We start from the raw sequence: 55,134 nt of genomic DNA, 5'->3' as shown, positions 1-55,134 counted from the left end.
ACGGACTTCGCCGCGGAGGCCGGAGTCGGGCTGACTCCCGAGGAGGCGAGCTCCTGGTTCCGCGGGTACCTCGAGCACTACGTCGCCGCCTGGACCCTCCACGACGACGCGCTGCCCGTCCTCGACCGGCTCGACGCCGCCGGAGTCCGCCTCGGCGTCATCACCAACGGCGTGCTCGACTTCCAGCGGGGGAAGATCGAGGGTACGGGCCTCTCCGGTCGCTTCGAGCACGTGATCGCCTCCGGCGACGTCGGCGTCGCCAAGCCGGACGCGCGGATCTTCGCGATCGCCTGCGAGCGGTTCGGGGTCTCTCCGGAGGAGGCCCTCTACGTCGGCGACCGGCTCGGCACCGACGCCGTCGGAGCGGCCGCTGCGGGCCTGCGCGGCGTCTGGCTCGACCGCGTCGGCGGTCCCGAGCACGGCCGCGAGCTGCCGCCCGAGGCGGTCGAGCTGGGCGTGCGCCGGATCGCTTCCCTGGACGAGCTGGACGCGCAGCTGGGGCTGTCGGCGGACTGAGGCCCCGCCCGGTCCGGGTCTCGATAAGCCACCTGCAGCGACTACGCGACCAGCATGCAGGTCCGAATTGCCGGGTCTCGATGAGCCGTCTGCGGCGACCACTCGACCAGCACGGGTGTCCCCGAACCACCCCGTTGCGATAGCCGTTGCGCCGTCGTCGGAACGACGAAGCGCCCCACCCGACCCGAGGGTCGGACAGGGCGCATCACCGTGAACGGACGCACATCATCCGCTCGCCGCACGAGGCGAACGGGGAGAACGCGTGTCAGCGTTGTCCCCTAGCCGGACGGAACCCGCTCCCCGAGACGCGACCACCTCGATGAGCCGACCGCGCCGCGGCAGGCAGGGACTGCCGCGGAAGGAACTACTGCACGTCCTCGTCGATCCAGTCGAAGGTCTTGGTGACGGCCTTCTTCCAGAGGCGGTACTGGCGGGCGGCCTCGTCCTGGTCCATCTGCGGGGTCCAGCGCGAGTCCTCCTGCCAGTTCTGGCGCAGGTCGTCGAGGTTCTCCCAGAAGCCGACCGCGAGACCGGCCGCGTAGGCCGCTCCGAGCGCGGTGGTCTCCGCGACGACCGGTCGGATGACCGGGACGCCGAGGATGTCGGCCTGGAACTGCATGAGCAGGTTGTTGGCGATCATTCCGCCGTCGACCTTGAGCTCCTGCAGGGGGACGCCGGAGTCGGCGTTGACCGCGTCCAGGACCTCGCGGGTCTGGAAGGCGGTCGCCTCGAGCGCGGCGCGGGCGATGTGGCCCTTGTTGACGTAGCGGGTGAGGCCGACGAGGGCTCCGCGGGCGTCGGAGCGCCAGTAGGGGGCGAACAGACCCGAGAAGGCGGGGACGAAGTACGCGCCTCCGTTGTCCTCGACCGTGGCGGCCAGCGCCTCGACCTCGGGGGCCGAGCCGATGAGGCCCAGGTTGTCGCGCAGCCACTGGATCAGCGAGCCGGAGACCGCGATCGAGCCCTCGAGCGCGTAGTGCACCTCGCCGTCGCCGAGCTTGTAGCCGATGGTGGTGAGCAGACCGTTCTTCGAGTGGACGATCTCGGTGCCCGTGTTGAAGATCAGGAAGTTGCCGGTGCCGTAGGTGTTCTTCGCCTCGCCCGGGTCGAACGCCGCCTGGCCGAAGGTCGCGGCCTGCTGGTCGCCGAGGATGCCGGCGATCGGGACCTCGCGCAGCAGCGACGACGACTCGACGTGGCCGTAGACCTCGGAGGAGGAGCAGACCTCGGGGAGCATCGACTTCGGGACCCCGAAGGCCTCGAGGATGTCGTCGCGCCACTCGAGGGTCTCGAGGTCGAGGAACAGGGTGCGGGAGGCGTTGGTGACGTCGGTCTTGTGGACGCCGCCGTCGATGCCGCCGGTCAGGTTCCAGAGGACCCAGGTGTCCGTCGTGCCGAAGATCAGGTCGCCCGCCTCGGCCTTCTCGCGCGCGCCCTCGACGTTCTCGAGGATCCAGACGATCTTGGTGCCGGAGAAGTAGGTCGCGAGCGGGAGGCCCACGATCGACTTGAAGCGGTCAGCGCCCTCGTCGCCCGCGAGGCGGTCGACGATCGACTGGGTGCGGGTGTCCTGCCAGACGATCGCGTTGTAGACCGGCTTGCCGGTCGTCCTGTCCCAGACGACAGCGGTCTCGCGCTGGTTGGTGATGCCGACGGAGGCGATGTCGTGGCGGGTCAGGTCGGCGCGGGAGAGAGCCTGGCCGATCACCTCGCGGACGTTGTTCCAGATCTCGATCGGGTCGTGCTCGACCCAGCCGGCGCGCGGGAAGATCTGCTCGTGCTCCTTCTGGCCGGTGGAGACGATCGATCCCTTCTTGTCGAAGATGATCGCGCGGGACGACGTGGTCCCCTGGTCGATAGCGATGACGTAGTCAGCCATGAATGATTACTCCTTCGTAACGGGGGTGAAAGGAAGCGCGGCGGTCTAGAGGACCGGGAGCAGCACGAGCGAGGCGAGGCCCGCGAGCACTCCACCGACGATCGGGCCGGCGACGGGCACCCAGGCGTAGCTCCAGTCGCTCGAGCCCTTGCCCTTGATCGGCAGGAGAGCGTGCGCGATGCGGGGGCCGAGGTCGCGGGCGGGGTTGATGGCGTAGCCGGTCGGGCCGCCGAGGGAGGCGCCGATCGCGATCACCAGGATGGCGACGGGCAGCGCGCCGAGCGCGGCCAGACCGCCGTCGCCCTGACGTCCGCCGCCGAAGCCGATGACGACGAAGACGAGGACGAAGGTGCCGATGACCTCGGTGACGAAGTTCCAGCCGTACGAGCGGATCGCCGGGCCGGTCGAGAAGACGCCGAGCTTGTTGGCCGCGTCGGGCTCCTCGTCGAAGTGCTGCTTGTAGGCGAGCCAGCAGAAGACGGCACCGAGGATCGCACCGATCATCTGGGCGAGGATGTAGACGAGGATCGAGACGATGTCGACGGGCACGCCGGAACCGAACTCGGTCGCTCCACTCGCGACGAGGCCCAGGGTGACCGCGGGGTTGAGGTGCGCCCCCGAGTTGTACGAGACGATCACACCGGCGAAGACCGCGAAGCCCCAGCCGATGTTGACCATGAGGGTTCCGCCGTTGAGACCCTTGCTCTTCACGAGCGCGACGTTGGCGACGACACCGCAGCCGAGGAGCACGAGCATGGCCGTTCCCACGACTTCGGCGAGGAAGACCACTCCGAGATTGTCCACGTTGACCTTTTCCTTTTCCTAAGACGGACGCGCACAGGCGTCCGCGGCGGGCTTCGATGCCCGACGGTGTGAAGTTATCGGCGCCCTGTCCTAGCGACAAGGAACGGCGCGTGCACGTTTGTGCGTTGTCACGACGGAAGCCCCGGTCGAGGTGGTCCTCGGTCCGGGGCTTCCGTCGATCCGCGCCTGATCGCCGATCAGGAGGCGGGCACGGCCGTCGGGGTCTGCACCGAGGTGCCCCCGACGTCGACGCCGTTGTACTCCTTGAGGTGCGCGATGGTCGCGTCGACCTCCGACGCGCGGGCGGCGTCGTCCCAGCCCAGCACGGCGCCCGTGTGCTCGGCGAGCTCCTCGAGGAGCTCGCGGCTCAGGCCGCCCGTGAAGGCGTGGTTGGTGCGGCGCATCACCAGGTCGATGAGGTGCACCACGCTCTCGCGCTGGGCGAGGTAGCGGATCTCACCGGTGGTGAAGTCCTTGTCGAAGTCGAGCGCCTCGTCGTGTCCGTCGGCCAGGGCCTCGATGACCTCCTGCGCGCGGGTGCCGTAGCGCTCGAGCAGCTGGCCCGTGCGGGCCGAGGAGAGCCCGGAGCGGTGCTGGCCGATCCACTGCGCGCGGGACGCGTCGGTGCGCGGGAAGCCCTTGCCGCCTCCGATGGGGGTCTTCACGGTGGAGACGCGACGGGTCACGCCGATCCGCTTGAAGACCTCGTTCGAGAGGTGCTCCGACAGGGCGCGGAACGTCGTCCACTTGCCGCCGACCAGGCTGAGCACGGGCGAGCCGTTGCCGGGGAGCGTCGAGGGCTCGATGCGGTAGTCGCGGGAGACGAAGCCCGGGGCCTCGTCGTCGTGGCGGGGCAGCGGGCGGATGCCGGAGAACTTGAAGACGATCTGCGAACGGTCCACGCGGATGGCCGGGAAGACGTGGTTGACGAGCTCGAAGAAGTAGTCGATCTCCTCCTCCGTGCACACCGCCGGCTTCGTGGGGTCGGCGTCGATGTCGGTCGTGCCGACCATCACGCGGCCCTTGAGCGGGTAGATGAGGACGATGCGTCCGTCGCTGTGCTCGAAGAACATCTCGCGTCCCTCGCAGGCCTCGACCAGCTCGGGGTTGTCGAGCACGATGTGCGAGCCCTTGGTGCCGCCCATGAATGTCGTGGACGTGCCGAGGGCCGTGTTGGTGAAGTCGGTCCACGGTCCGGAGACGTTGACGACGACGTCCGCCGCGAAGGTGAACTCCTCGCCGGACTCGCGGTCGCGGAGGACGACGCCCTTCTCGTCGGCGCCGACGGCCTCGACGTAGTTGGCCGCGCGGGCCTTCCTGCCGCCGATCAGCGCGTCGTGGAGCACGTCGAGCGCGAGGCGCTCGGGCTCGTGCACGGAGGCGTCGAAGTAGGTGGCGGTGTACTTGATCTTCGGGTCGAGCTTGGGGAGCTCGTTCAGCGAGCGCTTGCGTCCGTGGAACTGGTGGCGCGGGACCGTGCCGCCGTCGCGGGAGAAGAAGTCGTACATCGTGAGGCCGACCTTGATCAGCAGCGCGCCGCGCTCCTGGGGCTTGCCCGACTTGTGGGTCAGGAAGCGCAGCGGAGCCGCGAGGATGCCCGAGAACGTCGAGTAGATCGGGATCGTCGTCTGCAGCGGCTTCACGTAATGGGGAGCGATCTTCAGCAGGCCGTTGCGCTCGTGCACGCCCTCGTTGACGAGTCGGAACTCGCCGTTCTCGAGGTAGCGGATGCCGCCGTGGATCATGTGGCTCGAGGCGCTCGAGGCACCGGAGACGTAGTCGCCGCGCTCGACGAGGGCGACGTCGACGCCGTTGAGCGCGAGCTCGCGGAAGGTCCCGATGCCGTTGATGCCACCGCCGATGACCAGGACCGTGGCGCGGGGGTTGTCGCGGAGAGCAGCGACGCTCTCGCGCAGAGCGGAGTTTCCGGGAGTTCCGTCGGACTGTGCCACTTCGTACTCGCCTTCGTGTCGTAGGGGTGTCGTCGAGGCCTCCGCACCAGCGTGCACCGGGGAGATGACCGATTGATTTCGCGGAGGAATACAGCCATCCTTGACCCGACAACACATCCGGTCAAGACGGGTGGAAATCCGTGCAGGGAGCGCTATGACCCCGGTGAGACCGGTCGTCGAACTCGACGAGACGACCCACGCGACCCATCCCGACAAGACGCGGGACGCGCTGCGTGCGGCCCAGCTGTACTACATGCAGGATCTGACGATGGACGCGATCGCGCACGAGCTGCACACGTCGCGCTCCTCCGTCTCGCGCCTGCTCTCGCACGCCCGGGCGACCGGCCTGGTCGACATCCAGATCCGCTCCCCCCTCGACCGGGCGAGCGCCCTCTCGGCCGAGGTGCGGTCCCACTTCGACATCACGGCGCACATCGTGCCGGTGCCGGACCACACCAGCGAGATCGACCGGCTCGAGCGGGTCGCCCTGTCCGCAGCGAGGATCCTCGGGCAGTTCATCGACTCGAACATGATCGTCGGCATCGCCTGGGGCTCCACGATGAGCGCGATCAGCCGCCACCTGATCGCCAAGGAGACGCACAACACGCAGATCGTGCAGCTGAACGGCGCCGGCAACACCGAGACCACGGGCATCAACTACTCGAGCGAGATCCTCCGCCGCTTCGGCGACGCCTACGCGGCGAAGGTCCAGCAGTTCCCGGTGCCGGCGTTCTTCGACGACCCGACCACCAAGCAGGCGGTGTGGCGCGAGCGCTCCACCCGACGGGTCCTGGAGCTGCAGCAGCGGATGGACGTGGCGCTGTTCGGGCTCGGGTCGCCGTTCGCGGCGGTCCCCTCGAAGGTCTACATCGGCGGCTACCTGGAGCCGAGCGACTTCACCTCGCTCAGCGGCTCCGGGGTCGTCGGCGACGTCGCGACGGTGTTCTACCGGTCCGATGGCAGCTGGGACGACATCCCCATGAACGAACGTGCAAGCGGTCCGGACCTCTCCACCGTGCGCCGCGCGTCGCGCCGGATCTGCGTCGTGTCGGGCGCCTCGAAGCTGCCGGGCCTGCGCGGCGCCCTGGCGGCCGGCCTCATCACCGACCTCATCCTCGACGAGGGAACGGCCCGCGCCCTCATCTCGGACTGACGCCTCCCGCCCCCTCCACGGGACGCCGCTCGGGTACGCGGCACGCCGACACAGGCGCACCGGAGCGGCGTCTCGCGGGAGCGGTCAGGACTCACGGGCGTGCGCGTCGAGGAACTCGTAGACCTCGGCGTCGTCGATGCCCGGGAAGGTCCCCGACGGGAGCGGCGCGAGCACGTGCGCGTGCAGGCGCGCGCTCGGCCAGGCGTTGCCGTCCCAGCGCGCGGCGAGCTCCGACGGGGCACGCCGGCAGCAGGTCTCGTCGGGGCAGCGGGAGAGCTCGCGGCGGTCGGTGTCGCGGCCTCGGAAGAAGCGGGCCTCGGCGAACGGGACGCCCACGGTGATCGAGAACTCCTCGGTGGCGGTCGTGCCGGTCTGCGACGCAGACCAGAAGGTGCCCGCCGGGGTGTCGACGTACTGGTAGTACTCCGTCGTCCGGTTGGTCCGGGTGAACGCGGAGCGCGCCGACCAGTAGCGGCAGACCACCTGGCCCTCGACGGCCCCGGTGACGTCGGTCGGCAGCGGCAGCCCGTCGTTCTCGTAGGCCTTCTGGATCGAGCCGTCTCCCAGCACCCGCAGGAAGTGCATCCGGATGTCGAGGTGCGAGGTGAGCAGGTTCGTGAAGCGCAGGGCGGCGGCCTCGTGGGTGACGCCGAAGCCGTCGCGGAAGTCCTCCACCGAGATGTCCCGCTCGCGCTTCGCCTCCTGGAGGAACGCGACCGCCGGCTCCAGCGGCATCAGGCAGGCGGCGGCGAAGTAGTTGATCTCGAGGCGCTGGCGGAGGAAGTCGGCGTAGGTCACCGGCCGCTCGTGCCCGAGGAGGCGGTGCGCCATCGCCTGCAGCGCCAGCGCCCGCAGGCCGTGACCCCCGGGGATCGAGGCGGGCGGGAGGTAGATCCTGCCGTTCGCGAGGTCGATCACCGAGCGGGCGGAGTGCGGCAGGTCGCCGACGTGGATGATCTCGAAGCCGAGGTGCCGGGCCATCTTCGAGACGGAGCTGTGGGTCAGTGCTCCTCCGCGGTGCCCGACGGTCCGGAGCATCTCGCCCGCCACCTCCTCGATCTCAGGCAGGTAGGAGCTGCGCTCGCGCAGCTGGAGCCGCTGGGCGGTATTGGCCCGGCGCGCCTCCTCCGGTGTGGCACTCGCCTCGCTCCGGCGACGGGCGAGCTCGCGGTAGACGCCGAGGAACGCCTCCAGCACGGGCGTGCTCAGCCCCTTGTTGACCTTGAACTCGGGCAGGCCGAGCGAGCGGTACAGCGACCCCTTCTGCACGCGCGCCAGCTCGATCTCCAGCGCGGCCCGCTCGCTCGGCGGCTCGTCCGAGAGCAGCGCCGCCAGCTCGACGCCGAGCGCGGCCGCGAGGCGCTGCAGGAGGGAGAGGCGCGGCTCGCGGCGGCCCGTCTCGATCAGCGAGAGCTGGCTCCCCGACACGTCGACGCGCTCGGCGAGCTGCCCGAGGGTCAGTCCGCGCCGGGTGCGGAAGTGGCGCAGGCGCTGCCCGAGCAGCACGGCGTCGGAGCCCGGGGCGGGTGTCGAGGGATCGGTCACGGCGAGCTCCAGCCGTCGGTTGTGACGAAAGCGCAAAAAGACGGTTTCTTGACCGCCTCAGCGCCGGGAATACCTCCTTATCCTCCTCCATCCTGGCTTCGGGCGCCACTGAGCGCCCCTCCCGGCCTGGCCGGCCTCTTCCCGGCTGCGGCCGGCGACTCCCCACCCCCGTCGACGACGACCACCGAAAGCGGAGCCAGCATGAGCATCTACAGCAACACCGTCCGACTCGAGCCGAGCACCATGACCGCGCCGACGTCCGTCCCCGCGCCCGTCGTGCCGCCGGCGCCCCTCGCCCTCCGCCGCTGGGTGCGCGAGACCGCCGCGATCCTCCAGCCCGACGCGATCGAGTGGAGCGACGGCTCCCCCGCGGAGTGGTACCGCCTGACCGAGCGGCTCGTCGCCTCCGGCACGCTCCTCCCGCTCAATCCGGAGTGGCGGCCCGGCTCGTTCCTGGCCCGCACCGACCCGGACGACGTCGCCCGGGTCGAGGACCGCACCTTCATCTGCACGACCGACGAGGCCGACGCGGGACCGACCAACAACTGGCGCGAGCCCGCCGCGATGAGAGCCGAGCTCGCTCCCCTCCTCGACGGAGCGATGCGCGGACGGACGATGTACGTCGTCCCGTTCTCGATGGGGCCCGTCGGCGGTCCGCTCTCGCAGCTGGGCGTCCAGGTCACCGACTCGGCCTACGCGGTGCTGAACCTGCGGATCATGGCGCGCGTGGGCTCCGAGCCGCTCGCCGCCTTCACCGAGGAGACCCCGTTCGTCCGCGGCGTGCACACCGTGGGGCTGCCCCTCCGCGACGCGGACGGCGTCACCCGCGAGGACGTCGCCTGGCCGTGCAGCCCCGTGAAGTACATCACCCAGTTCCCGGAGACGCGCGAGATCGTCTCGTACGGCTCCGGCTACGGCGGCAACGCCCTGCTGGCGAAGAAGTGCTTCGCCCTGCGCATCGCCTCGGCGATGGGGCGCGAGGAGGGCTGGCTCGCCGAGCACATGCTGCTGATCCGCATCGTCTCGCCCGAGGGACGGCGCTACCACGTCGCCGCCGCCTTCCCGAGCGCGTGCGGCAAGACCAACCTCGCGATGATGCAGCCCGCGATCCCCGGCTGGCGGGTCGAGACGCTGGGCGACGACATCACCTGGATGCGCCGCGGCGAGGACGGACGCCTCTGGGCGATGAACCCGGAGACGGGCTTCTTCGGCGTCGCTCCCGGCACCGGGGAGAGCTCGAACCCGAACGCCGTGCAGACGCTCTGGGGCAACACGATCTTCACCAACGTCGCGCTCCGCGAGGACGGCGACGTGTGGTGGGAGGGCCTGACCGACGAGGTACCGGAGCGGCTGACCGACTGGCGCGGGCAGCCGTGGACGCCGGCGTCCGGCACGCCCGCCGCGCACCCCAACTCCCGCTTCACCGCGCCGGCCGCGCAGTGCCCGTCGCTCTCCGCCGACTGGGACGCCCACGAGGGCGTGCCGCTGGACGCGATCGTCTTCGGGGGCCGACGGGCGAGCAACGTCCCGCTGGTCACGCAGGCCACCTCGTGGCAGCACGGCGTCTTCCTGGGCGCGACCGTCGCCTCCGAGAAGACCGCGGCCGCGGAGGGCACGGTCGGGGAGCTGCGCCGCGATCCGTTCGCGATGCTCCCCTTCTGCGGCTACAACATGGCCGACTACTTCGCGCACTGGCTCGCGATCGGCGCTGAGCTCGGCGATGCGGCGCCGGCGGTGTTCCAGGTCAACTGGTTCCGTAAGGACGCGGGCGGCGAGTTCCTCTGGCCCGGCTTCGGCGAGAACGCGCGGGTGCTGCAGTGGCTCGTCCGCCGCCTGGAGGGGCTGGCGGAGGCGCGGCGGAGCCCCCTCGGCGACCTGCCGGTCGCGATCAACACGCACGGGCTCCTGCTCTCCTCGGCCCAGAAGGAGGAGCTGTTCTCCGTCCCGGTGGAGGCGTGGCTGGAGGAGTGCGCGCTCACGGAGGAGTTCTTCACGCGGTTCGGCGACCGGCTGCCGCCGGAGCTGACCGCCGAGCTCCAGGCCCTGCGGCTCCGGCTCCTCGCCGAGAAGCTGCCGCTGGCGGCCTGATCCCCCTGACCGAGCCGGCTCCTGCCGGACACCCCTGTGGCCCGCGGGCGGATCATCCCCCTTTCCTCGCACCCCCGCGGGTCCACTCCCCCCTTCCGCTCCCACGACGACGGGCACCATGACCGACCGCATCACGCTCCGCTTCCTCGCCGCCCCGCAGGACGCCACCGCCGACGGCCGCAGCGCCCAGGCCGGCCGCGTCCTCGAGTGGATCGACAAGGCCGGCTACGCCTGCGCCGTGGGCTGGAGCGGCGGCTACTGCGTGACGGCGTACGTCGGCAACGTCCACTTCACACGGCCCATCTCGGTCGGCAACCTGATCGAGGCGACCGCCCGCGTCATCCACACCGGGCGCACGAGCATGCACGTGCTGGTGCAGGTCGCGCAGGCGGATCCGCGGACCGGCCTCTACGAGGACGCCACGCACTGCCTCCTCGTGTTCGTGGCCGTCGACGACGACAAGAGGCCGCGGTCGGTCCCGGAGTGGCGGCCCCGCTCGATCGAGGACCTGTCCCTCGCCGAGGGCGCCGCCGCGCGCATCGAGGGCCGCCGGAGGCTGCATGACGTGATGCGCGCCCAGGAGTACACCGAGGAGGGCACCGGTCCGCGGATCGTGTTCCGCTTCCTCGCGGCACCGGGAGACGTCAACTGGGGCGGCAACGCCCACGGCGGGATCGTGATGCGCTGGATCGACGAGGCGGCCGACGCGGTCGCGCAGCGCTGGACCGGCCGCGACTCTGTGGCCGTCTACTCCGGGGGGATCCACTTCTACCGTCCGGTGCGCATCGGGCATCTCGTCGAGGTGGAGGCGCGCCTCATCCACACGAGCGCCCGGAGCATGCACCTGGCGGTGCACGTGCGCTCCGGGGACCCGCGGACCGGCGAGCTGGAGCTGACCACGCAGTGCCGGAGCGTCTTCGTGGTGCGGGGCTCCGACGGGGCGGCCGAGCCGGTCCCGCCTCTCGAGCTGCGGACCGAGGAGGACCGGCGTCTGGACGCCCATGCGCGCGAGCTGATCCTCCTGCGCGCGGCGCTGCCGCAGCTCCCGCTCGCGGGGACGGCCGGCGCTAGGGTCGGAGCGTGAAGCTGCCGATCCTCGTCCTCAACGGCCCGAACCTGAACCTGCTCGGCACCCGCGAACCCGAGCTCTACGGCTCGGACACCCTCGCCGACGCCGTGGCGCTGGCGGCGGAGGCGGCCGAGCGGCACGGCTTCACGGTCGAGACCTTCCAGAGCAGCTCGGAGGGCGCGATCGTCGACCGGCTGCACGCGGCTCGCGGCTCCGTCTCGGGAGTGGTGCTCAACGCCGGGGCGTACACGCACACGTCGATCGCGATCCGCGACGCCGTCCTCGCGACCGAGCTGCCGATGGTCGAGGTGCACGTGAGCAACGTGCACCGGCGTGAGCCGTTCCGGCAGCACTCCTACCTCTCGGACGTCGCGATCGCCGTGATCGTCGGCGCGGGCATCGCCGGCTACGGCTACGCGGTGGACGTGCTCGCGCGAGCGGCGGAGAAGCGATGAGCGGCCTCGGACGCTCCTTCGGCAGCGCGGTCGACGCCTACGACCGCGGGCGGCCCGGCTACCCCGACGACGCCGTCGACTGGATCGTGGGGCACGCCCCCGCGCGGGTGGCGGGCGCCTTCGTCCCGGAGCGGGCCCGCGCGGCGGGAGCCGACGCCTCCGATCGGCTGCGCGCCGTGGACCTCGGCGCGGGAACGGGCAAGTTCACCGCGTCGCTCGCGTCCCGCGGCCTCGACGTGACCGCGGTCGAGCCCGACGCGGAGATGCTCGCGCGTCTCGCCTCGAATCTGCCGGGGGTCCGCCCCGAGGAGGGGACGGCCGAGGCGATCCCCGCCGCGGACGCCTCCGCGGAGCTCGTCACCGCCGCGCAGTCGTGGCACTGGGTCGACGCCGAGCGCGCGGGAGCCGAAGTCGCCCGCGTCCTGGTGCCGGAGGGCGTGCTCGCGCTGGTGTGGAACATCCGCGACGAGTCGGTCCCCTGGGTGCGCCGGCTCGGCGAGGTCGCCGGAGCCTCCACCGCCGAGCGCTTCGAGACGCTCCGGCCGCCGCTCGGCTCCGCTCTCGAGCGGGTGGCGTTCGCGGCCTTCGAGTGGTCCTTCGAGCTCGACCGAGCCGGGGTGCGCGACATGTTCGCGTCCCGCAGCTCCGTCATCGCGATGCCCGACGAGGAGCGCGCCGCGGTCCTCGCGGCGGTCGACGCCGTGGTGGACGAGGAGTCGGGCGGGAGCGGGACCGTCGCGATGCCGTACTCGACGCGCGTGACGATCGCGCGCCGCTCCTCCTCCGCCTGACTCCGCGCCGCGCGCCGCGGACCGCCCCGCCCGCCGACTACCCTCGGAGGGCGCCGCACCGGCGCGAGCACCGAGAGCACGAGGAGAGACGCACGTGAGCATCATCGCCGCCGCAGACGGGTCCGCACTGGGCAACCCCGGCCCCGCCGGCTGGGCCTGGTACGTCGACGACGAGCGCTGGGCCGCGGGCGGCTGGTCGCACGGCACGAACAACATCGGCGAGCTCACCGCGGTGCTCGAGCTGCTGCGCGCGACCGCGCAGGAGGAGGAGCCGCTGCACATCCTCTGCGACAGCCAGTACGCCATCAAGGCCTGCACCGAGTGGCTGCCGGGCTGGAAGCGGAAGGGCTGGCGCAAGGCCGACGGCAAGCCGGTGATGAACGTCGAGATCATCAAGGCGCTCGACGAGGAGCTGCAGGGCCGGGCGGTCACCTTCGAGTGGGTGAAGGGGCACGCCAACCACCGGATGAACGAGGCCGCCGACGTCCGCGCCCGGAGCGCCGCGACCGCCTACCAGCGCCGGCAGCCCGTCGACGCCGGACCCGGATGGCCGACGGCCGCCGCCGTGCCTGCCGCGGCCGCTGCGCCCCCCGTCGAGGACTCCGCCACCCTCTTCTAGCCGCGTTCCCCCTGAGGCAGCCGCAGCAGCCCCGTCGCCACCAGCTCGCGCACCCGCGGCAGCACCGAGTCGGACACCGCCTCCTCCTCGACCTCGAGGAGCGAGGCGACCGCCGCCGCGATCGCCGCCACGGAGAGCTCGCCGTCGCAGGCGCCGACCACGGCGGCCAGCGCCGTGTCGACCTCCTCGACCCGGGCGAAGCCGCCGCCCTGCCGCAGCCGCAGCACCGTCGGATCGTCGTTGCCCGGCCAGTAGTGCCGCTCCTCCGTGACGTCTCCGGCGACGACCAGGGCGAGACCCGCCAGAGCGCGATCGTCGAGCGACGCGAGGGCCTCGGCCGCGTCGAGGCAGGCGGCGAGGTGGCCGCCCAGGCCCGCGGTCGCCATCGGCGTGGTGATGCGCTCGAGGCGGCGGATCGGCGGGCGGGGCTGCTCGGGCAGGCGGAGCGTGACGTAGCCGAAGCCGACGCCGGTCACCCCGCGCCGCTCGAAGTCGGTCAGCCAGGCGTCGACCAGCGCGTCGAACGCGGGGCCGCGGGTCGTGCCGCCGTCCCGGATCCAGGTCTCGGCGTAGACCGCCGGATCCTGACGCTCGCGCTCCACGACCCAGACGTCCAGCGGAGAGGCGGTCCCGCCCATCCAGGCGTCGAGCCCCTCGGGCCCCGCCTCGAGCGCCTGCTCCAGCGGGCTGCGGGCGTCGGCGAGCCAGTCCGCGATCCGGTCGAAGGCGTCCGCGCCCTCCCGGTACTCCCAGTTCCCCAGGAGCTGCGCGACACCGCCGGGCACCAGGTGCTCGGCTGCTCCGAGGATCACGCGGCGCACGATCTCGTCGCCCTCCAGCCCGCCGTCGCGGTACTCGTAGGAGGGGACGCCCTCGGCTCGCGGCGTGATGACGAACGGCGGGTTCGTGACGATGTGGTCGAAGCGCTCCCCCGCGACCGGCTCGTAGAGGCTGCCGAGGCGGAACTCGATGTTCTCGATCCCGTTGAGCGCCGCGGTGAAGGAGGCGAGCGCGAGCGCGCGCTCGGAGATGTCGGTGGCGACCACCTGCTCGGCGTGGCGGGAGGCGTGCAGCGCCTGGATCCCGCAGCCGGTCCCCAGGTCGAGCACGCGGCCGACGGGCCGCTGGATCATCAGGCCGGTCAGCGTGAGGCTCGCGCCGCCGACGCCGAGCACGTGGTCCTCGTCGAGCGCGCGGCCGAGGGCGAGCTCCCCGAGGTCGGAGGCGATCCACCAGGAGGCCGCGCCGCGCTGGTCGACCACGTCGTAGGGGCGCAGGTCGAGGGCCGCGGTGACGACGGCTCCGGCCTCGACGCGCACCAGGCCGAGCTCCACCGCCCCCTCCAGCGCGAGAGCGCCGAACGCCTCGTCCGCGTCGTCGGCCGAGACGGGATCGGCCAGGAGGAACAGGCGGGCGAGGGTGGCCAGCGCGTCGTGGTCGCCGCTGCGCTCGAGGGCGCGGCGGGCGGGGACCCGGTCGCCGCGGTGCAGCGCCTCGGCCGCTTCGTCGCCCCAGAGCCCCCGCACGGCGTCCACGCCGTAGCGGGCGCGGATCAGATCGTCGCGCAGGAGGGCGATACGGGCTCGGTCGAACGGGTCTGCGGAGAACACCGCTCCATCCTCCTGCACGCGGGTCGGCCACCGGGGCCGCCGCGGCCGTACGATCGGATGCATGCCGCTGACCGGAGAGTACGAACCCAGCACGTCCGAGTGGGCCCGCGAGCAGGCGGAGCTCTACGAGCGGACCGGCGGAGCCGAGGGGAACCTCCTCCGCGGCCGCCCCATCATCGTCCTGACCACCGTCGGCTCGAAGAGCGGGAAGCTCCGCAAGACCGCGCTGATGCGCGTCGAGTACGAGGGCGAGTACGTGGTCGTCGCGTCCAAGGGCGGCGCGCCCGAGCACCCCGTCTGGTACGGCAACATGCTCAAGGAGCCGCACGTCGAGCTGCAGGACGGGCCCGTGAAGAAGGACTACGCCGCGAGCGTGCTCGAGGGCGATCTGCGCGCGGCCTGGTGGGAGCGCGCGGTCGCCGCGTGGCCGGACTACGCCGAGTACCAGACGAAGACCGAGCGGCAGATCCCGCTCGTGCTGCTCACTCCCTGGTCCTGAGCGCGGCGGGCGGCTCGGCCCGTCGCTGAGGCGGCCGTCCTCCGGTCGCGGTCGCGCCGCACGGCAGGCGCCTCACGTGGGCGGCGAGCCCAGCGGATCCCGTCCGGCCTCAGACCCGGGCCGCGATGAGGTCGAGCACCTTCGGGCTCGAGAGCAGCGCGAAGTGGCCGACCACCGAGACCGCGATGTTCTCGCGCGCCCCGGCGAGGCGGCTCCCTCCGGGGATGTACTGGTCGCGCATCCCGTAGATCGACGTGATGCGCGCGTCGGCCTCGCGCTCGGCCAGCAGGGTGCGGATCAGCGGGCGGTGGGGTGCGAACTCCCGGAGCGCCCGCGCCGGGGCGATCCGTGCGAGCGACGAGCCGTTGAACGGGGTCGAGACGGCGATCATCCGCTCGATCCGCCCGTCCTCGCGGTCGTCGACGACCATCATGTGCTTGCCGATCAGGCCGCCCTTGCTGTGCGCGACGACGACGACTCCGCGCAGATCGTGCTCGCGCAGGTAGTCCTGGCCGAGTCCGGCCGACGCGACGATCGGCCGCGTGTTGTAGCCGAGCGCGGGCAGCACGTGGATCGGATGGCCCGCCGCGTGCAGCCTCTCGGCGATGGGCCGGAGGAACTGCCACGTCTCGTAGATGCCGGGGATGAGCAGCACCGGAGCGCCGTCGCCGGACGCGTACCGCGACACGTCCCAGCCCTCCCGCAGGTGCACGAAGCGCGAGCCGTAGGCGTAGCGGTAGTCGCGGAGGTACGCGCGCCGCAGCGAGGTCGAGCGGCGCGGGCGGGCGGAGTCACGCGCCGGCATGGGCCCGCTCCAGCTCCGCGATGTCGAGGCGGCTCATCGCGAGCATCGCCTGCAGCGCGCGCGCGGACGCCTCGGGGTCGGCGCCTCCGAGCAGACGCGGGAGGACCTCCGGCACGATCTGCCAGGACAGCCCCCAGCGGTCGCGGAGCCAGCCGCACCGGCTCTCCTCGCCGCCGTCCGCGATCAGGGCGTCCCACAGCCGGTCGAGCTCGGACTGGTCGCCGACGGTCACGACGATGGAGACGGCCTGGGTGAACGGGAACCGCGGCCCGGCGTTGATCGCCTGGAACCGCTGCCCGTCGAGCTCGAACGTCACCGACAGCACCTCGCCGGGCGACGGGGAGCCCTCCGGCAGCACCTGGCTTCCGGTGATCCGCGAGTTCGGCACCAGCTCCGTGTAGAAGCGCGCCGCCTCCCCCGCGCCGTCGTCGAACCAGAGGAAGGTGCTGACCGCGCCCATCGGAGTCTCCGTCCTGCGCGGGAGGGTCTCCGCGGCTCCCTCAGTGTGCCGCGGAGGCGCCCTCCCCGCGACGGATCACAGCGGGTTGACGCCGAACGCCGTGGCCAGCTTGTCGATCTTCTTGGCGCGGCCCAGCCGGGGCAGGTCGCTGCCGTCGCGGATGACGCGGCCGCGGGCCTCGAAGTCGTCGAGGAAGTCGCGGGCCCAGGCGACGTCGGACGGCGTCGGGCTGATGACCTCGTTGATCACGGCGAGCTGCTCGGTGTCGAGGCAGAGCTTCCCGGTGAGGCCGAGCGAGACCGTGAGCGCGGACTGCTCGCGCAGCACGGGGTGGCTGTTCGAGACGGTCGGTCCGTCGATCGGGCCGGGCAGGTCGCCGATGCGCGAGGCGACGACCAGGCGCGAGCGCGGGTAGGCCATCGCGAGGTCGTCGGCGCTGGTGCCGGTGTCGCGGCGGTAGTCGCCGCTGCCGAACGCGAGGCGGAAGGTGCCGCGGGCGCGGGCGATCGAGACCGCCTCCTCGATGCCGAGGGCGGACTCGACCAGGGCGAGCACCGGGGTGGAGCCGCCGAGGCGATCGAAGGTCTCGGTGACGTGCTCAGCGGCCTCGGTCTTGGCGAGCATGACGCCGGCGAGGCCGGGCAGGCCCTTCAGCGCGTCGACGTCGTCGGACCAGAACGGGGTGGAGTGGTCGTTGATGCGGACCCAGGCGCGCTTCTCGCCGGTCAGCCACTCCGCGACGTCGGTCCGCGCGTCGGGCTTCGCCTTGGGGTCGACCGCGTCCTCGATGTCGAGGACGATCTGGTCGGCGCGGGACGCGTGCGCGGCGTCGAACGTCTCGGTGCGGGTGGCGTTCACCAGCAGCCAGGAGCGCGCGATCTCGGGGGCGACGTCGCGCCCCTTCCGCTTCGCGATGGCGGTGGTGGTGGTCTCGGGCAACGTCACGTTCGGGTCCTCTCGGTGGCGCGGTCCTCGCTCCGCGGACGCCACCGCTCTGCGACGGCGCCGGGGACAAGGGTAGCGGCTCCCCGTCGGCGGGGCTCCGGGCACTCCGGCGTCTCTCCACTCCGGGGCTGCGACGCCCCGAGCGCTCCGGATCAGCGGCCCTCCGGACGCTCCCACAGCGTCAGCACGGTCGTCGGCACCCGGATCCGCTCGCGCGCGACGAACCCCGCCTCAGCGAGCACCGCGTCCGCCTCGCCCTCCGGCAGCGCCTGCCAGACCCGGTCCTCCCCGGCGAGCGCGGCGCGCAGCGCCTCGCCCTCCAGCAGGACGTCCGAATACGTGCCCGTCGTCCCGTACGGAGCGGCGAGGGCGACATCGTCCACGCCCGCGAACGCCTCCGGGTAGGCGGCGAGCGCCAGGCGGGGCCGGAGCGAGACCGTCCCGGAGGAGCCGAGGAGGACGGCGTCGCCCGGACGGGCCCGCTCCTCGACGGCGGCCGCCAGACCGCGGAGATCCTGCCCGGCCGGCTTCCCGGTGACCGTGCGCATCTGCACGAGGACCGGCAGTGCGGCCACCGCGATCAGGGCGAGGAGGGCGACGCCCGTCCGGGCCCTGAACGAGTCGAGCGCGAGGCCGAGGAGGACCGCGAGGGCGGGCGTGCTCGACGCGAGGTAGCGCGGAGTGAACATCGGCTCGACGAGGAGGGTCCCGAGCACCAGCACCGCCGTCGGCAGCACGATCCAGAGGACGAGGGCCGGCAGGAGCGGCCCGCGCATGCCGCCCCGCACCGCGGCGACCGCGAGGAGCGCGACGGCGATCCCGGCCAGCCACCACGCGGATCCGCAGAACGGCTCGACCAGGACGGTGAACGCGGTCACGGGCTGCGAGCGGAGCCAGCCGACCTGGCCGCTCTGCCCGGCGGCGAGGAGCAGCACCGGCACGGCGCCCAGTGCAGAGAGGGCGCTCGCCGCGAGAGCCCGCACGGCACCCCGGGGCGCCGCGGCCGCGGCGAGCGCGACGAGAGCCGGCAGCACCAGCACGGAGTAGAGGAACACCGCGTCCGCCAGACCCGCGACGGCCGCGAACGCGATCCAGCGCAGGGCTCCTCCGAAGCGGGCCGCCCGCACGACGAGGACCGCCGCTCCCACCACGAGCACGGTGGCCAGAGCGGAGGACCGCGCCTCGGTCCCCGAGAACGAGGACCGCGGGAGCAGCACGAGCACCGCGGCGGCGAGGAGTGCCGCCCGGGGCCGGTCGAACGATCGCAGCAGGACGGCGACGCCCGCCGCCGCCGCTCCCGTGGCGAGAGCGGACGGCGCCCGCACCGCGAGCTCCGACTCCCCGGCGATCGCGATCCAGCCGTGCATCATCAGGCCGTAGACCAGGTGCACCGCGTCCTTCTCCTGCACGAAGGCGAGGAGCTCCCCCACCGGGAGCCGCGCCAGGCGGAGGGTCGCGGCCTCGTCGTTCCAGTAGGAGGGGATCCAGGAGCCGACGAGGGTCAGCGCGGTGGCGAGGGCGAGGACCGCGCTCGCGGGCAGGGTCCGGAGCGCGCGCATCCCGCCAGCGTAGAGGCCGGGCTCAGCGCGCCGAGCGCTCGGCGAGACCCTTCGCGTACGCGGCCTGGCCGACGTGCTGCGTGTCGTCGTCGATCACCGAGACCAGCCGCACCCCGAGGGTCACCGGCGGATCCCACTGCTCGTCGACGACGCGCTCGAGGTCCTCGTCGCCGAGCGTGTCGAGGAGGGCGAGCGTCTGCCGGTGCACGGCGTCGGCGTACTCCGCGAGCAGCGCGGCCGGCACCGCGGCGAGCGCCGCCACCTCGGCCGGCTCCTGCCCGTAGCCGGTCTCGTCGGGCCCGAAGGGCAGGCCGGACCGGCCGTGGAAGCCGTCGGCCGTCCACACCTGCTCGTGGCCGGCGAGCGGGGCGAGGTGGTCGTCCTGCACCCGGACGAGATGCCAGACGAGCCAGGCGGGCGAGTTCGAGCGGGCGTCCGCGCGGAACGCGAGCTGATCGGGGGTGCTGTCGTCGAGGACGGCGTGCACGTTCTCGTGCACCCGGCCGAAGGCGTCGCGGAGGAGGTCGATGGCTGCGCTCATGCCGCCAGCCTGCCGCTCCCGCGCCCGGTGCGGCACCCCCTCCGCGCGCCTCGGAGGAAGTGCGGAGGCGGGTGCCCGATACTCGGCCCGTGACCTCCGGATCCTCGAACCTGGCGACGAAGCCGTGGCTGACCTCCTACGCGGAGGGCGTGCCCGCCGAGATCGACCCCCCCACCCAGACCCTCGTCGACCTGCTCGAGGACTCGGTCGCGCGGTACCGCCGCGGCACCGCCCTCGAGTTCTTCGGCGCCGAGACCAGCTACGCCGAGCTCGGCGAGCAGGTCGCGCGCGCGGCGGAGGGCCTGCGGCGCCTGGGCGTGCGCGCCGGCGACCGCGTCGCGCTGGTGCTCCCGAACTGCCCGGAGCACGTGGTGGCGTTCTACGCCGCTCTCCGCCTCGGAGCGATCGTGGTCGAGCACAACCCGCTCTACACGCCGCGCGAGCTGCGGCGGCAGTTCGAGGACCACGGCGCCCGGTTCGCGGTCGTCTGGGACAAGATCGCCGACGTGGTCGCGACCATGCCCGCCGACCTGGGCATCGAGCGCGTCGTCTCCGTCGACCTCACCCGCTCCTTCCCGCTCGGCAAGCGCCTGGCGCTACGGCTCCCCCTGCCGTCGGTGCGCCGGTCACGCGAGAAGCTCACCGCGACCCCCCGCAGCCGCTCCCTGCTGCCCTTCGCGTCGCTGCTGAAGAACCGCCGCATCGCGCGCTCGCACCCCCGCCCGGTCCTCGGCGACACGGCCCTGCTGCAGTACACGAGCGGGACCACCGGGACGCCCAAGGGCGCGATCCTCTCGCACGCGAACCTCCGTGCGAACGCCCTGCAGGGCCGCGCCTGGGTGCCGGGCCTGCGCGAGGGCGACGAGACGTTCTACGCGGTGCTCCCCCTGTTCCACGCCTACGGGCTGACGCTGTGCCTGACCTTCGCGATCAGCATCGGCGCGAAGGTCGTGCTGTTCCCGACCTTCGACGTCGGCCTCGTGAAGGCGGCCGCGAAGTCGTCGCCGCCCACCTTCCTCCCCGCGGTGCCGCCCGTGTACGACGCGCTGGCCCGCGCCTCCGAGCGCCACGAGCTCGACCTGCGCGGCATCCGCTTCGCGATCTCGGGAGCGATGAGCCTGCCGGTCGCGACGGTCGACCGCTGGGAGCGCGCGAGCCGGGGACTCCTGGTCGAGGGCTACGGCATGACCGAGAGCTCGCCGGTCGCCCTCGGGAACCCGGTCGGCCCGACCCGCCGGCCCGGCACCGTGGGCGTGCCGTTCCCCAGCACGACGATCCGCCTCGTCGACCCCGCCGATCCGTCGGTCGACCGCGGCCCGGGCGAGTCCGGCGAGCTCCTGCTCCGGGGGCCGCAGGTGTTCCAGGGGTACTGGAAGCGGCCGGAGGAGACGGCCGAGGCCCTCCTCCCCGGCGGCTGGCTGCGCACGGGCGACATCGCGACCGTCTCGGCCGACGGCTTCGTGACGATCGTCGACCGGGCCAAGGAGCTCATCATCACCGGCGGCTTCAACGTCTCCCCCTCCGAGGTCGAGGGAGTGCTGGAGTCGCACCCGGACGTGACGCGCGCGGCCGTCGTCGGGCTCCCCCGCGAGGACGGCGGCGAGAGCGTCGCGGCGGCCGTGGTCCTGCGGGCCGGGACGGCCGTGGATCCGGAGGCGCTGCGCGACTTCTGCCGGCTGCACCTGACGCCCTACAAGGTGCCCAAGCGGATCGTCCCGGTGGACGAGCTGCCGACCTCGCTGATCGGCAAGGTGCTGCGCCGCCAGGTGCGCGAGAGTCTGCTGGACTGAGGCGACCGGAGCGGGCGGTGGCCCGCGAGGAGGAGGACGACATGGCGAGGATCGTGCAGTACGAGCGGATCGGCGGGCCCGAGGTGCTCGAGACCGTCGAGGCGCCGGAGCCCGAGGCGGGGCCCGGCACCGTGGTGGTCGCCGTCCGCGCGGCCGGCGTGAACCCGATCGAGTGGAAGGTGCGCTCCGGCCTGCGCCCGAGCCCGCCGTTCGACGGTCCGCGGAGGCTCGGGTCGGACGGCTCCGGCGTGGTCTCCGCCGTCGGTCCGGGCGTGACCGGTTGGAGCGTCGGAGACCGGGTGATCGTCAGCGGCGCCACCGGCACCTACGCGACCGCCGTCGCGGTCACCCCCGACTCCCTCGATCCGCTCCCCGACGGACTCGGCTTCGAGGAGGCGGCCGCGCTCGGCATCCCGGTCTCCACCGCCTACCAGGCGGTGGTCTCGCTCGGCGTTGCGGAGGGATCGACGTTCGTGGTGCACGCGGGCGCCGGCGCGGTAGGACGGGCGGCGATCCAGTTCGCCGTCGACCGCGGAGCCCGGGTGATCGCCACGGCGAGCCCGGCGAACCACGAGGCGCTGCGCGCGCTCGGAGCGGTGCCGGTCGCCTACGGGCCCGGGCTGCTCGAGCGGCTGCGCGCCGCAGCGCCCGAGGGCGTCGACCGCGTGCTCGACGCGGCCGGGACGGACGAGGCGCTCGCCGCCTCGCTCGCGCTGGTGGCGGATCCGCAGCACGTCGGAACGGTGGTCGCCGGCCCTCGTGCGGCAGAGCTGGGCATCCGGGCGTGGAGCGGCGGCAGTCCCGTGCCGCTGACCGAAAAGGAGCAGCGCCTCCGCCGCGAGGGCGTGCCGCTCGCCGCCCGACTGGCGAGCGAGGGGCGCTTCGCGGTCGCGACCGGTCCGCGCCTCCCGCTCGAGCAGGCCGCCGAGGCGCATCGGCTCAGCAAGGACGGCCACGTCCGCGGGAAGATCCTGCTCGTTCCCTGACCCGGGCCGGCATCCGGCATCCGTCTCCCCACCGCTTCCCCCGCTCTCACCGTCGAGAAGGAGTCCCCGTGTCCACTGACGACACCACCCCCGTGATCCTGGGGGGCGCCCGCACCCCGTTCGCCCGCTTCTCCGGAGCCTTCGCGCCGCTCTCGGGCGTCGAGCTCGGCGCCGCTGCGATCCGAGGGGCTCTCGAGCGCTCGGGCGCCTCCGCGGCCGACGTCGACGCGGTCGTGCTCGGCCAGGTGATCCAGGCCGGAGCCGGTCAGGGCCCCGCCCGGCAGGCCGCGGTCCTCGCGGGCCTGGGCTGGGACGTCCCGGCGGTCACGATCAACAAGCTCTGCCTGTCGGGTCTCACCGCGGTGATCGACGCGGCGCGGATGATCCGGCTCGGCGAGGCGCAGGTGGTCGTCGCCGGAGGGCAGGAGTCGATGACCAACGCGCCGCACCTCCTGCTCGGATCCCGCTCGGGCCTGGGTGTCGGTCCGCGTCCGCTCGAGGACGCACTCCTCCACGACGGCCTGCTCGATCCGTTCGACCGCCGCCTGATGGGGAGGGTGACCGACGACGGCAACGCCGCACGGGGCATCCGCCGCGAGCGCCAGGACGCCTTCGCCGCGCTCTCGCACCAGCGGGCCGCCGCGGCACGGTCCACGGGCGTGCTCGCCGAGGAGATCGTGCCGGTCGCGGTTCCGCAGCGGCGCGGACCGGACCTCGTCGTGTCCGCCGACGACGGGATCCGGGAGGACAGCACGGTCGAGACGCTCGCCCGGCTGGCCCCCGCGTTCTCGCCCGAGGGCACGATCACGGCGGGCAGCTCGTCCCCGATCACGGACGGCGCCGCCGCGCTGGTCGTCGTGTCCCGCGGCTGGGCCCGCGAGCGCGGACTGCCCTGGCTCGCGACCGTCGCCGAGCACGGGCAGGTCGCCGGACCGGACAACTCCCTGCATTCACAGCCGTCGGCGGCGATCCTCCGGGCGCTCGGCCGCCGCGGTGCAGCGGTGTCCGACCTGGACCTGATCGAGATCAACGAGGCGTTCGCCTCCGTCGTCCTCCAGTCGGCGGACGATCTCGGCGTCGAGCCCGAGGCGGTCAACGTCGACGGCGGGGCGATCGCGCTCGGCCACCCGGTGGGCGCCTCCGGAGCACGGCTGGCCCTGCACCTGGCGCTGGCCCTCCGGCGCCGGGGCGGCGGGCTCGGCGTCGCCGCGCTCTGCGGCGGAGGCGGCCAGGGCGAGGCGCTGATCCTCGAGGGCTGACCGGCGGTCCGCCCCCAGGAGCGCGTCGGCGCCTCCGGCTACGCTCGCGGGATGAGCATCCTGAGCGCCGACGGCCTCGCCTTCGTCACCGAGCGCCACCTGGCCACCCTCTCCACCCCCGGCCGCCAGGGCCGCCTGCACGTGGTCGCCGTGGGCTTCACCTACGAGGACAGTGTCGTCCGCGTCATCACCTCCCGCGAGAGCCAGAAGGTGCTCAACGTCCGGCGGGGCGGCACCGCGACGGTCGGGCAGGTCGACGGCATCCGGTGGCTGAGCCTGGGCGGTCCGGCGACGATCGAGGAGGAGCCCGACGCCGTGCAGCACGCCGTCGAGCTCTACTCCCAGCGCTACCGCACCCCGCGCCCGAACCCCCTCCGCGTCGCCATCCGCATCGACGTCGACTTCGCCCTCGCCTCCTCCGGCCTGCGCGCGGAGTAGCCGGGTGGCCCGCGGCGACGCGCTGGGCGGGGGCGGCGCCGTCTCCTCCCTCCGCACCTACCGCTACGTCCGCCTCTCCCTGGTGGCGGCCGTGGTGCTCCTCACGGCCGGCCTCGTCCACCAGCTCGTCGTCGGAGGCCCGCTGCGCTCGATCAGCGCCTCGTACTACACCCCGGTCCGCTCCCTCTTCACCGGGGCGCTCTTCGCGGTCGGCGTCGCGCTGGTCGTCCTCGCCGGGAGGAGCGTGCGGCGCTTCCTCCTGCTGCTGGCGGGCATGACGGCGCCGGTCATCGCGATCGTGCCGGTGCCCCTCGCCTCGGAGGAGCTGCAGCGCCTCCAGGGAGCGGTGTGCCCGGCGGGAGGGGCGTCGTGCCTTCCCGCGACGGCCGCGGGTGAGGTCGCCGCCTCACTGCCCGCCTACCTGGTCACGGCCGCGGCCGTCCTCATCGCCTCCGTGATCCTGCTCGCCCTCGACCGGGTCCTCGACCGCTGGGCGCTCGTCCGCACCGCGATCGCCGCCGCCCTCCTGATCGCTCTGGCGGCCTGGAGCACGCTCCCGTCGTTCCTGCGGCTCGGCCACTACGCCGCCGCCGGCGTCTTCTTCCTCCTCATCGCCGTCACCGCGGGTCTGCACGCCGTCGCGGTGCGCGAGGAGGGAGCGAGCGGGCCGGGGACGCCGCGCTTCTACTCCCGCTGCTACGCCGTTCTCGCGGTGCTGATCGCCGCGGTCGATGCGGCGCTGGTGCTCCTGCTTCTCACGGGGCGGGGAGCGGAACTTCTCGGCGAGCAGTGGCTCCTGCTCGGCGAGGCCGTCGCGCTCGCCCTCTTCGGGATCTTCTGGGTGCTGCAGACCGTCGAGAACTGGGATCGTCCCGACGTGCTGCTCGTCGCGCGGGGCTGAGGGGGCCGGTGACGGACGGCCCCCTCAGCCGCTCAGCGCTTGAGGGTGATCGAAGAGCTCCGCCCGAGGTTCCCTGCGGCGTCGTAGGCGTGCGCGACGATCGCGTACCGCCCGGCCGGGTAGGAGGAGGCCGAGACGGTCAGGCGCCACGTGCCGTCCGACGCCCTCGTCGCGTCGCCCAGCCGCGTGGCTCCGCTCCAGAAGCTCAGCTTCGTCGTGCCGACGTCGTCCTTGGCGGTGGCGACCAGGGTGACAGAGCCGCGCACCGTCGATCCGCTCGTCGGCGCGGTGATGACGGTCTTCGGAGCCGTGGTGTCGCGGGACGGCGCGGGCGAGCCCGTGGGTGCCGGAGCAGGAGCCGCGGTGGGCGCCGACGTGGGAGTCGGGGTCGGAGCCGGAGCCGGTTCGTCGCCGAGGCCCCAGGCCGTCCACAGCTCCTCCGCGATCATCGCCTGGCCGGCGACGTTCGGGTGGAAGTAGTCGACGTCCGTCGAGAGCTGGTCGAGCGAGATCGGAGCCGCCGTGAGGGCGCCGCCGTCCCAGACGCAGTCGTTCGCGGCGGACGCGCAGGCCGATTCGAGTGCCTCGTTGAAGTCGGCCTCCCGGTCCTCCGCCGCCGCGAGCGAGGCGGTGTAGGCCGAGCCGGTCAGCGGGGCTCCGGTCGTGGCGTCGACTCCGCGCTGGGTCCGGCAGACCCCGCCCCAGGCCCAGATCGCGGCGCCCGGCGTCGGCTTCACGGCCTCCCACTCCGACTCGATGTCCGGGACCGAGCCGACGAGCACCGTCGCCTCCGGCCACTCCTCGCCGATCGAGCGCAGGATCCGGGTCGCCGACGCGGCGAAGGAGGCCGCGGGCGTCATCGCGTAGCCGTCGCGGGAGTCGGGCGAGAGGCTCAGCGAGCAGAGGTCGTTGCCGCCGATCAGCAGCGTGACCACGTCCGGCTCCTCCCCGGCCGCGACCGCGGCGTCGATCCGCGACTCGACTCCGCTGATGACCGCGCCCGACTTCGCGTAGTTCACCGCGCGGACCGCCGTCCGCGGATCCGCCGCCGCCATCCGGCTCGCGATCGAGTCGACCGCGGGCGCCGATCCCGTCGCCCAGGAGTTCTCGACGCAGTCGCGGTTCACCCCGCAGGTCGTCGCCGCGCGCGTGATCGAGTCGCCGAGCGCGAGCAGCGTCTGCGTCCCGGACGCCTGCGCCGGCGGTGCCGCCAGGAGCCCCGCCAGGAGCGCGATCGCCCCCGCGCCGACCCCTGCCGCTCTCCGCCGTCCCCTGTGTGCTGTGGTCCCCATGTCGTCCCGTCCCCATGTCGTCCGTCGCTCGAGTGCCTCGCGTGCTGCGAGAGCACGAGGGGCGAGCGTACGTCGCTGCGGATCCCCCGACGGACCGGAGGAGGGCGGCTCCCGTCCGGCGCGGCCCGGATGGGGGACACGGAGGACGTCTGTCGGCGATCGGCGGGAGGGATCCGGAAGGTGAGAGACGGGCGGCCGCGAGCACGACGGCTGCTCACCGCGGAGGACCGGCCTTCGGCCGCAGGGCGGGAACGGCAGGGCAGACGGCGAGCGCGACCAGCACGTTCTCGCTGAGCGGGCCGCCGGGAGAACGCAGAAGGCCCGCTCTCTCGAGCGGGCCTTCCGTTGTGGTGGATCCGAGGGGATTCGAACCCCTGACCTCTTCATTGCGAACGAAGCGCGCTACCAACTGCGCCACGGACCCGTGCCTTCCGAGCCGTCACCGGCCCGAACAACTCGTCCACACTAGCACGGACGAGCAGGCGCCTCGCACTCGGGTCAGGCCCCGCGGCGGCGCTGCAGCGCCTGGTCGAGGTCGATCGCGTCGACGCCGTCCACGACGCCCATGGCGGCGAAGCGGGAGGAGGGACGCGGGGCCTCGGGAGCGGGAGCGGCGGCACGCGGGACGCGCAGCGGCGCCACTTCGGGAGCGGTCGCGGCGGCGCGCTGGGCGAGCTCCGCCTCCGCCGCAGCGGTGCGCAGGCGCTCCACGGCGTCGATCGACGCCATCGCGGAGGCGGCGACCGTGCCCCGGGACAGGTAGAGCGGCTTGGGGAGCGGCTGCGGCGTCCAGCTCGCACGGTCCTCGGCGAGCTCCTCGGAGGCGTCGTCCGCGGCCTCCTCGGCGAGCTCGGCCTCGAAGACCTCGGCGCGCCGGCGCTCGGTCGCGGCGGCCGTCGTCGCTGTCGCGGCCGGAGCGGCGGCGCGGCGGCGACCCGGCGCCAGCAGGATCAGCGTGCCGAGCCCCGCGACGGCGAGGAGCAGGCCGACGAGCGGCACCGCGCCCGTGCCGCCGAACGGCAGCATCACGAGCCCGACCAGCGCGGCGACCGCGCCGACCAGCACGGCCAGCGCGGCGCCCTGGCGCCAGCGCAGGACCGAGGGCCCTGACCGCGTGCTCCGCCGTGCGCTCGCGGTCGCCCGTCGCAGCGCGTCGCGCGCCGCCTTCTCCGCCTGTGCCAGCTCCATCGCCTGTGCCTTCTCTTCGGCTCGTCGTCGTGTCTCGGTCACCCGGAGCCGGCGCTGCTGCAGCGCCACCTCGCGGGCCGTCGCCTCCGCACGCACGTGCTCGGGCACTTCCGCGGTCTCGGCGAGGATCCGCAGCGTCTGCTGCAGCCTCACCGCGTTGCGCTCGGTCGCGTTGTACGACCGCCTGCGCATCCACGTGGGGATCAGGTAGGCGACCCACAGAACGGCGGCGAGCGCCCAGACGACGCCCCCGCCCAGCCAGTCGCTACTCATGCGGACAACGCTAGGAGCACCGGGCACTCCCGTCCGTCATTACGGGTAGGTGTGTCCGTGCGGATCGCGGATCAGTCGGGGCCCCGTCGGAGGGACACCGGCGCCGTCGGAGGGTCCGGAGAGACCCGAGCGGCGCGAGGCGCGGAGGTCCGCGTCGGTCGGCACGCCGACCTCCGACGGGACCTGCCCGTCGAGGTAGCGGCGGAGCACGCCGCGGGGCACCTCCTCCGCCACGAGGGCGAAGCAGAAGTGGTCGCGCCAGTCGCCGTTGATGTGGATGAAGCGCCGCCGCAGGCCCTCGTAGCGGAAACCGAGCTTCTCGACCACGCGCAGGCTCGGCCGGTTCTCCGGGCGGATGCAGATCTCGATCCGGTGCAGGCCCAGGTCGAGGAAGGCGTGGTCGGCCGCGAGGGCCACGGCGATCGGAGTGATCCCCCGCCCGGCATAGCGCTCGGACACCCAGTAGCCGATCGACCCGGAGGAGAGCGAGCCGTACCCGATGTTCGAGATGTTGAGCTGCCCGGCGAGCTCGCCGTCCCAGTCGATGAGGAACGGCACTCCCCCGCCGGCCCGCGCGTTCTGCTGCAGCGAGCGGATGCTGGCGCGCACGTCGAACGCGGCGCCTCCCCGGGGGTCGGACGCCTCCCACTGGCGCAGCCACGACCGGTTCGCGATCAGCTCCCGCTCGAGAGGGCGGGCGTCGCGCACGCGGATGGGGCGGACGGTGACACGACCCTCGGTGAGCGTCGGGATCGGGAGCGGCATGATGCGACCCTACTGCTCCGCCGCACTGCGGGAGGGGGACTGGACTCCGCGGCGTTCCGTGCTCTCGGGGAACGGAGGAACGGACGGGATCCCGTGCCGCAGCAGGGGGTCCCGTCCGTTCCGGAGGCGCGCTCGCCGGGGCTCAGAGGCCGGCGACGAAGTCCTTCAGCCAGGGCTTGAGGTCCTTGCCGAGGTCGTCGCGGTCGGAGGCGAGCTGCACGATCGCCTTGATGTAGTCGAGCTTGTCGCCGGTGTCGTAGCGGCGGCCGCGGAACACGACGCCGTAGACGCCGCCGAACTCGGCCGGGTCCTGCGCCATGCGCTCCAGCGCGTCGGTCAGCTGGATCTCGCCGCCCTTGCCCGGAGCGGTGTGCTCGAGCACGCCGAACACGTCGGGCTTCAGCACGTAGCGGCCGATGATCGCGAGGTTCGAGGGGGCGTCCTCCTTGGAGGGCTTCTCGACCAGGCCGGTGATCCGCACCACGTCGTCCTCGTCGGTCGCCTCGACCGCCGCGCAGCCGTAGAGGTGGATCTGGTCGGGGTCGACCTCGAGCAGGGCGACCACCGTGGTGTCGCGCTGCTCGGCGACGTCGATCATGCGCGAGAGCAGCGGGTCGCGGGCGTCGATCAGGTCGTCGCCGAGGAGCACGGCGAAGGGCTCGTCGCCGACGTGGCGCTGCGCACGGGAGACCGCGTGGCCGAGGCCCTTCGGCTCGCCCTGACGGACGAAGTGCACGTCGGCGAGGTCGCTGGCGTACTTGACGTGCTCGAGCTTCTTGTCGTCCTTCTTCTGGGACAGGTTCTGCTCGAGCTCGGGCACCGAGTCGAAGTGGTTGGCGAGCGCGTTCTTGTTGCGCCCGATGATCACGAGCACGTCCTGGAGGCCGGCGTCCGCCGCCTCCTCGACCACGTACTGGATCGCCGGCTTGTCGACGACCGGCAGCATCTCCTTGGGGATGGCCTTCGTCGCCGGCAGGAAGCGGGTGCCGAGACCTGCGGCGGGGATGACTGCTTTGCGGATTCGAGTGCCCATGGGGCGCCATCCTAGCGGCGGGGGAAGTCGCGGGAGTTTCGCGCCAGGACCGGCGACGGAAGGCGCCGGACCCCGTTCCGGGGCGGTCCGGGACGAGCGTCCCTCAGGGTCGTCCGCGCGGAGGCCGGCGCGGGGCCCGGTTCTAGACTGAGCGCATGCCAGCCGACATCACGCACGAGAAGCGGGCGCTGCGCGCCGAGCTGCGCGAGCGCCGCCGCACGCAGACCTCGACCGCTCGCGACCAGGCCGCGGAGCAGATCACCGCCCACCTGATCGAGCTCGCCACCCGCGTGGGGGCCCGCTCCCTCGCGTGCTACCTCTCCGCTCCGGACGAGCCGAGCACCCGGCCGTTCCTGGGCTGGGCCGAGAGCCACGGCATCCGCGTCCTCTTCCCCGTCTCGCGCCAGGACGGCCTGCTCGACTGGGCGGTCGGCGACGGCCACACCGAGACCCAGGGCCTGTTCGGCATGCCCGAGCCCGTCGGGCAGCTGCTCGGGCCCATCGCGATCAACGACGTCGACCTCATCGTCGTCCCGGCCGCCACCGTCGACCGGCAGGGGATGCGGATGGGCTGGGGGCGCGGCTACTTCGACAAGACCCTCGGCTCGATGGAGAAGTGCCCGCCGGTCTACGCCGTCGTCTTCGACAGCGAGCTCGTCGACCGGGTACCCAGCGAGGTCCACGACCAGGCCGTCGACGGAGTCGTCACTCCCTCCGGCATCGTCGACCTGCGCCACTGACCCCGTCCTCCTTCTCCCCCACCCGCCTCCGAGGAGCCCCCTGTGCCCACCTACTCCTACCGCTGCACGCAGTGCGGCAACGCCTTCGACATCCAGCAGAAGTTCACCGACGACACGCTCACCGAGTGCCCGAGCTGCCAGGGGGCGCTGCGCAAGGTGTTCAGCGCGGTCGGCGTGACCTTCAACGGCTCGGGCTTCTACCGCACCGACTCCCGCTCCGGCGGGAAGTCGAGCGAGGGCGGCTCCTCCTCCTCGGGTTCCGGCTCGTCCGGCTCGGGCGCATCCGGCTCCGGCTCATCCGACTCGTCGTCGGGCTCCTCGGGATCGGGCGGCTCCTCCTCCGGATCCTCGGGTTCATCGGGCTCGGGCGGCTCCTCGTCCGGCTCGGGGTCCTCGGGCTCCGGATCGTCCTCCTCCTCCTCGTCCTCGGGCTCCTCCGGGTCCTCCTCCTCGGGCTCCTCCTCCGGGAGCTGACCCGCCACCCACCGCCCACGGCAGAACGGAACGATCATGATCAACGGCTTCAAGGAGTTCATCCTCCGCGGCAACGTCATCGACCTGGCTGTCGCCGTGGTCATCGGCGCCGCCTTCACGACCATCGTCAACGCGATCGTGACGGGGATCTTCAACCCGCTCATCGGCGTGATCTTCGACGCCTCCTCCCTCGAGACCCTGGTCTGGACCATCCGACCGGGAGAGAACGGCGAGGACCCGACCGTCATCGCCTACGGCTCGGTCGTCTCGGCCCTGATCCAGTTCGTGATCGTCGCCTTCGTCCTCTACTTCGCGTTCGTCCTGCCGATCAACCACCTCAAGAACGCCGCGTTCGCCAAGAAGGCCGCCGACGCCCCCGCCGCGGAGGACAAGGCCCCCACCGAGCTCGAGCTCCTCGCCGACATCCGCGACCTGCTCGCCAACAACGGCACCGCCACCACCGCGAACTCCGGCAAGCACGTCGACTGAGTCGCTCTGTCTTCTTCCCGATGGGGAACGGCTCGCAGAGCGTTGTGCGAACGGTGCGTCCGAAACGCTGGCACGCGGCTCGGACGGCACCTGCACCTTCGGGAGGTCGCCGATCGGGACCATGAGCGACTCTGGCGGGGACCGATCGGTCCTGTCTCCACGCGTCCATTCGCTCGTCGAGGGGGGGCGCGCCGGGGGGAGGTCCGAAGTCGCCGACGGGACGTGTCTCGACTCGCGGATCACCGACCGGTCCGGCTGACGTCAGTAGTGCGGGGGGACGTCCTGGCGCAGGCGCGCGTCGTTCGGGCCGGTGTCGGGGCGCGCGGGCGGCGCGGAGGGGTCGGCGATCGGAGCGTCGTGCGGGGACGGATCGGTGCCCGGCTTTGCGGGGAGCGTCGCCCGCCGACCGCCGCGGGTGCGCCGCAACGGGCGGTCGGCACCCGCGGGGGCGTCGGGATCCTGCGCCACGATCAGTCGCGCGGCAGCGGCTCGACGGCCTGCGTCTCCCCCGACGCCGGAGCGGCGGCGGCAGCAGGAGCGGTGGGAGCAGGAGCCTCGCCGGCGGCGGGAGTAGCGGTCTGCTCCTCCCCCGCGGTCGCACCGATCAGCCCGGCCACCCGCGCGGCCACGGCCTCGGGGTCGGCGAACAGCTCGAAGTTGTGCACCCGCAGGTAGTGCCAGCCCAGCCGGCGCAGCAGCTCCGGACGCAGGCGCAGCGACACGCGCAGGCTCTGCGTGCTCACGTCGCGGTCGGTCTCGACCACCACGGCACGGGTCCCGTGCGCGGCGACGAGGGCCAGCTTGCCCTTGTGCCCGATGTTGACCCGGAGTCCGCGGCGCTCGAGGCGCGCGGCGAGATCCACCAGCATCGGCTCCGAGTAGTCGTCGCGGTCGCTCGGCTGGACGCGGTCCTCCGCCTCCTGCAGCACCTGCGCGAGGGCGACCATGCCGTAGCGCATGCGCGACTCGTCGATGTCGCCCGGGCGGAAGCACGAGACGATGTCCATCGAGCGGCGGGCACGGGTCATCCCGACCGCCAGCAGGCGCTCTCCGCCCGGCTCCGCGAGAGCGCCGAAGTTCGACAGCAGGCGGCCGTGGGGCGTCCGGCCGTAGCCGATCGAGAAGATGACGCGGTCGCGGCTCTGCGCGACCGACTGCTCCAGCGTCACGACGGCGAAGGGCTCGGGACGGTCGCCGAGGATGAAGTCGCTCAGATCGGTGCGCTTGGCGAAGGCCGTCAGCACCGCCTGCTGCACCCGCACGGCGTGGCGAGGGCTCGCAGTGATGACCATCAGCGACTCGCGCGGACGGATCACGGCGTGCTCGAGCACCAGCTCGACCACCTTCGCGACCTCGGCGTCGACTGACTCGACGGCTCCGGAGTCGTTCTCGGGCATGCCGTGCCCACTCGCGATGTAGTGGAAGCGGAGCGAGTCGTGTCCGAGGAACGAGCCGGCCCAGGGCAGCGAGTCGATGCGGCCGCCGTAGAAGCGGCGGTTGACCAGCTCGGCCAGGTCCTCGCCGCCCGCGCGGTAGCTGCGGGTGAGCGTGACGGTGTTGAGCAGCTCGCCGAGTCGGGCGAGCGCCGACTGGGCGTGCAGCGCCTCCACGTCGGTCCGCGAGGCGGTGGAGCCGAACTCCGGCGTCTCGTCGACGCGCAGGCCGAAGGGAGTGGGGGTCTGCGTGACCGGGTCGCCGAACGCGACGACCTGCTTCGCCCGGCGGATCGCTCCGACGTTCTCGGCCAGCGTGGTCGCCCCGGCGTCGACGAGGAACACCGCGTCGAAGGTCGTCTCGGTGCCGATGCGGTGCACCTCGTACGGAGAGGCGAGCCACGCCGGAGCGAGCACGCGCGAGAGGTGCGGAGCGGCCTTCTGCAGCTCCTGAGGGGTCGTCGCCGCCTCGGTGCGCAGCAGCGCGCGCAGCGCGTCGCGCTCCTGCGGCCAGTCGACGAGCCCGATCTTCCAGGTCTCGGAGAGCTTCCAGGCCAGCAGCTCGGCGCTCGAGGCGGCGTGCGCCTCGTCGACGAGCTTGAAGTCGGCCTCGAGCCGGTCGAGCACGCTCGTGTTGCCGCCGAGCAGCGCGCGCTCGTCGGTCAGCATGATCTCGAGCGCCGAGCGCCACCAGGCCAGGTCCAGCTCGCCCGCGACCAGCTCGGCCGGCACGTGGCGGCGCGAGAGGTCGGTGAGCAGCGGATCCAAGCCCCAGTCGCGGAGAGTGGCGAGGAGGGTCGTCCGCTCCTGGAGGTTGGCGAGCACCTCGCTGTCCTCGGCGAGGCCGGACACCATCGAGGCCAGCTCCGCGAGAGGGAGCGAGGCGAGCTGCAGGTTCGTCCCGCGGCGGCCGAGCGGCTCGTCGAGACGGCTCAGCTGGTCGGTCACCTGCTGGTAGGCCACCTGCACGTCGGCGACGCCGACCGGGACCTCGGGGATCGTGCCGGCGACCGCGTAGCGCTGCCACAGCGTCCGCTGCTGCTGCACCCGGCGGAGCGCCGCGTTGAGGTCGGTGACGTGCGCGCCGGGACGCAGGTACTCACGGGCGAGCTTCTTCAGGCGCCGGCGGTTGGTGGACGACATCTCGGCGGCCTCGCGGCGCGGCGAGGTGGCGACGATGAGGTCCTGGATCGATCGGTCGAAGACGGCCGGCTGGAACTTGTCCAGCGTCTCCCGGACGTCCTGCAACAGGCGCAGATAGATGCCGAGCTCGGCGACCGACTCGAACGGGCGCATCCGCGTCTGGCCGATGACGTCCTGGGCGCGGTCGAGCAGGCGCGGCAGGTCGCGCAGGTGCAGGCGCTTGGCCAGCTCGTGGGCGATCTCGGCGTCGGCGGTGGAGTCGAACTGGGCCCCGTACCAGGGCGAGTCGCCCGGGCCGTAGCGGAACTCGCCCAGGCGCGCCGACTCGATCAGCATCCGGGTCGCCTCGGGGCGGCTGTGCGCGAGAGCGGTGACGGAGCGGCGGTCGAGGCGGGCGGCGGTCGACGGGGGCGTCCGCAGCTGCGAGAGGCGGGCGAGCTCCTCGAGGGCCTGCAGCGCCGAGACGCCGAAGCTCTCGTCGCGCCGGGAGAGCGCGCCGCGGTAGTCGAGCAGCACCTTCCGCAGCCGGAGCAGGGCGTCGTCGATCTCGCTGACGGAGGGGCGCGCGGCCTTCTCGTTGCGGCCGATCGACTGGATGAGGTCGCGGCGGAGCGTGCGGGGCCCGACCGCGATGCCGCCCAGGCCCGCCGAGAGCAGGCGCTGGTGGATGCTGTCGAGGCTCGACCGGCGGGCGCTGACGACCAGCACGCGCTTGTGCTGGGCGGCCAGGGCGCCGATCGCGTTGACGATGGTCTGGGTGCCGCCCGTGCCGGGAAGGGTCTTCACGACGAGCGAGTTGCCGGCCGCGATGTTCGCGATCACCTGCTCCTGCTCGGCGTCCGCGTCGAGGAGGAGGTTGTCGGTCGCCGGAGGACGCTCGTCCTGCGGGATGATCGACGCCACCTTCTGCGACTGCTGCAGCGCCCGCTTGGCGGCCGGGTTCCCGGCGACGGCGTCGAGGACCGGGTGCTCGAGCATCCGGGCGTCGCGGAGCATGTCGCCCGCCACGTCGGCGAAGCTCGAGACCACGAGGCGCGGGTGCACGGCGAACCACGGCAGGTGCGAGGTCAGGCCGCGCAACTGGTCGATGACCGGCTGCGGCTTGAAGACGCCGTTCTGCACGGCCAGCTCGACGAACTGCTCGGGGTCGATCGTGATGCCGAACTGCTGCTTGAGGGCGCGCGCGAGCTGCGGATTGAAGTAGGGCTGGCCCTTGAGCTTGAGCTCGAAGTCGCGGCCGTAGCGGCGGATGGCGAGCGGGCGCAGGAGCACGGGTGCGGTGAACTCCGTGTCGCCGGCGCGCCACTGGGCGAGGCCGATGGCGAGGTGGACGCCCTCGATGCCGCGGACCGAGCGCAGCTCGATCCCCTTGTCGGTGATCGCACCCGCGGCGTTCTTCGCGGTGCGCAGGGCGAGCTCGTCGCGGATGAGCGAGGAGAGGAGCGTCGTCTTGCCCGAGATGAACGGGGGCAGCCCGCCGGGGTGCGTGGTCGAGAGCTCGATGCGCGTCCGGGGCGAGTCCACGAAGTGGAGCAGGGGCGACGGACCGCCGACCTTGGCGAGCTCGTCGCGCCACGACTGCCACACCGGATCGGCCACGTTGCCGCCCTGGTAGCCGGCCTCGCCGCTCGTCACCTGCTCGGGAGAGGTCGCCGTCGGGGAGAGCCGATGCGCGGACGCCTCCCCCTGGTCACCGGATTCGGGTGAGGTCGCCACCGGTCCGGCTCCTGGGAAATCGTCGACTCGTTGCACACGGACACCCTAAACCGGGCACCTCCGAAAGGCCGTAGCGACGCGGGTCGGCGGCACGGCACCTCCGTACGGCTCACCGGGCCGGAGCATCGGAGGAACGCGGAGCCCAGGGTCGGATCGGCGAGCCCGCCCGCCCGATCGGGGCGGGCGGGGGGTTCAGGAGGGCCAGACGGCCAGGGGCGGCGCCGTCTCGATCCGGCGCTCGTCGCCGACCACGCGGATCCGGCTGCTCACGCGGTGGTGCCCGGCGGCAGCGGCGACCGCGGTCATGACGAGCTGAGCGTGGTCGCGCGCGAGATGCCCGAAGGCGCTCCGCAGATCGACGGGACGGCCGGTGGCGAGCGACACGGCGATGCGGGCGACCGCCTCCTCCGAGAGGTCGAGGAGGCACGCCTGCTCGGCGAGGACGGCGAAGTCGATCCGCGGCGCGGCCTCCGTGGCGGCACCGGCCGCCCACGGGTGCTCGGGGCGGAGGCATCCGGCGCGGACGAGGAGCTGCTCCGCGGCCTCGAGGCCGGGCCCGGCGAGGACGGGGATCATGCCGCGGTCCGCTCGGCGCGGCGCCCGGAGGCGCGGACCCCGACGGACACGACGGCCGACAGCAGGCAGGCGACGCCGGCGATCAGCGGCGCGAGCCAGCCGAGGACGCTCACCTCGTCGACGTCCGTGCCGAAGTACTGCCAGTGCGCGATGGCGTAGACGAAGAGGGAGAAGAAGCAGAGCGCGACGCCCGTGAGCGCCGACACCAGGTCCGCCGGACGGACGAGGGGCTCGTGCTCCGCAGAGGCGGCCTGCTCGATCGCGGGCTCGGAGGGGGCGGCGGCCGGGACCTGCGGGAGGGTCGCGGTGGCGGGGTGCTGCGTCATGTCTCCGAGGGAACCAGCCGCGCGGTGTCACGGTCGTCACTCGCTGGCATGACGTCCTGAGCCGAGCGGATGGTGGCGCAGTCGGCCGGTCAGGGAGCGACGGGGACGTCCGCTCGGGCCGGTCGGCGTCCGAGCGACGACTGGAACCGCAGCAGGTACCCGTCGGGATCGGCGACCACCAGCTGACGGACGCCCGCCTCCTCCGCTCCGACCCGGTACCAGCGGGTCTCGAGCGGCGAGAACAGCGGCGTCCCGGCCTCGGCGAGCGCCGCCGCCGTCCGGTCCGCGTCGTCGACGTGCAGCTGCAGGTTCATCCCCCGGCCGAGCGGGCGCTCCAGCGGTGCAGCGATCCAGTTGCGGCCCCGCCCCGCCTCTTCGAGCATCACGTGCGCGGATCCGAGGACCAGGTACGCGAAGCCCTCCTCGGGCCGGGCGTAGTGGATCCGGAACCCGCAGGGACCGCACCAGAACCCGAGGCTCCGGTCGAGGTCGGCGACGAGCAGCTCGGGGACGAGATCGGGATCGGCCATCCGCGCGGTCTACGCCTCGGCGCTCTCGGGGCGCTTCGTGCGGCCCGGGAGCAGGAGCAGGCCCGAGACGCCCACGACGATCAGCAGGATGGCCGCGACCGTGACGAAGGAGGCCAGCGCCAGCACGGGCATGATGATCGTCAGGACGCCCGCGATGACCGAGGCGATCCCTGCCGCGATCGGCAGCCACGCGGGGCCGGCGACGGTGCGGCCGCTGGTGATGCTCGAGACGCCGTCGAGGATCCAGCCCGCGCCGATCACGAGGCCCAGGACGCTCAGCGACTCGAACGGGTTCGACAGGCACAGGATGCCCGCGACCAGGATCAGGGCGCCGAGCAGGCCCGCGAGCCAGCGCACCCGGGCATCGAGCCGCGAGGCGGTGAAGGCCAGCAGCAGGCGGAAGACGCCCGCGGCGATCAGGTGGATGCCGAAGACGATGGCGACGGTCAGCAGCGTCGGACCGGGGATCAGGACGGCGATGACGCCGAGCACGATCGCGATCAGCGAGACGGCGATGATCCACCAGCGCTCGACGGAGGTGCGGGACATCGTGGGCGCGGCGGTCTCGGACATGGCGTTCCTTCGCGTCGGGGAGTGCGGACCCCTCGAACGTTAGGGCACCGGGGCGGGGTGGCGCGGGGCCTTGCGCCCGCCCGCCCGAGGACGCAGGTCAGTGGCGCGATCCGGTGCGCGCCGCGGCACGGTGCCGCCGCACGCGGCGCACAACGAGCGCGAGCAGCAGCACGCCGAACGCGCTGTAGATGATCGCGTCGAGCACGCCCGCGTACTGGTCGACGAGCTCGTACTGCGTGCCGAGGGCCGCGCCGAGGCCGATCAGCAGGCCGTTCCAGACGCCGGAGCCGAGGATCGTCAGTCCCGAGAACAGCAGCAGGTTCATCCGCTCGGCCCCCGCGGGGAGCGAGATGAGGCTGCGCACGCCCGGGATGAGGCGACCGAAGAGGACCGCCCAGGTGCCGTGCCGGCGGAACCAGCCGACCGCCTTCTCGAAGTCCTCGCGGTCGACCAGCGGGAGCTTGGAGAGCAGGCGGATCGAGCGCTCCGTGCCGATGCGGTGGCCGAGCGCGTAGAGGATCAGGCCGCCGAGGTAGGCGCCGAGGGTCGCCGTGATCACGACCAGCACCAGGTTCATCCGGCCCTGCTGGGCGAGGAAGCCGGCCAGCGGCAGCACGAGCTCGCTCGGGATCGGCGGGAACACCGTCTCGATCAGCGTCAGCAGGCCGACGCCCGCCTCTCCGAGCGCGGCGATCACCCGCGCGGCGACGCCGACGAGTCCGGAGAGCTCGTCGATGCTGTCGGAGGAGGAGGCGGTCGCCACGGAGGCGGGGGCGAGGGCGAGGGTCGCGATCGTCATGACTGAGAAGCTACTCAGTCCGCCGAGCGCGCACCTGGGAATCCGGCGGCCCGCTCAGGGGCGGCCGGTGAGCACGACGGTGTCCGATCCCTGCAGCCGCACCTCGACCGAGGCGATCTCGGACAGCGGGAGCCCGGTGGCGAGGCTGGGCTCCATCGTCGTCCCCGGCGCGCTCGTCCACGATCCGACGGCCTCGGTGCCGCCCGAGGTGTCCGTGACGTAGAGGACGTAGCCGGCCGAGCCCGCGTACTGCTCGGCCGTGTCGGCCCAGCTGCAGTCCATGTCGATCCGCGTGCCCCACTGCTGCGGCACGAACCGCACGGAGGCCTCGACGGGGACGCCCGGAGCCGCGGCGAGCGAGACGGTCGAGCCGACGGTCTCGACGGGGGCGAGGGACGGACCGATCGCGAGCGGCAGGGCGACGGCGGCGGCGGCCGCGACGCCCGCGGCGGCGAGCACCAGGCCCGCGATGCGCAGCCGGCTGCGGCGGCGGACGGAGTCGGTGGCCGCGGCGAGGCGGGTCAGCAGTGCCGCCGGAGCCGGATCGCCGGCCGCCTCCGGCTCCTCGACCAGGCGCATCGCCTCGTCCTGGGGCAGGTGGGCCAGCAGGCCCGGCAGCGGGACGAACTCGGCGAGGGACTCGCGGCAGCCGGGGCAGGCGCGCAGGTGCAGCTCGTACTCGCGGCGGTCGGCAGCGGTCAGGGATCCGAGGAGGTACGCGGCGTCCCAGTCGCGGAAGGGGTCGTCGCGCCGGTCGTCGGAGGAGGGGTCGCGGCTCACAGCTCCGTCACCCCCCGCTCCTGCAGTGCGAGCTTGAGGGCCCGCATCCCGTAGTGCATCCGCGACTTGACGGTGCCCGGGGCGATCCCCAGCAGCGCGGCGATCTCGGTGACCGTGCGGCCGCCGTAGTAGGCGTGCACGATGACGGCGCGGTGGTCGTGGCTCAGTCCGCTGAGCGCGTCCGAGAGCAGCCAGGCGTCGAGCACCTGGTCGGTGCGGTCGGCGGTCGGGCGCTCAGGGACCTCGTCCGTGCCCAGCTCCCGGGCGTAGCGGGCGCTGCGGCGGTCGTCGATGACGAGGTTCCGGGCCACGGTGTAGAGCCAGGAGCGGGCGGCGGCCTCGCCCTGGGCGAGGATCTCGGGGTGCTTCCAGGCGCGCAGCAGCGCCTCCTGCACGACGTCCTCCGCCATCTGGCGGTCGCCGGTCAGGCGCAGCACGAACCGCCAGAGCGCGCTGGCGTGCTCGTCGTGCAGCGCACGCAGCATCTGGGCCTGATCCTCGGACATCTCCACCTCTTCCTGCACCAACGTTACGGGGGCCCGAACGGTTCAGCCGGTTCGCGCGAGCGGCCGCACTCTGGTACTCCGGAGTCGATGACCTTCCCCGATGCCGACGACGCCGCCCGCGTGCGCTCCTTCCTCCGCGACAACCGCTCGCGGATGCTCGACGACGTCCGGCACCTCGTGATGATCGAGAGCCCCAGCGACTCCCTCGAGGCGCTCGGCGAGCTGCACGCCTTCCTGGTGCACTGGGTGGGAGAGCGGCTCGGGCACGACGCCGACGTGCAGCACCGGCGTGCGCAGGACGCGCCGACCGCGACCAGCTGGACCGTCCCGGCGAGCGGCGGCGCGAGACCGCACCGGGGCACGCGTCCGTTCGTGGCGCTGCTCGGCCACTACGACACGGTGTGGCCCCTGGGCACGACCCGCTCCTGGCCCTTCGCCGTCGACGGCGACCGCCTGAGCGGACCGGGCAGCTACGACATGAAGGCCGGGCTGGTGCAGATGGTGTGGCTGGTGGCCGCGCTCCGCCACGCCGGCGTCCCGCATCCGGCCGTCCGCCTGGTGATGAGCGGGGACGAGGAGATCGGCAGCGCCGCCTCCCGCCCGTTCCTGGAGCGGCAGTGCGCGGGCGCCGACGCGGTCCTGGTGTTCGAGGGCGCGATCGGCGACGCGGTCAAGACGGCGCGCAAGGGCATCGGGCGCTTCGTGATCGACGTGGTCGGGGTCGAGGCGCACGCCGGGGTCGAGCCGGAGAAGGGGGCGAGCGCGATCCACGAGCTCGGCTCGCTGATCCCGCGGGTGCTGGCGATCGCGCGGGAGGAGGAGGGCACCTCGGTCAACATCGGAGTGGTCTCCGGCGGCTCGCGGGTCAACGTGACGACGGCCCGCGTGCGCCTGGAGCTGGAGGCGCGGATCCGCGGATCCGCCGAGGCCGCCCGTGTCGAGGCCGAGCTCGACGCGCTCGCCGCCGCCGACCCGCGCATCCGGCTGGAGGTGCGCGGCTCCTGGGAGCGGCCCGTCTTCGAGCGGACCGCCTCCGTCGCCGCGCTCTACCGCAGGGCCGAGCGGGTCGCGAAGCGGATCGACGTCCCCCTCCGCGAGATCGCGGTCGGCGGGGCGAGCGACGGCAACCTCGTCGCCGCGCTGGGCCTGCCGGTCCTCGACGGGCTCGGCGCCCCGGGCGAGGGTGCGCACGCGCGCAGCGAGGCGATCGGCATCGAGGGCATGCTGGAGCGGACGGCGCTGGCCGCGCTGCTGGTCGCCAGCTTCGGCGACGAGCACTGACCGGCTGCAGAGGAAGGACGAGCGGATGACCCTGTACGAATCGCGCCCCGTGGGCGTCGTGATCGAGGCTCCGGCCGCGGAGGTGTACGCCTTCGTCTCCGACCCGGCGAACCTCCCGCGGTGGGCCGCGGGTCTCGCCTCCTCCGCGCTCGAGCAGGTCGACGGACGCTGGTTCGCCGACTCGCCGATGGGCCGGGTCGAGGTGCGCTTCGCCCCGCAGAACCCGTTCGGCGTCGCGGACCACGAGGTCACGCTCCCCGACGGGACGGTGGTGGACAATCCGCTCCGGGTGCTCGTGAACGGGGACGGCGCCGAGGTGGCCTTCACCGTGCGGCGGCGCCCCGGGATGAGCCTCGACGACTGGGACGAGGACTGCGCGCGGGTCGCGGACGACCTCGAATCGCTCCGGCTGCTGTTCGAGCGCGGGGCGCTGTAGGTTCGTCACAGCTCCGGCGCAGGGCCGGCACCCCTGAGAACGAGGACGCGATGACCTCCCCCGATCGTCCGAGCACCCGCCCCGCAAGCGGCATCGAGCTCAACGGCCTCGACACGATCCAGGAGTCGGAGCGGCACGGCCGCCCTCGCGACCTGTTCTGGCCGTGGTTCGCCGCGAACGTGTCCGTGCTCGGGCTGAGCTACGGCTCCTTCCTCCTCGGCTTCGGCCTCTCCTTCGGGCAGGCGACGCTCGTCAGCGTGATCGGGATCGTCGTCTCGTTCCTCTTCTGCGGTCTGGTCGCCGTCGCCGGCAAGCGCGGCTCCGCCCCGACGATGGTGCTCAGCCGGGCGGCCTTCGGGGTCGACGGCAACCGCCTGATCTCGGTGATCTCCTGGCTGCTCACGGTGGGCTGGGAGACGGTGCTGGCCTCCCTCGCGGTGCTCGCGACGGCGACGGTGTTCGAGGAGTTCGGCTGGGACGGGGGCGTGCTCACCAAGGTGGTCGCGCTGATCGTGGTCGCCGCGCTCATCGTGATCGCCGGGATCGCGGGCTTCCGCCTGATCATGCGGCTCCAGCTCGCGATCACCGTCGCGACCGCCGTGCTGACCGTGGTCTACGTCGTGCTCGTCCTCGACCGGATCGACCTCGCCGCCGTCGGCGCCCTGCCCGCGGGCTCGGCCGCCGCGGTCATCGGCGGGCTCGTGTTCATGATGACCGGCTTCGGGCTGGGCTGGGTGAACGCCGCGGCCGACTACTCCCGCTACCTCCCCCGCGGTGCCCGCACGAGCGGAGTGATCGCGTGGACGACGATCGGCGGAGCGGTCGCGCCTGTCGTGCTGGTGGTGGTCGGCCTGCTGCTGGCCGGCTCCTCGCAGGAGCTCTCGGACGCGATCGCCGCGGACCCGATCGGAGCCCTCGCCGGGATCCTGCCGACCTGGTTCCTGCTCCCCTTCATCGTCGTCGCGCTGCTCGGCCTGATCGGCGGGGCCGTGATGGACATCTACTCCTCGGGCCTGGCACTGCTCAGCACGGGGCTCAAGGTCTCGCGGCCGGTGGCCGCAGGGATCGACGGCGTGCTGATGGTCCTCGGAGCGGTCTACGTCGTGTTCGTCGCGGGCGACTTCCTCGGCCCGTTCCAGGGCTTCCTGATCACCCTCGGCGTGCCGATCGCGGCCTGGCTCGGCGTGTTCCTCGCCGATCTCCTCCTCCGTCGGCGCGACTACGACCAGGAGGCCCTGTACGACTCCCGGGGCCGCTACGGCAGCGTGTCGGCGGTCCCCGTGGCCCTCGTGCTGATCGGCGCGGTCGTCGGCTGGGGCCTGGTGGTCAACTACTCCCCCGGGTTCGAGTGGGAGGGCTACCTCCTCGGCCCGCTCGGCGGCCGCGACGGCGACTGGGCCGGCGCCAACCTCGGCGTCCTCGTGGCGCTCGTGATCGGCTTCGCGGGAACGCTCGCCCTCTCGCGCGGGGCCGTCCGCCGCCAGGAGGCCTCGGCGTGAGCCTGCTCGTCGCGATCGACCTGCAGCACGTCTTCGCCGACGCCGAGTCGCCGTGGGGATCCGGCGGATTCGAGCGCGCGGCCGAGGGGATCCGCCGGCTCCTCCCGGCGTTCGGCGAGCGGGTCGTGACCACCCGCTTCGTCGCCCCGGAGCGGCCCGCCGGCGCGTGGATCCCCTACTACCGCGAGTGGCCGTTCGCGCTCGTCCCCGAGAGCGACCGGCTCTACGAGCTCGTGGCCGGGTTCGAGGGCCACCGCACGATCACCGCGACGACCTTCGGCAAGTGGGGGCCCGAGCTCGAGGCCGAGCTCGACGACTCCCGCGAGCTCGTGCTCACCGGCGTCTCGACCGACTGCTGCGTGCTCTCGACGGCGCTGGCGGCCGCGGACGCCGGAGTGCGGGTCAGGGTCGCCGCGGACGCCTGCGCGGGCGCCTCCGAGGCCGACCACCAGCGCGCGCTCGACGCCATGTCCCTGTACGCGCCGCTGATCGAGATCACGACCGTGGACGCGGTGCTGGCGGACCTGCGCGACCGGGGCTGAGACCGCGGGCGGGACGCGAGCCGCTTGCGCCGGTCGGCCCTGCGCGTCGCGGGGCGACCCCGTCACCCGGCATGATGTCGGCATGTCCTCCACCGACGAGCGCGTCAGCCCGGCTTCCCGCACCCTGGTCATCGGCGAGGCGCTGATCGACATCGTCGAGCGCGACGGCAGCGCCACGGAGCACGTCGGCGGCTCCCCGGCCAACGTCGCCCTCACGCTCGCCCGACTCGGGCGGCCCGCGACCCTCGTCACCGACATCGCCGACGACGAGCGCGGCCGCCGCATCAGCGCCCACCTCGCGGCTTCCGGCGTGGAGGTCCGGCACGGCGACTCGGAGCGCACCAGCACCGCTCGGGCGGTCCTCGCCGCGGACGGGTCGGCCCGCTACGTCTTCGACCTCTCCTGGAACCCGCCGGCGGCGGACCCGGAGGGCGCCTCCCACGTCCACACCGGCTCCATCGCGATCTTCCTCGAGCCGGGCGGATCCGCCGTGCTCGAGCTCCTCGAGGCTCTGCCCGCCGGAGTGACGGCGAGCGTCGACGCGAACATCCGCCCGGCTCTGGTCGGCGCGCACGCCGAGGCGCTCGCGCGCTTCGAGCGGATCGCCGCCGCGTGCGAGGTCGTGAAGCTCAGCGACGAGGACGCGGAGTGGCTCTACCCGACGATGCAGCTCGACGAGGTCCTCAGCAGGCTGCTCTCCCTCGGGTCGCAGCTCGCGGTCGTCACCCGCGGCGCGGAGGGACTGCTGCTGGCCTCGGCCGTCACGCGGGTGACCGTGCCCGCCGCCCGGATCGTGGTGGCGGACACGATCGGCGCCGGCGACTCCGCGATGGGCGCGATCCTCGACGAGGCGTTCCGCCAGGGCCTCGGCGCCGCGAACGGGATGCTCCTCGACGGCCCCGCCCTGCACGCGATCGGCCGTCACGCCGCGCACGTCGCCGGCATCACGACCTCCCGCTCCGGCGCGAACCCGCCCACCCGCGACGAGCTCTGAGGGCCGGGGGCGGACCTTCTGCAGGACACCCCTGGTGCTCGCGTCGGGACGCGGAGATACTGGGCGCACCTCGACGGAAAGGCGTGCCGTGCCCACTTCACTGAGCCCCTACATCGGCTTCGACGGCTCCGCGCAGGAGGCGATGGAGTTCTACCGGGACGTCCTCGGCGGCGAGCTCAGCTCCAGCCGCTTCGGCGACTTCGGGATGAGCGCGGATCCGGCCGACCAGGACCGGATCATGCACGCCCAGCTCGTCACGCCGAGCGGGATGATCCTGATGGGCTCCGACTCCCCCTCCTCGAGCCCGGCCGAGAGCGGCGCCCGCATCACGATCGCGCTCTTCGGCGACGACGACGCCGAGCTGAGCGGCTACTGGGAAGGCCTGGCCGAGGGCGGCACGGTCGTCGAGCCGCTGGTCGCCTCGCCCTGGGGCGACCGCTTCGGGATGCTGGTCGACCGCTACGGCGTCGGCTGGATGGTGAATATCGCCGCTCCGCCGGCCTGACGCTCCTCCCCAGCACGGGATCGGGGCACGCCTCCCCCGGGTGCGTCCACCCGTCCCGCCGGGCGCCGCGGCGGGCGCAGAATGGAGGGGCCGCTCCCGCTCCGGGGGCCGTCCCACCTCTCACGAAGGCTGCAGATGACGATCACGCTCGGGTACAAGGCATCGGCGGAGCAGTTCGGCGCCCGGGAGCTCGTCGAGCTCGCGGTCGGCGCCGAGCGGCACGGCTTCGAGACCGCGGTCGTCTCGGACCACTTCCAGCCGTGGCGGCACACGGGCGGGCACGCGCCGTTCTCCCTCGCCTGGCTCGCCGCGGCCGGTGAGCGCACCTCCACCATCACCCTCGGCACCTCCGTGATGACCCCGCACTACCGCTACAATCCCGCCGTCATCGCCCAGGCGTTCGGCACGCTCGGCGTGCTCTACCCCGAGCGGATCATGCTCGGCGTCGGCACCGGCGAGGCGCTGAACGAGGTCGCCACCGGCTACCAGGGCGCGGGCGAGCAGACCTGGCCGGACTTCAAGGAGCGCTTCGCCCGCCTGCGCGAGGCCGTGCGGCTGATGCGCGCGCTCTGGGCGGGCGACCGCGTCACCTTCGACGGCGAGTACTACTCCACGCACGAGGCGTCGATCTACGACAAGCCCGAGAGCGGCGTGCCGGTCTACATCGCGGCGGGCGGCCCCGTCGTCGCGAAGTACGCCGGCCGCGCGGGCGACGGCTTCATCTGCACATCGGGCAAGGGCATGGAGCTCTACACCGAGAAGCTGCTCCCCGCCGTCGAGGAGGGCGCCGCGGCGGCCGATCGCGACTCCTCGACCATCGACCGCATGATCGAGATCAAGCTCTCCTACGATCCCGATCCGGCGCTCGCGCTCGAGAACACGCGCTTCTGGGCGCCGCTCTCGCTGTCGCCGGAGCAGAAGCACTCGCTGACCGATCCGGTCGACATGGAGCGCGCCGCCGACGAGCTGCCGATCGAGCAGGTCGCGAAGCGCTGGATCGTCGGCTCCGACCCCGAGGAGACGGTCGCGCAGATCAAGCCCTACGTCGACGCGGGCTTCACCCACCTGGTCTTCCACGCCCCGGGCGACGACCAGCAGCGCTTCTTCGACGCCTTCGAGCGCGACCTCGCGCCGCGGCTGCGCGCGCTCTGACCTCCCGCCTCCGCCACGACCCCCTTCGGAAGGGCCGCTCCCGCATGACCACGGCCACCCTGCTCGCCCGGCTCGACCGCGGCGAGGCGCTGACGCGCGAGACCGCCGAGGAGCTCCTCGGCGCGCGCGGCGACGACCTCGACCTGCTGCTGGAGGCCGCCGGCCGCCTGCGCGACGACGGACTCGCCCGCCGCGGACGGCCCGGCGTCGTCACCTACTCGCGGAAGGTCTTCGTCCCGCTGACCAAGCTCTGCCGCGACCGGTGCCACTACTGCGTCTTCGTGGAGACACCGGGCGGGCTCGCGGCCAAGCGCGAGTCGACCTTCATGGAGCCGGAGGAGATCCTCGAGGTCGCCCGCGCCGGTGCCGCGCTCGGCTGCAAGGAGGCCCTGTTCACGCTCGGCGACCGCCCGGAGGACCGGTGGCCGGTCGCCCGCGCCTGGCTCGCCGAGCACGGCTACGCCTCGACGCTCGAGTACGTGCGCGCGATGGCCGTCCTGGTGATGAGCGAGACGGGCATGGTCACGCACCTGAACCCCGGCGTGATGTCGTGGGCCGAGCTGCAGCGGCTCCGCCCGGTCGCGCCCTCGATGGGCATGATGCTCGAGACGACCGCCGAGCGCCTCTGGTCCGAGAAGGGCGGTGTGCACTACGGCTCCCCGGACAAGGACCCGGCGTTGCGCCTGCGCGTGCTCGAGGACGCGGGCCGCAGCCGCATCCCCTTCACCACCGGCGTGCTGCTGGGCATCGGCGAGAACGCGGCGGAGCGGGCGGACGCCCTCTTCGCGATCCGCGAGTCCCACGAGCGGTGGGGCCACGTGCAGGAGTGCATCGTCCAGAACTTCCGCGCGAAGCCGCGGACGGCCATGCAGAACGAGGTCGACCTCGAGCTGCAGGAGTACGTGGCCAACGTCGCGGTCGCGCGCCTCGTGCTGGGCGCTGAGGCGACGATCCAGGCGCCGCCGAACCTCACCGACGAGCAGGAGCTCGGGCTGCTGCTGCGCGCCGGGGTCGACGACTGGGGCGGTGTCAGCCCGCTCACGGCGGATCACGTGAATCCGGAGCGCCCCTGGCCGAACATCGACGACCTCGCGCGGCTCACCGCGGCGGCCGGCTACCGGCTGCACGAGCGGCTGACCGCCCACCCGCAGTACCTCCGCGACTCGGCCACCTGGATCGATCCGCGCGTCGCTCCCTACGTCGAGGCACTCGCCGACCGCGGGACCTGGCTCGCCGACGAGGCGGCGGCGGTCCTCCCCCGGCCCTACCGCGACTCGCTCGACCCCCTGCCCCGACCGGTCGCGCCCGCCCTCGGCGCCGTGCTCGCCCGGGCGAAGACGGACCCCGCCGGTCTCGAGGACGCCGACTACCTCGCCCTGCTCGCAGCCGACGGCGACGACCTCGACGCCCTCTCCGCTCTGGCGGACGACCTGCGGCACGACGCCGCCGGCGACGAGGTCTCGGTCGTCGTCAACCGCAACATCGACACCTCCCTCTGGGGAGTCGGCGGGCTGACCGTCGAGCGGCTGGAGGAGCTCGCCGACGAGGCGGTCGCGCTCGGCGCCACCGAGCTCTGCCTCCAGGGCGCGATCGGACCGGAGCACCCGGGCGACGATCTGCTGCTGATCGTCCGAACGCTGAAGGAGCGGCAGCCCTCGCTGCACCTGCACGCCTACCGGCCCGGCGAGATCCTCGAGGTCGCCCGGCGCACGGGCCGAACCCTGCCCGCGATGCTCGACGCTCTGCGCGAGGCCGGCGTGGACTCCGTCCCGGGGACCGCCGCCCGCATCCTCGACGACGACGTCCGCGCCGTCCTGAGCGAGGGGACGGACCCGACCGTGGCCGAGTGGCGGGAGGCGATCACGGCCGCGCACCGCAGCGGCCTCCGCTCCACCTCGACCATGGTCTACGGACACGTCGAGACCCCCGAGCAGCAGCTCGCGCACCTGCGCACGCTCGCGGCGATCCAGGACGAGACGGGCGGCTTCACCGAGTTCATCGCGATGCCCTTCGTCCCGGCGGAAGCGCCTCCCGCCGTGGTGCGCGCGAGCCGGGGCGGGCCGACCCTCCGCGAGACCCGCGCCGTGCACGCCGTCGCACGGCTCGTCCTCCACGGCCGGATCGCCCACGTGCAGACCGCCTGGACCAAGCTCGGACTGCACGCGGCGCAGGTCCTCCTCCGCGGCGGGGCGGACGACCTCGGCGGCCTGCTGCTCGACGGCGCCCTGCGGCCCGAGGCCGGAGCGGAGGCCTACCGCTCGCTCGACATCGCGACCGTCGCCCGGCTGAGCGGCGAGATCGGCCGCGGCTGGCGCCAGCGCACCACGACGTACGGCGTGGTCGCGCCGGAGAGGGCGCTGCGGGCGGAGCCTGTCGCAGCGGCGGGTCCGCAGCGGATGCGCCTCCCGGTCCGCGGGACCCGCCGGGCGTCATGACCCGCTCCGAGTACCTGCGGCGCCAGGCCGATCTGGTCCGGGAGGAGCGGATCGAGTCGGACAGCGCCACCGTGCGGCTGCTGACCGCGGGCGCCGAGAGCCCGCGCGCGGTCCTGCTGCTGACCGGGGTCGGCCGAGGCGCGCGGAGCGACACCGGGCTGCTGCTGCCGATGCTGGCGCGGCGCCACCGCGTCGCCGCGCTCGAACTCGCCGATCTCGGCGACCCCTGGCGCGACGGACCCGCCGCGGTCCGCGCCGCCCTGGACGCGCTCGGCGCCGAGGAGGCCGTCCTGATCGGCCACTCGCTCGGAGCCGCCGTGGCCCTCGCCACGGGCGATCGGCGGGTGCGCGCCCTCGCCCTCGTGGCCGGATGGCTGCGCCCGACGGAGCGCCTCCTCCGCACGGCGCGCCTCTGGCCGATGCTGCCGCCCGAAGCGCAGGAGGAGGCCGCTCGGCTCCTCGCCGTCCGCTCGGCCACCGCCTCCTCCCCGTGGGGCGCCGACGCCGCCAGGATGCTCGCCGCCTCCGCCCGGGCCGACGTCGCTGCGGCCGCCTCGGACTGCCGGGTTCCCGCCCTCGTGGTCGGCTGCTCCGCCGATGCCGTCGCAGGAGTCGAGGGCGCCGAGGCCCTGCTCGGCGCGATCGACGACGCCCGCTACGCCGTCCTCGACTCCGGTCACGCGGTGCTCGCCGAGCGGCCCGCCGAGCTCCTCGCCGTCCTCGAGCACTTCCTCGCCGATCCGCACCGCGACCCGGCGGGCAGCGTCCTGGCGAGGACGACGGTCTGATGGACGTCGACGTCGTCGTGATCGGCGCCGGGTTCGCCGGCCTCGGAGCCGCGGTCCGCCTGGAGCGCCGCGGCGGGACCTCGTTCGTCGTGCTGGAGCGCGCCGAGCGGATCGGCGGGACCTGGCGGGACAACGTCTACCCCGGGGTCTCCTGCGACATCCCCTCGCACCTCTACTCCTACTCCTTCGCCCCGGAGGCCGACTGGTCGGCGTTCTACGCCCCCGGGGCCGAGATCCAGGCCTACCTCGAGCGCGTCGTCGAGAAGGAGGGCCTGGCGCCGCGGCTCCGGCTGGGGACCGAGGTGCTCGAGGCGGTCTTCGACGAGGAGGCGCACCGCTGGCGGGTGCGCACCTCCCGGGGCGACTACTCCGCCGCGGTCCTCCTCGTCTGCGCGGGGCGCCTCTCCGAGCCACGCCTCCCGGCCGTCCCGGGCCTGGATTCGTTCGCGGGTCCCGCCTTCCACTCCGCACGCTGGCGGGACGACGTCGATCTCGACGGGAAGCGCGTCGGCATCGTCGGCTCGGGAGCCTCCGCCGTGCAGATCGTGCCGCACCTCGCCGAGCGCGCCGCCGAGGTGGTGCTCTTCCAGCGCTCGGCCCCGTACGTCGTCCCCCGCCGGAACCGCCCGTACCCGCCGGAGGAGCGCCGAGCCCTCTCCCGTGCGCCCGGGGCCCTCGCGAGGCTCCGCGAGGAGCTGTTCTGGCGCGCCGAGCTCGGCTTCGCCGGCCGTGTCGCCGTGCCCGAGGCCATCGATCGGCTGCGGGCGGAGGCGCTCGGCCACCTCGAGGCGCAGATCATCGATCCCGCGCTCCGCGCCGTGCTGACTCCGGACTACGAGATCGGCTGCAAGCGCGTGCTCCTCTCGGACGACTACTACCCCGCTCTCGCGCAGCCGCACGTCCGCGTCGTCCCCGGTCCGCTCCGGCGCCTCGAGGAGGGGGCCGCGCTCGGCGACGACGGCGTCCCGCACGGGGTCGACGTGCTCGTCTTCGCGACCGGCTTCCACTCCACGCGGCCGCCCTTCGCCCGGCGCATCCGCGGCCGCGGCGGCGTCCTCCTCGCCGACCGCTGGGCCGACGGCATGGTCGCGTACGAGTCGACCGCGGTCCACGGCTTCCCGAGCCTCTTCGTCGTCAACGGCCCCAACGCGAGCCTCGGCCACAACTCCGCGGTGCACATGATCGAGACGCAGATCGCCTACGTGCTCGCCGCGCTCGACCACCTCGCGGTCTCCGGCGCCGACCGGCTCGAGGTCACCGCCGAGGCCGAGGCCGCCTCCGTCGCACGCCTCGACGCCCTCAGCGCCGACACCGTCTGGACCAACGGCGGCTGCCAGAGCTGGTACCTGGACGACAACCGGCGACTCACGCTGCTCTGGCCCGACTTCGCCTTCGCCTTCCGCGAGGAGCTCGGCCGGTTCGACCCCTCGGCCTACACGACCTGACCGCGGCTCGCTATCGTGACCGCATGACCGACCGCGTGCTCGCTCCCGAACCGCCCGCCGACGGCGCGAAGCCGAAGGGACCGGCCTCGTACTTCCCGAGCATCGAGAAGACCTACGGCCGTCCCGTCCAGGACTGGCTCGACCTCGCCGACGAGCGTCTGCGCTCCGAGCCGCACCTGCAGGTCGTCACCTGGCTGAAGACCGAGCACGGCCTGGGCCATGGCCACGCCAACGCGATCGTCGCCTACGTCCGGGCCGCCCGCGCCTGACCGGCCCGCCCGTCGTCCGCACAGGCTAGGCCCGCCGGCCTCCCCGGACCACCCGTCGTCGGCGCCCGCGCCGTGCGGGGATAATCGGGGCATGCGCGAAGACGACGATGTCGATCTGGTGATCGACGCGTGGGCCGGGGCCCTGCCCGACCTCGATCTCGCGCCTCTGGACGTCGTCTCCCGCCTCCGCCGCCTCAGCCCGCGCGTGCAGGAGGTGCGGCGGCAGTCCTTCGCCGTCAGCGATCTCGCCCCGTGGGAGTTCGAGCTCCTCTCGCTGCTGCGGCAGCGCGGGGAGGGCGGGATGACGCCCTCGGCACTGGCCACGCACCTCGCGCTGTCCAGCGGCAACCTCGCCAGCCGCGTCGACCGCCTCGGGGCCCGCGGGCTCGTGGTCCGCGAGCAGAACGCCGCCGACTCCCGCAGCAAGATCGTCTCGCTCACCCCGCGGGGCACGAAGCGGGTCGACGAGGCGATGCGCAATCTCGTCGCTGCCGAGGGCGAGGTGCTCGCCGACCTGGACGCCGCGCAGATGTCGGTCCTCATCGAGTGCCTGCGGCGGATCAGCGACACCCTCGACCGACTGCAATGACGCGCTACGCCCGACGAGCCTGAGAGGTCAAGCCCGTTCGGAGAGACGGGCACCGGACGTAGCGTGAAGCGTGCACGGTCGAGGCGTCAGCCACCCGTGCGGATGATCGCGAAAGCGGAGAGCACCATGACACAGATTTCTTCTATCCAACCCGCGCGATGGAGCCGGAACGGAGTCAGGATCGTCGTCGTTCCCGGGGCGGAGCTGCCCCGGTTCCGACTCGAGATCGACGCCCGACTGACCACCGCGCCCTCCCTCGTCCCCACCGGACCCTTCTCGACCGTCGAGGAGGCCGAGCGGGCCGCCGAGGTCGCCGCCGGCCTGCTGGGGGCGAAGATCCCGGCCTGAGCGCACACCCGTCGAGACGGCCGGATCAGCCCGCGAGCTCCGCGAGCGATCCGGTCGGGACCGCGATCCACCCCTCGGCCTCCGCCGCCTCCTGCAGTTCGGGAGGCACCGGCATGGTCGCGCCCAGGGCGTGGGCGCGGGCGTTGAGAGCGGCGACGACGGCGTCGAACGCGTCGTCGGAGCGGCTCATCAGCGCGAGCGCGGGCGCCGGCACATCGAGCCAGGGCGCGGCCCGTCGCAGCGACTCCGCGGCGAGCGCCACGGCCTCCGGTCGCGTCTTGTACCCCGTGGTGTCCACTCCCCAGAGCCGCAGCGCCGCCGCCGGGTACGCCTCGACGAGCCGTCCGCGCCCGGAGCGGTCGACGTCCTCCCCGCTCGCGGCGAAGGCGTCGAGCAGCTCCGCGCAGCGCATCGCGGTCATCCCGAGCCGGTCGGTCGAGACGCTGAGCGGCCAGCGGCCGGTGACCTCGCGCGCCACCCGGTCCGTCTCGCGGTACGCGAGGCGGCGGCGCCAGTCGCGTCCCGCGAGCGTCCGCGGCGAGACCTCCCGTCGCGTGTGCGCAGAGACGAACGCCGCGAACTCCACCGGCCAGCCGAACGCGCAGTCGATCCCGATGACCGCCGCGTCCCGTGACGCCTCGACGATCGTCGCGTCCTCGGCGCCGAGTACGAGCGAGCGGACGACGGCCCGGCCGCCGGAGAACTCGAGGGCGGCGAGAGCGGTGCGCACCGGCTCCGCAGCGAGGTCGACACCGATCGTGAGCACGGGGACAGGGTAGGCGCTCCGGCGCTACGCTCGAGCGATGACGCCGCCCGCTCCCTCCTCCCGGGCGGAGTCGGCCCGCGTGCCGGTCGCGCTCCTCCGCCTCCTCGTGGCCGCCGCCGTTCTGGTGGCCGTGATCGCGACGGCCGTCGACACCGCCTCTCGGACGCCGCTGAACCCGTTCAACTTCTTCGGCTTCTTCACCATCCAGAGCAACATCGTGCTGGCCGTCGTGCTCGGAGCCACCGCCGTGCTCGCGCTCCGCCGCCGTCCCGCGCCCGGCGGGCTCCTACTGGCGCGGGGTGCCTTCACCGGGTACATCATCGTCGTCGGCCTCGTGTACAACACCCTCCTCACCGATGTGGCGGGCGGAGTGGCGCTGCCGTGGGCCAACACCGTCATGCACGTGCTGTTCCCCGTCTACGGACTGCTCGACTGGCTGCTGCTCGCGGATCGCCCTCCGCTGCCGTGGCGCAGGCTCTGGCTGGTCGTGGTCTACCCGATCGTCTGGCTCGTCGTGGTGCTGATCCGCGGAGCGACGGACGGCTGGGTGCCCTATCCGTTCCTGGATCCCGCGACCGGGTACGGGCAGGTGTCGGTGTTCGTCGTCGGGATCGCGGTCGCGTTCCTCGCGTCGGGGGCGCTGGTCTGGGCGATGAGCCGGCTGCGGATCGTGCCGGTGGCAGGCGGCTGAGAGGACGCTCGCCTTCCAGACGGTTCCGCCCGCCGGACGACCGGATCCGCTGCCGTCGCGCACATCCGGCCCGTTCTGGGGTCACCCGTTCGGGGTCATCCGGGGCGCCGCTCCCCTAGCGTCAGCACCGACGGCTCCCCCACCGTCCTCCCCCTCGAGAACGGTCCCCCATGAGCCTCTCCCTCTCCCGCCCGCCGACCCCGAGCCGCCGCGTCCGCGCCCTCGCCGTCGGAGCCGCGCTCGCCCTCGCCGCCGCGCTGCTCCCGGCGCAGGCCGCCGCCGCCGCCACTCCCGCCACCCTCTCGGTGCTGAGCCTCGGCGACTCCATCACCCAGGCCTACGGGACCTGCGGCTCCTTCGCGGACTGCCCCCGCAACAACTGGTCCACCGGCACCAGCTCCTCCGTGAACTCCTTCGCCTCCCGCTTGCGGACCGCGCTCCCCGGCACCACCGTCACGACCGCGAACTTCGCCACCACCGGCGACGTCGTCGCGCAGGTCCCCTCGCGGATCGACGCCGCGGTCGCCGCTCGCGTGCGGCCGGACGTCGTCACCCTGCTCATCGGCGGCAACGACCTCTGCTCTCCCGACAACCGCGTCGCCTCCGACGGCTACACGATGACGCCGGCGAGCACGTTCCGCACCGGAGCCTCCGTCGCGATCACGAAGATCCGCACCACGTGGCCCTCCGCCCGCATCGTCCTCTCGTCGATGCCGAACGTGGCCTCCGAGTGGTCGGTCGTGAAGACCGGAGTCGGCGCGCTCGTCTGGGCGGGCGGCGACCTCTGCCGGACCACGCGCGGCGTCAGCTCCACCGGCCGCAGGCTCAGCAGCACCGCCGCGGCCGCCTCCGCCGCTGCCGCGAAGACGCGGACGACGCAGTACAACACCGCGCTGCAGACGGCGTGCAGCGCCGCCGGTCAGCTCTGCGACTGGGACGGCGGAGCGCTCACCGCGACCCCCGTCACCAAGGGCCTGATCGGGACCACCGACTACTTCCACCCGAGCGTCGCGGGTCAGGCGAAGATCGCCTCGATCCAGTGGGCGGCGTCGAACTTCTCGAAGTAGCGGCCTCCGGAGCGGCCGCTCACGCGTCGAGCGGCCGCTCACCCTCGCGGCGGCGACGCTGCTCCTCGGCGAGCCGCGCGTAGTGCGCCTCCTCGCGCTCGAGGTCGGCGAGCTGCTCCTCGGTGCTCTTCGGAGCGGGCCGCACCACCATCGGCGGCGGCGCCTGCTTCCGGCGGCGGGGCACTCGGCCGCCCGGCACGAAGGATCCGCCGTCGCCGCGCTTCCAGTCGTGCCCGAGCAGGAACCACAGCGAGACGCCGATGAGCGGGAGGAAGAAGATCAGCAGGATCCACACGATCTTGGGCAGGTTCTTGATGACGTTGTCCGGCTGCCGCACGACGTCGACCAGCGCGAGCACGGTCAGGACGATGATCACCAGCGAGAAGACGAACCCCATGCAGTCGAGGGTACGACGCCGAGGGCTCCCCGTCGCCGCTGTGCCGGCCGACGTCCGTGGCGCCTGCGGTCGAGGAGCGGCTCCGACGCATCCGCCCCGTGCCTCCGCGCTGTTCGGCGCCGATCCCGGGCACACGCCTGCTCCCCACGAACGCGTGCCACCATCGGACGATGACCGAGACGCCGCCCGCCCCCGCCTCGACGCCGGCGAGGAAGCGCCTGACCGCCGCGCGTCTCGCCCTGCTCGCCGGCCTCGCCCTCGCCGTCGCCGGACTCGCGGCCCTCGCGCTCGTGCCGCTGCAGTACGCGAACATCGACCGTCAGGGCTTCGACGACGTCTGCAGCGTCAGCCTGGGCGGCGTCCCGCCCGAGGCAGGCGACCTGGTCCGCGGCTTCTGGTCGTGGTGGCCGCTGGGCGCGGCGTGCGAATGGACGCTGCTCGACGGCACGACGGTGGTCGACCTCCCCGACTGGTCGACGACCGCCGTCGCGATCGTGGGGGCCGTGCTGCTCGTCGTCGGCGCGGCGCTCGCGATCGCGTCGCCGCTCCTCCGCCGGCGCGCTCCGGTCCCGTCCGTCTAGCGGTCGAAGAGGTTCCCGAGGTCGCCGAGCCCCGGCAGCTGGAAGTCGG

The 55,134-nt window shown here is 73.2% G+C and carries 58 protein-coding genes and 1 tRNA gene (2 of these 59 only partly in view); 32 read left to right on the top strand and 27 right to left on the bottom strand.

The window, feature by feature from the left end:
* A protein-coding gene (locus tag GTU71_RS01430) for an HAD family hydrolase (RefSeq protein WP_104268395.1) crosses the window boundary here: on the top strand, positions 1-516 show its 3' portion. The gene continues 216 nt to the left of window position 1, outside the view; only the last 516 of its 732 coding nucleotides appear in the window; its start codon lies beyond the left edge, outside the window; the stop codon is at positions 514-516.
* Positions 517-880: 364 nt separating this feature from the next.
* On the opposite strand, the gene glpK is transcribed toward GTU71_RS01430, so the two are convergent.
* From glpK to GTU71_RS01415, 3 genes are all read right to left on the bottom strand, one after another.
* Positions 881-2,395, bottom strand: coding sequence for a glycerol kinase GlpK (gene glpK / locus GTU71_RS01425; RefSeq protein WP_104223195.1), 1,515 nt, complete (start codon positions 2,393-2,395; stop codon positions 881-883).
* 45 nt (positions 2,396-2,440) lie between these two features.
* Positions 2,441-3,199, bottom strand: a complete 759-nt coding sequence (locus tag GTU71_RS01420; RefSeq protein WP_104246698.1) for an MIP/aquaporin family protein — start codon at positions 3,197-3,199, stop codon at positions 2,441-2,443.
* A 197-nt stretch (positions 3,200-3,396) separates the two neighbouring features.
* Complete coding sequence (locus tag GTU71_RS01415; protein WP_244230601.1) at positions 3,397-5,151, bottom strand: glycerol-3-phosphate dehydrogenase/oxidase; 1,755 nt, start codon at positions 5,149-5,151, stop codon at positions 3,397-3,399.
* A gap of 154 nt (positions 5,152-5,305) precedes the next feature.
* Between GTU71_RS01415 and GTU71_RS01410 the strand changes: the two genes are divergently transcribed.
* Positions 5,306-6,304 carry a sugar-binding domain-containing protein gene (locus GTU71_RS01410; protein ID WP_104223198.1) on the top strand — a complete coding sequence of 333 codons (999 nt, stop codon included), beginning with the start codon at positions 5,306-5,308 and terminating at the stop codon, positions 6,302-6,304.
* 84 nt (positions 6,305-6,388) lie between these two features.
* On the opposite strand, the gene GTU71_RS01405 is transcribed toward GTU71_RS01410, so the two are convergent.
* Positions 6,389-7,849, bottom strand: a complete 1,461-nt coding sequence (locus tag GTU71_RS01405; RefSeq protein ID WP_159939142.1) for an XRE family transcriptional regulator — start codon at positions 7,847-7,849, stop codon at positions 6,389-6,391.
* A gap of 243 nt (positions 7,850-8,092) precedes the next feature.
* On the opposite strand from GTU71_RS01405, the gene GTU71_RS01400 reads away from it, so the two are divergent.
* From GTU71_RS01400 to GTU71_RS01380, 5 genes are all read left to right on the top strand, one after another.
* Positions 8,093-9,937 (top strand): phosphoenolpyruvate carboxykinase (GTP), encoded by a 1,845-nt coding sequence (locus GTU71_RS01400; RefSeq protein WP_159941059.1) that lies wholly within the window; start codon positions 8,093-8,095, stop codon positions 9,935-9,937.
* A gap of 118 nt (positions 9,938-10,055) precedes the next feature.
* Positions 10,056-11,021, top strand: coding sequence for a hotdog domain-containing protein (locus GTU71_RS01395; protein WP_159939141.1), 966 nt, complete (start codon positions 10,056-10,058; stop codon positions 11,019-11,021).
* Positions 11,018-11,461, top strand: coding sequence for a type II 3-dehydroquinate dehydratase (aroQ, locus tag GTU71_RS01390; RefSeq protein WP_104283323.1), 444 nt, complete (start codon positions 11,018-11,020; stop codon positions 11,459-11,461). The genes GTU71_RS01395 and aroQ overlap by 4 nt, the downstream gene beginning before the upstream one ends.
* Complete coding sequence (locus GTU71_RS01385) at positions 11,458-12,252, top strand: class I SAM-dependent methyltransferase (protein ID WP_104261096.1); 795 nt, start codon at positions 11,458-11,460, stop codon at positions 12,250-12,252. Before aroQ ends, GTU71_RS01385 begins: the two co-directional genes overlap by 4 nt.
* A gap of 94 nt (positions 12,253-12,346) precedes the next feature.
* Entirely contained in the window at positions 12,347-12,871 is a 525-nt protein-coding gene (locus GTU71_RS01380; RefSeq protein WP_104232847.1) for a ribonuclease H, read from the top strand.
* Here the strand turns inward: GTU71_RS01380 and GTU71_RS01375 are convergent.
* Positions 12,868-14,481 (bottom strand): methyltransferase, encoded by a 1,614-nt coding sequence (locus GTU71_RS01375; RefSeq protein ID WP_244230600.1) that lies wholly within the window; start codon positions 14,479-14,481, stop codon positions 12,868-12,870. The genes GTU71_RS01380 and GTU71_RS01375 overlap by 4 nt on opposite strands.
* 61 nt (positions 14,482-14,542) lie before the next feature.
* Between GTU71_RS01375 and GTU71_RS01370 the strand changes: the two genes are divergently transcribed.
* Positions 14,543-14,980 carry a nitroreductase family deazaflavin-dependent oxidoreductase gene (locus tag GTU71_RS01370; protein WP_159939139.1) on the top strand — a complete coding sequence of 146 codons (438 nt, stop codon included), beginning with the start codon at positions 14,543-14,545 and terminating at the stop codon, positions 14,978-14,980.
* A gap of 109 nt (positions 14,981-15,089) precedes the next feature.
* Here the strand turns inward: GTU71_RS01370 and GTU71_RS01365 are convergent, their stop codons facing one another.
* From GTU71_RS01365 to GTU71_RS01345, 5 genes are all read right to left on the bottom strand, one after another.
* Complete coding sequence (locus GTU71_RS01365; protein ID WP_104223206.1) at positions 15,090-15,785, bottom strand: alpha/beta hydrolase; 696 nt, start codon at positions 15,783-15,785, stop codon at positions 15,090-15,092.
* On the bottom strand, positions 15,772-16,245 hold the full coding sequence (locus GTU71_RS01360; RefSeq protein WP_159939138.1) for a VOC family protein: 474 nt from the start codon (positions 16,243-16,245) through the stop codon (positions 15,772-15,774). The genes GTU71_RS01365 and GTU71_RS01360 overlap by 14 nt, the downstream gene beginning before the upstream one ends.
* Before the next feature lie 75 nt (positions 16,246-16,320).
* A complete protein-coding gene (locus tag GTU71_RS01355) occupies positions 16,321-17,184 on the bottom strand; it encodes a CoA ester lyase (protein ID WP_208543400.1) in 864 nt (287 codons plus the stop codon).
* A gap of 158 nt (positions 17,185-17,342) precedes the next feature.
* On the bottom strand, positions 17,343-18,749 hold the full coding sequence (locus GTU71_RS01350) for a glycosyltransferase family 39 protein (protein WP_159939137.1): 1,407 nt from the start codon (positions 18,747-18,749) through the stop codon (positions 17,343-17,345).
* Between the two features lie 22 nt (positions 18,750-18,771).
* Positions 18,772-19,290, bottom strand: a complete 519-nt coding sequence (locus tag GTU71_RS01345) for a DinB family protein (protein WP_104223209.1) — start codon at positions 19,288-19,290, stop codon at positions 18,772-18,774.
* An 89-nt stretch (positions 19,291-19,379) separates the two neighbouring features.
* On the opposite strand from GTU71_RS01345, the gene GTU71_RS01340 reads away from it, so the two are divergent.
* The 5 genes from GTU71_RS01340 to GTU71_RS01320 all read left to right on the top strand — a co-directional run bounded on the left by GTU71_RS01340 (position 19,380) and on the right by GTU71_RS01320 (position 24,664).
* Positions 19,380-21,080, top strand: coding sequence for a long-chain-fatty-acid--CoA ligase (locus GTU71_RS01340; protein ID WP_159939136.1), 1,701 nt, complete (start codon positions 19,380-19,382; stop codon positions 21,078-21,080).
* A 41-nt stretch (positions 21,081-21,121) separates the two neighbouring features.
* Positions 21,122-22,066, top strand: coding sequence for an NADP-dependent oxidoreductase (locus GTU71_RS01335; RefSeq protein ID WP_159939135.1), 945 nt, complete (start codon positions 21,122-21,124; stop codon positions 22,064-22,066).
* Positions 22,067-22,134: 68 nt separating this feature from the next.
* The gene (locus GTU71_RS01330; protein WP_159939134.1) at positions 22,135-23,325 is read left to right on the top strand and encodes an acetyl-CoA C-acyltransferase; all 1,191 of its coding nucleotides are present in this window, start codon (positions 22,135-22,137) and stop codon (positions 23,323-23,325) included.
* 51 nt (positions 23,326-23,376) lie between these two features.
* Positions 23,377-23,763 (top strand): pyridoxamine 5'-phosphate oxidase family protein, encoded by a 387-nt coding sequence (locus GTU71_RS01325; RefSeq protein WP_159939133.1) that lies wholly within the window; start codon positions 23,377-23,379, stop codon positions 23,761-23,763.
* Between the two features lie 4 nt (positions 23,764-23,767).
* A complete protein-coding gene (locus GTU71_RS01320) occupies positions 23,768-24,664 on the top strand; it encodes a hypothetical protein (RefSeq protein ID WP_159939132.1) in 897 nt (298 codons plus the stop codon).
* Positions 24,665-24,696: 32 nt separating this feature from the next.
* Here the strand turns inward: GTU71_RS01320 and GTU71_RS01315 are convergent, their stop codons facing one another.
* From GTU71_RS01315 to galU, 5 genes are all read right to left on the bottom strand, one after another.
* Complete coding sequence (locus GTU71_RS01315) at positions 24,697-25,956, bottom strand: GDSL-type esterase/lipase family protein (protein WP_104329309.1); 1,260 nt, start codon at positions 25,954-25,956, stop codon at positions 24,697-24,699.
* Between the two features lie 348 nt (positions 25,957-26,304).
* Positions 26,305-26,380 (bottom strand) — tRNA-Ala (locus GTU71_RS01310).
* 74 nt (positions 26,381-26,454) lie between these two features.
* Positions 26,455-27,417, bottom strand: coding sequence for a hypothetical protein (locus tag GTU71_RS01305; protein WP_104223216.1), 963 nt, complete (start codon positions 27,415-27,417; stop codon positions 26,455-26,457).
* Positions 27,418-27,456: 39 nt separating this feature from the next.
* The gene (locus GTU71_RS01300) at positions 27,457-28,182 is read right to left on the bottom strand and encodes a GNAT family protein (protein ID WP_104223217.1); all 726 of its coding nucleotides are present in this window, start codon (positions 28,180-28,182) and stop codon (positions 27,457-27,459) included.
* Between the two features lie 142 nt (positions 28,183-28,324).
* The gene (galU, locus tag GTU71_RS01295; RefSeq protein ID WP_104223218.1) at positions 28,325-29,215 is read right to left on the bottom strand and encodes a UTP--glucose-1-phosphate uridylyltransferase GalU; all 891 of its coding nucleotides are present in this window, start codon (positions 29,213-29,215) and stop codon (positions 28,325-28,327) included.
* 155 nt (positions 29,216-29,370) lie between these two features.
* Here galU and GTU71_RS01290 point away from each other — a divergent pair, with 155 nt between their 5' ends.
* From GTU71_RS01290 to mscL, 3 genes are read left to right on the top strand one after another with little or no spacing between them, the layout of a single operon-like run.
* Positions 29,371-29,955: a 5-formyltetrahydrofolate cyclo-ligase gene (locus GTU71_RS01290; protein WP_104223219.1), complete on the top strand. Its 585-nt coding sequence runs from the start codon at positions 29,371-29,373 to the stop codon at positions 29,953-29,955.
* Positions 29,956-29,997: 42 nt separating this feature from the next.
* Complete coding sequence (locus tag GTU71_RS01285; protein ID WP_104249457.1) at positions 29,998-30,429, top strand: FmdB family zinc ribbon protein; 432 nt, start codon at positions 29,998-30,000, stop codon at positions 30,427-30,429.
* Positions 30,430-30,465: 36 nt separating this feature from the next.
* Entirely contained in the window at positions 30,466-30,918 is a 453-nt protein-coding gene (gene mscL / locus GTU71_RS01280) for a large conductance mechanosensitive channel protein MscL (RefSeq protein ID WP_181072883.1), read from the top strand.
* 261 nt (positions 30,919-31,179) lie between these two features.
* Here mscL and GTU71_RS01275 read toward each other — a convergent pair whose 3' ends face one another.
* The 9 genes from GTU71_RS01275 to GTU71_RS01235 form a co-directional block, all read right to left on the bottom strand.
* Positions 31,180-31,386 (bottom strand): hypothetical protein, encoded by a 207-nt coding sequence (locus tag GTU71_RS01275; RefSeq protein WP_104347214.1) that lies wholly within the window; start codon positions 31,384-31,386, stop codon positions 31,180-31,182.
* A 2-nt stretch (positions 31,387-31,388) separates the two neighbouring features.
* Positions 31,389-35,129, bottom strand: a complete 3,741-nt coding sequence (locus GTU71_RS01270) for an AAA family ATPase (RefSeq protein WP_244230706.1) — start codon at positions 35,127-35,129, stop codon at positions 31,389-31,391.
* 273 nt (positions 35,130-35,402) lie between these two features.
* A complete protein-coding gene (locus tag GTU71_RS01265) occupies positions 35,403-35,786 on the bottom strand; it encodes a hypothetical protein (protein WP_159939131.1) in 384 nt (127 codons plus the stop codon).
* Positions 35,783-36,112 carry a hypothetical protein gene (locus GTU71_RS01260; protein WP_159939130.1) on the bottom strand — a complete coding sequence of 110 codons (330 nt, stop codon included), beginning with the start codon at positions 36,110-36,112 and terminating at the stop codon, positions 35,783-35,785. The genes GTU71_RS01265 and GTU71_RS01260 overlap by 4 nt, the downstream gene beginning before the upstream one ends.
* Before the next feature lie 89 nt (positions 36,113-36,201).
* A complete protein-coding gene (locus GTU71_RS01255) occupies positions 36,202-36,642 on the bottom strand; it encodes a VOC family protein (RefSeq protein ID WP_104225074.1) in 441 nt (146 codons plus the stop codon).
* A 9-nt stretch (positions 36,643-36,651) separates the two neighbouring features.
* On the bottom strand, positions 36,652-37,215 hold the full coding sequence (locus GTU71_RS01250) for a DUF308 domain-containing protein (RefSeq protein ID WP_104225073.1): 564 nt from the start codon (positions 37,213-37,215) through the stop codon (positions 36,652-36,654).
* A 97-nt stretch (positions 37,216-37,312) separates the two neighbouring features.
* Positions 37,313-38,014 carry a DedA family protein gene (locus tag GTU71_RS01245; protein WP_104225072.1) on the bottom strand — a complete coding sequence of 234 codons (702 nt, stop codon included), beginning with the start codon at positions 38,012-38,014 and terminating at the stop codon, positions 37,313-37,315.
* Positions 38,015-38,068: 54 nt separating this feature from the next.
* Positions 38,069-38,794, bottom strand: a complete 726-nt coding sequence (locus tag GTU71_RS01240) for a zf-HC2 domain-containing protein (protein ID WP_159939129.1) — start codon at positions 38,792-38,794, stop codon at positions 38,069-38,071.
* Positions 38,791-39,300, bottom strand: a complete 510-nt coding sequence (locus GTU71_RS01235; RefSeq protein WP_104225070.1) for a sigma-70 family RNA polymerase sigma factor — start codon at positions 39,298-39,300, stop codon at positions 38,791-38,793. The genes GTU71_RS01240 and GTU71_RS01235 overlap by 4 nt, the downstream gene beginning before the upstream one ends.
* Positions 39,301-39,387: 87 nt before the next feature.
* On the opposite strand from GTU71_RS01235, the gene GTU71_RS01230 reads away from it, so the two are divergent.
* The 13 genes from GTU71_RS01230 (at position 39,388) to GTU71_RS01170 (ending at position 51,583) form a co-directional block, all read left to right on the top strand.
* On the top strand, positions 39,388-40,581 hold the full coding sequence (locus GTU71_RS01230) for a M20/M25/M40 family metallo-hydrolase (protein ID WP_104225069.1): 1,194 nt from the start codon (positions 39,388-39,390) through the stop codon (positions 40,579-40,581).
* Between the two features lie 25 nt (positions 40,582-40,606).
* The gene (locus GTU71_RS01225; protein ID WP_104249452.1) at positions 40,607-41,017 is read left to right on the top strand and encodes an SRPBCC family protein; all 411 of its coding nucleotides are present in this window, start codon (positions 40,607-40,609) and stop codon (positions 41,015-41,017) included.
* A 50-nt stretch (positions 41,018-41,067) separates the two neighbouring features.
* On the top strand, positions 41,068-42,516 hold the full coding sequence (locus GTU71_RS01220) for a cytosine permease (RefSeq protein WP_104225067.1): 1,449 nt from the start codon (positions 41,068-41,070) through the stop codon (positions 42,514-42,516).
* Complete coding sequence (locus GTU71_RS01215) at positions 42,513-43,058, top strand: cysteine hydrolase (RefSeq protein WP_159939128.1); 546 nt, start codon at positions 42,513-42,515, stop codon at positions 43,056-43,058. Before GTU71_RS01220 ends, GTU71_RS01215 begins: the two co-directional genes overlap by 4 nt.
* A gap of 82 nt (positions 43,059-43,140) precedes the next feature.
* Complete coding sequence (locus GTU71_RS01210; protein ID WP_159939127.1) at positions 43,141-44,052, top strand: carbohydrate kinase; 912 nt, start codon at positions 43,141-43,143, stop codon at positions 44,050-44,052.
* Positions 44,053-44,140: 88 nt separating this feature from the next.
* Positions 44,141-44,557, top strand: coding sequence for a VOC family protein (locus GTU71_RS01205; RefSeq protein ID WP_159939126.1), 417 nt, complete (start codon positions 44,141-44,143; stop codon positions 44,555-44,557).
* A gap of 135 nt (positions 44,558-44,692) precedes the next feature.
* Positions 44,693-45,709 (top strand): glucose-6-phosphate dehydrogenase (coenzyme-F420), encoded by a 1,017-nt coding sequence (fgd, locus tag GTU71_RS01200; RefSeq protein ID WP_181067747.1) that lies wholly within the window; start codon positions 44,693-44,695, stop codon positions 45,707-45,709.
* A gap of 44 nt (positions 45,710-45,753) precedes the next feature.
* Entirely contained in the window at positions 45,754-48,144 is a 2,391-nt protein-coding gene (cofG, locus tag GTU71_RS01195; protein ID WP_159939125.1) for a 7,8-didemethyl-8-hydroxy-5-deazariboflavin synthase CofG, read from the top strand.
* A complete protein-coding gene (locus tag GTU71_RS01190; RefSeq protein ID WP_159939124.1) occupies positions 48,141-48,932 on the top strand; it encodes an alpha/beta hydrolase in 792 nt (263 codons plus the stop codon). The genes cofG and GTU71_RS01190 overlap by 4 nt, the downstream gene beginning before the upstream one ends.
* Positions 48,932-50,377 (top strand): NAD(P)/FAD-dependent oxidoreductase, encoded by a 1,446-nt coding sequence (locus GTU71_RS01185; protein WP_159939123.1) that lies wholly within the window; start codon positions 48,932-48,934, stop codon positions 50,375-50,377. The genes GTU71_RS01190 and GTU71_RS01185 overlap by 1 nt, the downstream gene beginning before the upstream one ends.
* 23 nt (positions 50,378-50,400) lie before the next feature.
* A complete protein-coding gene (locus GTU71_RS01180; RefSeq protein ID WP_159939122.1) occupies positions 50,401-50,646 on the top strand; it encodes a DUF4287 domain-containing protein in 246 nt (81 codons plus the stop codon).
* A 91-nt stretch (positions 50,647-50,737) separates the two neighbouring features.
* Entirely contained in the window at positions 50,738-51,235 is a 498-nt protein-coding gene (locus tag GTU71_RS01175; protein WP_104261110.1) for a MarR family transcriptional regulator, read from the top strand.
* Positions 51,236-51,361: 126 nt separating this feature from the next.
* A complete protein-coding gene (locus tag GTU71_RS01170; RefSeq protein WP_146076606.1) occupies positions 51,362-51,583 on the top strand; it encodes a hypothetical protein in 222 nt (73 codons plus the stop codon).
* A gap of 25 nt (positions 51,584-51,608) precedes the next feature.
* On the opposite strand, the gene GTU71_RS01165 is transcribed toward GTU71_RS01170, so the two are convergent.
* The gene (locus GTU71_RS01165) at positions 51,609-52,349 is read right to left on the bottom strand and encodes a DUF429 domain-containing protein (RefSeq protein ID WP_104225057.1); all 741 of its coding nucleotides are present in this window, start codon (positions 52,347-52,349) and stop codon (positions 51,609-51,611) included.
* 37 nt (positions 52,350-52,386) lie between these two features.
* On the opposite strand from GTU71_RS01165, the gene GTU71_RS01160 reads away from it, so the two are divergent.
* Positions 52,387-53,040, top strand: a complete 654-nt coding sequence (locus tag GTU71_RS01160; RefSeq protein ID WP_104238344.1) for a Pr6Pr family membrane protein — start codon at positions 52,387-52,389, stop codon at positions 53,038-53,040.
* A 170-nt stretch (positions 53,041-53,210) separates the two neighbouring features.
* Complete coding sequence (locus GTU71_RS01155) at positions 53,211-54,107, top strand: GDSL-type esterase/lipase family protein (RefSeq protein ID WP_159939121.1); 897 nt, start codon at positions 53,211-53,213, stop codon at positions 54,105-54,107.
* A 19-nt stretch (positions 54,108-54,126) separates the two neighbouring features.
* Here GTU71_RS01155 and GTU71_RS01150 read toward each other — a convergent pair whose 3' ends face one another.
* Positions 54,127-54,504: a PLD nuclease N-terminal domain-containing protein gene (locus tag GTU71_RS01150; RefSeq protein WP_104273107.1), complete on the bottom strand. Its 378-nt coding sequence runs from the start codon at positions 54,502-54,504 to the stop codon at positions 54,127-54,129.
* A 170-nt stretch (positions 54,505-54,674) separates the two neighbouring features.
* Between GTU71_RS01150 and GTU71_RS01145 the strand changes: the two genes are divergently transcribed.
* Positions 54,675-55,085, top strand: a complete 411-nt coding sequence (locus GTU71_RS01145) for a hypothetical protein (RefSeq protein ID WP_104291646.1) — start codon at positions 54,675-54,677, stop codon at positions 55,083-55,085.
* On the opposite strand, the gene GTU71_RS01140 is transcribed toward GTU71_RS01145, so the two are convergent.
* Positions 55,082-55,134, bottom strand: the final stretch of a protein-coding gene (locus tag GTU71_RS01140; protein ID WP_244230599.1) for a hypothetical protein. It continues 772 nt past the right edge of the window; only the last 53 of its 825 coding nucleotides appear in the window; the start codon falls outside the window, past its right edge; it ends in the stop codon at positions 55,082-55,084. The genes GTU71_RS01145 and GTU71_RS01140 overlap by 4 nt on opposite strands.

Origin of the sequence: Rathayibacter sp. VKM Ac-2762 (assembly GCF_009866585.1) — a bacterium.
Lineage (GTDB): Bacteria > Actinomycetota > Actinomycetes > Actinomycetales > Microbacteriaceae > Rathayibacter.
The sequence above is the reverse complement of the archived record's forward strand: the minus strand, read 5'-3'. Positions and strand labels throughout refer to the sequence as shown.

Excerpts from the sequence above, each read along its gene's own strand:
- glpK (WP_104223195.1), bottom strand. The coding sequence starts at position 2,395 with ATGGCTGACTACGTCATCGCTATCGACCAGGGGACCACGTCGTCCCGC.
- GTU71_RS01410 (WP_104223198.1), top strand. The coding sequence starts at position 5,306 with ATGACCCCGGTGAGACCGGTCGTCGAACTCGACGAGACGACCCACGCG.
- GTU71_RS01400 (WP_159941059.1), top strand. The coding sequence starts at position 8,093 with ATGACCGCGCCGACGTCCGTCCCCGCGCCCGTCGTGCCGCCGGCGCCC.
- GTU71_RS01395 (WP_159939141.1), top strand. The coding sequence starts at position 10,056 with ATGACCGACCGCATCACGCTCCGCTTCCTCGCCGCCCCGCAGGACGCC.
- GTU71_RS01385 (WP_104261096.1), top strand. The coding sequence starts at position 11,458 with ATGAGCGGCCTCGGACGCTCCTTCGGCAGCGCGGTCGACGCCTACGAC.
- GTU71_RS01370 (WP_159939139.1), top strand. The coding sequence starts at position 14,543 with ATGCCGCTGACCGGAGAGTACGAACCCAGCACGTCCGAGTGGGCCCGC.
- GTU71_RS01365 (WP_104223206.1), bottom strand. The coding sequence starts at position 15,785 with ATGCCGGCGCGTGACTCCGCCCGCCCGCGCCGCTCGACCTCGCTGCGG.
- GTU71_RS01360 (WP_159939138.1), bottom strand. The coding sequence starts at position 16,245 with ATGGGCGCGGTCAGCACCTTCCTCTGGTTCGACGACGGCGCGGGGGAG.
- GTU71_RS01350 (WP_159939137.1), bottom strand. The coding sequence starts at position 18,749 with ATGCGCGCGCTCCGGACCCTGCCCGCGAGCGCGGTCCTCGCCCTCGCC.
- GTU71_RS01345 (WP_104223209.1), bottom strand. The coding sequence starts at position 19,290 with ATGAGCGCAGCCATCGACCTCCTCCGCGACGCCTTCGGCCGGGTGCAC.
- GTU71_RS01335 (WP_159939135.1), top strand. The coding sequence starts at position 21,122 with ATGGCGAGGATCGTGCAGTACGAGCGGATCGGCGGGCCCGAGGTGCTC.
- GTU71_RS01325 (WP_159939133.1), top strand. The coding sequence starts at position 23,377 with ATGAGCATCCTGAGCGCCGACGGCCTCGCCTTCGTCACCGAGCGCCAC.
- GTU71_RS01315 (WP_104329309.1), bottom strand. The coding sequence starts at position 25,956 with ATGGGGACCACAGCACACAGGGGACGGCGGAGAGCGGCAGGGGTCGGC.
- GTU71_RS01305 (WP_104223216.1), bottom strand. The coding sequence starts at position 27,417 with ATGAGTAGCGACTGGCTGGGCGGGGGCGTCGTCTGGGCGCTCGCCGCC.
- GTU71_RS01300 (WP_104223217.1), bottom strand. The coding sequence starts at position 28,182 with ATGCCGCTCCCGATCCCGACGCTCACCGAGGGTCGTGTCACCGTCCGC.
- galU (WP_104223218.1), bottom strand. The coding sequence starts at position 29,215 with ATGGGCACTCGAATCCGCAAAGCAGTCATCCCCGCCGCAGGTCTCGGC.
- GTU71_RS01290 (WP_104223219.1), top strand. The coding sequence starts at position 29,371 with ATGCCAGCCGACATCACGCACGAGAAGCGGGCGCTGCGCGCCGAGCTG.
- mscL (WP_181072883.1), top strand. The coding sequence starts at position 30,466 with ATGATCAACGGCTTCAAGGAGTTCATCCTCCGCGGCAACGTCATCGAC.
- GTU71_RS01265 (WP_159939131.1), bottom strand. The coding sequence starts at position 35,786 with ATGATCCCCGTCCTCGCCGGGCCCGGCCTCGAGGCCGCGGAGCAGCTC.
- GTU71_RS01260 (WP_159939130.1), bottom strand. The coding sequence starts at position 36,112 with ATGACGCAGCACCCCGCCACCGCGACCCTCCCGCAGGTCCCGGCCGCC.
- GTU71_RS01255 (WP_104225074.1), bottom strand. The coding sequence starts at position 36,642 with ATGGCCGATCCCGATCTCGTCCCCGAGCTGCTCGTCGCCGACCTCGAC.
- GTU71_RS01250 (WP_104225073.1), bottom strand. The coding sequence starts at position 37,215 with ATGTCCGAGACCGCCGCGCCCACGATGTCCCGCACCTCCGTCGAGCGC.
- GTU71_RS01245 (WP_104225072.1), bottom strand. The coding sequence starts at position 38,014 with ATGACGATCGCGACCCTCGCCCTCGCCCCCGCCTCCGTGGCGACCGCC.
- GTU71_RS01235 (WP_104225070.1), bottom strand. The coding sequence starts at position 39,300 with ATGTCCGAGGATCAGGCCCAGATGCTGCGTGCGCTGCACGACGAGCAC.
- GTU71_RS01230 (WP_104225069.1), top strand. The coding sequence starts at position 39,388 with ATGACCTTCCCCGATGCCGACGACGCCGCCCGCGTGCGCTCCTTCCTC.
- GTU71_RS01225 (WP_104249452.1), top strand. The coding sequence starts at position 40,607 with ATGACCCTGTACGAATCGCGCCCCGTGGGCGTCGTGATCGAGGCTCCG.
- GTU71_RS01220 (WP_104225067.1), top strand. The coding sequence starts at position 41,068 with ATGACCTCCCCCGATCGTCCGAGCACCCGCCCCGCAAGCGGCATCGAG.
- GTU71_RS01210 (WP_159939127.1), top strand. The coding sequence starts at position 43,141 with ATGTCCTCCACCGACGAGCGCGTCAGCCCGGCTTCCCGCACCCTGGTC.
- fgd (WP_181067747.1), top strand. The coding sequence starts at position 44,693 with ATGACGATCACGCTCGGGTACAAGGCATCGGCGGAGCAGTTCGGCGCC.
- cofG (WP_159939125.1), top strand. The coding sequence starts at position 45,754 with ATGACCACGGCCACCCTGCTCGCCCGGCTCGACCGCGGCGAGGCGCTG.
- GTU71_RS01190 (WP_159939124.1), top strand. The coding sequence starts at position 48,141 with ATGACCCGCTCCGAGTACCTGCGGCGCCAGGCCGATCTGGTCCGGGAG.
- GTU71_RS01185 (WP_159939123.1), top strand. The coding sequence starts at position 48,932 with ATGGACGTCGACGTCGTCGTGATCGGCGCCGGGTTCGCCGGCCTCGGA.
- GTU71_RS01180 (WP_159939122.1), top strand. The coding sequence starts at position 50,401 with ATGACCGACCGCGTGCTCGCTCCCGAACCGCCCGCCGACGGCGCGAAG.
- GTU71_RS01175 (WP_104261110.1), top strand. The coding sequence starts at position 50,738 with ATGCGCGAAGACGACGATGTCGATCTGGTGATCGACGCGTGGGCCGGG.
- GTU71_RS01170 (WP_146076606.1), top strand. The coding sequence starts at position 51,362 with ATGACACAGATTTCTTCTATCCAACCCGCGCGATGGAGCCGGAACGGA.
- GTU71_RS01160 (WP_104238344.1), top strand. The coding sequence starts at position 52,387 with ATGACGCCGCCCGCTCCCTCCTCCCGGGCGGAGTCGGCCCGCGTGCCG.
- GTU71_RS01155 (WP_159939121.1), top strand. The coding sequence starts at position 53,211 with ATGAGCCTCTCCCTCTCCCGCCCGCCGACCCCGAGCCGCCGCGTCCGC.
- GTU71_RS01150 (WP_104273107.1), bottom strand. The coding sequence starts at position 54,504 with ATGGGGTTCGTCTTCTCGCTGGTGATCATCGTCCTGACCGTGCTCGCG.
- GTU71_RS01145 (WP_104291646.1), top strand. The coding sequence starts at position 54,675 with ATGACCGAGACGCCGCCCGCCCCCGCCTCGACGCCGGCGAGGAAGCGC.